The sequence below is a fragment of the Alkaliphilus metalliredigens QYMF genome (assembly GCF_000016985.1).
Taxonomy (GTDB): Bacteria; Bacillota; Clostridia; order Peptostreptococcales; family Natronincolaceae; genus Alkaliphilus_A; species Alkaliphilus_A metalliredigens.
Genome location: NC_009633.1, coordinates 3743812 through 3801482 on the forward strand (window position 1 = coordinate 3743812; position 57671 = coordinate 3801482).

At 36.5% G+C, this 57671-nt stretch carries 62 protein-coding genes, 1 pseudogene and 1 other annotated feature (2 of these 64 only partly in view); of the genes and pseudogenes, 12 read left to right on the forward strand and 51 right to left on the reverse strand.

The genetic code is table 11. The features are described 5' to 3' along the window. The 6 genes from AMET_RS17905 to ytxJ all read right to left on the reverse strand — a co-directional run. Positions 1–1673: the 5' portion of a nucleoside kinase gene (locus AMET_RS17905; protein ID WP_157047288.1), read on the reverse strand. Its footprint begins 4 nt before the window's first position; the window shows 1673 of its 1677 coding nt (coding positions 1–1673); its start codon is at positions 1671–1673; the stop codon falls past the left edge of the window. 127 nt (positions 1674–1800) lie between these two features. Then, entirely contained in the window at positions 1801–2235 is a 435-nt protein-coding gene (locus AMET_RS17910; RefSeq protein ID WP_012064726.1) for a CBS domain-containing protein, read from the reverse strand. Positions 2236–2329: 94 nt separating this feature from the next. Then, positions 2330–3124, reverse strand: a complete 795-nt coding sequence (proB, locus tag AMET_RS17915) for a glutamate 5-kinase (RefSeq protein ID WP_012064727.1) — start codon at positions 3122–3124, stop codon at positions 2330–2332. Between the two features lie 8 nt (positions 3125–3132). Further along, entirely contained in the window at positions 3133–4377 is a 1245-nt protein-coding gene (locus AMET_RS17920; RefSeq protein ID WP_012064728.1) for a glutamate-5-semialdehyde dehydrogenase, read from the reverse strand. A 91-nt stretch (positions 4378–4468) separates the two neighbouring features. Further along, positions 4469–4678 (reverse strand) — a binding site (T-box leader). Between the two features lie 112 nt (positions 4679–4790). Then, a complete protein-coding gene (gene lepB, locus AMET_RS17925; protein WP_012064729.1) occupies positions 4791–5324 on the reverse strand; it encodes a signal peptidase I in 534 nt (177 codons plus the stop codon). 121 nt (positions 5325–5445) lie between these two features. Continuing rightward, positions 5446–5802 (reverse strand): bacillithiol system redox-active protein YtxJ, encoded by a 357-nt coding sequence (gene ytxJ / locus AMET_RS17930; RefSeq protein ID WP_012064730.1) that lies wholly within the window; start codon positions 5800–5802, stop codon positions 5446–5448. Positions 5803–6048: 246 nt separating this feature from the next. Here ytxJ and AMET_RS17935 point away from each other — a divergent pair, with 246 nt between their 5' ends. Next, the gene (locus tag AMET_RS17935; protein ID WP_012064731.1) at positions 6049–6627 is read left to right on the forward strand and encodes an MltG/YceG/YrrL family protein; all 579 of its coding nucleotides are present in this window, start codon (positions 6049–6051) and stop codon (positions 6625–6627) included. A 181-nt stretch (positions 6628–6808) separates the two neighbouring features. Here AMET_RS17935 and AMET_RS17940 read toward each other — a convergent pair whose 3' ends face one another. The 12 genes from AMET_RS17940 to AMET_RS17995 all read right to left on the reverse strand — a co-directional run bounded on the left by AMET_RS17940 (position 6809) and on the right by AMET_RS17995 (position 16426). Beyond that, on the reverse strand, positions 6809–7474 hold the full coding sequence (locus AMET_RS17940; RefSeq protein ID WP_012064732.1) for an HAD family hydrolase: 666 nt from the start codon (positions 7472–7474) through the stop codon (positions 6809–6811). Positions 7475–7563: 89 nt separating this feature from the next. Next, on the reverse strand, positions 7564–8271 hold the full coding sequence (locus tag AMET_RS17945) for a PrsW family intramembrane metalloprotease (RefSeq protein ID WP_012064733.1): 708 nt from the start codon (positions 8269–8271) through the stop codon (positions 7564–7566). 80 nt (positions 8272–8351) lie between these two features. Further along, positions 8352–8936: an NAD(P)H-dependent oxidoreductase gene (locus tag AMET_RS17950; RefSeq protein WP_012064734.1), complete on the reverse strand. Its 585-nt coding sequence runs from the start codon at positions 8934–8936 to the stop codon at positions 8352–8354. A gap of 207 nt (positions 8937–9143) precedes the next feature. Next, a complete protein-coding gene (locus AMET_RS17955; protein ID WP_012064735.1) occupies positions 9144–9716 on the reverse strand; it encodes a manganese catalase family protein in 573 nt (190 codons plus the stop codon). A 20-nt stretch (positions 9717–9736) separates the two neighbouring features. Continuing rightward, a complete protein-coding gene (locus AMET_RS17960; protein ID WP_012064736.1) occupies positions 9737–10003 on the reverse strand; it encodes a spore coat protein CotJB in 267 nt (88 codons plus the stop codon). Next, a complete protein-coding gene (locus tag AMET_RS17965; RefSeq protein WP_012064737.1) occupies positions 10003–10230 on the reverse strand; it encodes a spore coat associated protein CotJA in 228 nt (75 codons plus the stop codon). The genes AMET_RS17960 and AMET_RS17965 overlap by 1 nt, the downstream gene beginning before the upstream one ends. Before the next feature lie 236 nt (positions 10231–10466). After that, positions 10467–10985 carry a peptidylprolyl isomerase gene (locus tag AMET_RS17970; RefSeq protein ID WP_012064738.1) on the reverse strand — a complete coding sequence of 173 codons (519 nt, stop codon included), beginning with the start codon at positions 10983–10985 and terminating at the stop codon, positions 10467–10469. A gap of 240 nt (positions 10986–11225) precedes the next feature. Further along, positions 11226–12068 (reverse strand): putative beta-lysine N-acetyltransferase, encoded by an 843-nt coding sequence (gene ablB / locus AMET_RS17975; RefSeq protein WP_012064739.1) that lies wholly within the window; start codon positions 12066–12068, stop codon positions 11226–11228. A gap of 561 nt (positions 12069–12629) precedes the next feature. Further along, positions 12630–13739, reverse strand: a complete 1110-nt coding sequence (gene mnmA / locus AMET_RS17980) for a tRNA 2-thiouridine(34) synthase MnmA (protein ID WP_012064740.1) — start codon at positions 13737–13739, stop codon at positions 12630–12632. Positions 13740–14087: 348 nt separating this feature from the next. Then, positions 14088–14813 carry an amino acid ABC transporter ATP-binding protein gene (locus tag AMET_RS17985; protein WP_012064741.1) on the reverse strand — a complete coding sequence of 242 codons (726 nt, stop codon included), beginning with the start codon at positions 14811–14813 and terminating at the stop codon, positions 14088–14090. A gap of 4 nt (positions 14814–14817) precedes the next feature. Then, positions 14818–15501, reverse strand: coding sequence for an amino acid ABC transporter permease (locus AMET_RS17990; protein WP_012064742.1), 684 nt, complete (start codon positions 15499–15501; stop codon positions 14818–14820). An 82-nt stretch (positions 15502–15583) separates the two neighbouring features. Beyond that, positions 15584–16426, reverse strand: coding sequence for a transporter substrate-binding domain-containing protein (locus tag AMET_RS17995; protein ID WP_012064743.1), 843 nt, complete (start codon positions 16424–16426; stop codon positions 15584–15586). Positions 16427–16892: 466 nt separating this feature from the next. Between AMET_RS17995 and AMET_RS18000 the strand changes: the two genes are divergently transcribed. Both AMET_RS18000 and AMET_RS18005 read left to right on the forward strand, forming a co-directional pair. Further along, positions 16893–17987 carry a C40 family peptidase gene (locus AMET_RS18000; protein WP_041721025.1) on the forward strand — a complete coding sequence of 365 codons (1095 nt, stop codon included), beginning with the start codon at positions 16893–16895 and terminating at the stop codon, positions 17985–17987. 252 nt (positions 17988–18239) lie between these two features. Then, positions 18240–18437 (forward strand): hypothetical protein, encoded by a 198-nt coding sequence (locus tag AMET_RS18005; protein ID WP_041721028.1) that lies wholly within the window; start codon positions 18240–18242, stop codon positions 18435–18437. Positions 18438–18500: 63 nt separating this feature from the next. Here the strand turns inward: AMET_RS18005 and AMET_RS18010 are convergent, their stop codons facing one another. After that, on the reverse strand, positions 18501–18851 hold the full coding sequence (locus tag AMET_RS18010) for a hypothetical protein (RefSeq protein ID WP_012064745.1): 351 nt from the start codon (positions 18849–18851) through the stop codon (positions 18501–18503). Between the two features lie 46 nt (positions 18852–18897). Further along, positions 18898–19110 carry a DegV family protein gene (locus AMET_RS25165; RefSeq protein WP_242661323.1) on the reverse strand — a complete coding sequence of 71 codons (213 nt, stop codon included), beginning with the start codon at positions 19108–19110 and terminating at the stop codon, positions 18898–18900. A gap of 208 nt (positions 19111–19318) precedes the next feature. Between AMET_RS25165 and AMET_RS18015 the strand changes: the two genes are divergently transcribed. After that, complete coding sequence (locus AMET_RS18015; protein ID WP_012064746.1) at positions 19319–20956, forward strand: M20/M25/M40 family metallo-hydrolase; 1638 nt, start codon at positions 19319–19321, stop codon at positions 20954–20956. 171 nt (positions 20957–21127) lie between these two features. Here AMET_RS18015 and AMET_RS26650 read toward each other — a convergent pair whose 3' ends face one another. The 8 genes from AMET_RS26650 to pssA all read right to left on the reverse strand — a co-directional run bounded on the left by AMET_RS26650 (position 21128) and on the right by pssA (position 28762). Beyond that, on the reverse strand, positions 21128–21565 hold the full coding sequence (locus tag AMET_RS26650) for a hypothetical protein (protein WP_012064747.1): 438 nt from the start codon (positions 21563–21565) through the stop codon (positions 21128–21130). Between the two features lie 347 nt (positions 21566–21912). Further along, positions 21913–22308 carry a LapA family protein gene (locus tag AMET_RS18025; RefSeq protein ID WP_012064748.1) on the reverse strand — a complete coding sequence of 132 codons (396 nt, stop codon included), beginning with the start codon at positions 22306–22308 and terminating at the stop codon, positions 21913–21915. Between the two features lie 116 nt (positions 22309–22424). Next, positions 22425–24620 carry a family 10 glycosylhydrolase gene (locus tag AMET_RS18030; RefSeq protein WP_012064749.1) on the reverse strand — a complete coding sequence of 732 codons (2196 nt, stop codon included), beginning with the start codon at positions 24618–24620 and terminating at the stop codon, positions 22425–22427. 367 nt (positions 24621–24987) lie between these two features. Beyond that, positions 24988–25146, reverse strand: coding sequence for a hypothetical protein (locus AMET_RS26325; RefSeq protein WP_012064750.1), 159 nt, complete (start codon positions 25144–25146; stop codon positions 24988–24990). A 273-nt stretch (positions 25147–25419) separates the two neighbouring features. Continuing rightward, on the reverse strand, positions 25420–26775 hold the full coding sequence (gene rlmD, locus AMET_RS18035; RefSeq protein ID WP_012064751.1) for a 23S rRNA (uracil(1939)-C(5))-methyltransferase RlmD: 1356 nt from the start codon (positions 26773–26775) through the stop codon (positions 25420–25422). 11 nt (positions 26776–26786) lie between these two features. Next, entirely contained in the window at positions 26787–27518 is a 732-nt protein-coding gene (locus AMET_RS18040; protein WP_012064752.1) for a pseudouridine synthase, read from the reverse strand. A gap of 79 nt (positions 27519–27597) precedes the next feature. Then, a complete protein-coding gene (locus tag AMET_RS18045; protein ID WP_012064753.1) occupies positions 27598–28149 on the reverse strand; it encodes a DUF6648 family protein in 552 nt (183 codons plus the stop codon). Between the two features lie 97 nt (positions 28150–28246). Further along, complete coding sequence (gene pssA / locus AMET_RS18050; RefSeq protein ID WP_012064754.1) at positions 28247–28762, reverse strand: CDP-diacylglycerol--serine O-phosphatidyltransferase; 516 nt, start codon at positions 28760–28762, stop codon at positions 28247–28249. 506 nt (positions 28763–29268) lie between these two features. Between pssA and fba the strand changes: the two genes are divergently transcribed. Then, the gene (gene fba / locus AMET_RS18055; RefSeq protein WP_012064755.1) at positions 29269–30198 is read left to right on the forward strand and encodes a class II fructose-1,6-bisphosphate aldolase; all 930 of its coding nucleotides are present in this window, start codon (positions 29269–29271) and stop codon (positions 30196–30198) included. A 122-nt stretch (positions 30199–30320) separates the two neighbouring features. Continuing rightward, positions 30321–31460 carry a hypothetical protein gene (locus AMET_RS18060; protein ID WP_012064756.1) on the forward strand — a complete coding sequence of 380 codons (1140 nt, stop codon included), beginning with the start codon at positions 30321–30323 and terminating at the stop codon, positions 31458–31460. A 19-nt stretch (positions 31461–31479) separates the two neighbouring features. On the opposite strand, the gene AMET_RS18065 is transcribed toward AMET_RS18060, so the two are convergent. From AMET_RS18065 to gap, 3 genes are all read right to left on the reverse strand, one after another. Then, the gene (locus AMET_RS18065) at positions 31480–32169 is read right to left on the reverse strand and encodes a metallophosphoesterase (RefSeq protein ID WP_012064757.1); all 690 of its coding nucleotides are present in this window, start codon (positions 32167–32169) and stop codon (positions 31480–31482) included. 26 nt (positions 32170–32195) lie between these two features. Continuing rightward, entirely contained in the window at positions 32196–32999 is an 804-nt protein-coding gene (locus AMET_RS18070) for a GTP pyrophosphokinase (protein ID WP_012064758.1), read from the reverse strand. 303 nt (positions 33000–33302) lie between these two features. Next, the gene (gene gap / locus AMET_RS18075) at positions 33303–34316 is read right to left on the reverse strand and encodes a type I glyceraldehyde-3-phosphate dehydrogenase (protein ID WP_012064759.1); all 1014 of its coding nucleotides are present in this window, start codon (positions 34314–34316) and stop codon (positions 33303–33305) included. Positions 34317–34695: 379 nt separating this feature from the next. Here gap and AMET_RS25175 point away from each other — a divergent pair, with 379 nt between their 5' ends. After that, positions 34696–34920 (forward strand): SelT/SelW/SelH family (seleno)protein, encoded by a 225-nt coding sequence (locus AMET_RS25175; RefSeq protein ID WP_012064760.1) that lies wholly within the window; start codon positions 34696–34698, stop codon positions 34918–34920. Between the two features lie 21 nt (positions 34921–34941). On the opposite strand, the gene AMET_RS18080 is transcribed toward AMET_RS25175, so the two are convergent. The 11 genes from AMET_RS18080 to AMET_RS18130 all read right to left on the reverse strand — a co-directional run bounded on the left by AMET_RS18080 (position 34942) and on the right by AMET_RS18130 (position 43633). Continuing rightward, positions 34942–35361 carry a hypothetical protein gene (locus AMET_RS18080; RefSeq protein WP_012064761.1) on the reverse strand — a complete coding sequence of 140 codons (420 nt, stop codon included), beginning with the start codon at positions 35359–35361 and terminating at the stop codon, positions 34942–34944. 98 nt (positions 35362–35459) lie between these two features. Continuing rightward, on the reverse strand, positions 35460–36407 hold the full coding sequence (locus AMET_RS18085; RefSeq protein ID WP_012064762.1) for a TIGR01212 family radical SAM protein: 948 nt from the start codon (positions 36405–36407) through the stop codon (positions 35460–35462). Then, positions 36382–37674: an MFS transporter gene (locus AMET_RS18090; RefSeq protein ID WP_012064763.1), complete on the reverse strand. Its 1293-nt coding sequence runs from the start codon at positions 37672–37674 to the stop codon at positions 36382–36384. Before AMET_RS18090 ends, AMET_RS18085 begins: the two co-directional genes overlap by 26 nt. A gap of 63 nt (positions 37675–37737) precedes the next feature. Then, the gene (locus AMET_RS18095; RefSeq protein ID WP_012064764.1) at positions 37738–38142 is read right to left on the reverse strand and encodes an adenine nucleotide alpha hydrolase family protein; all 405 of its coding nucleotides are present in this window, start codon (positions 38140–38142) and stop codon (positions 37738–37740) included. Positions 38143–38290: 148 nt separating this feature from the next. Next, on the reverse strand, positions 38291–39958 hold the full coding sequence (locus AMET_RS18100) for a glycosyl hydrolase family 18 protein (RefSeq protein ID WP_012064765.1): 1668 nt from the start codon (positions 39956–39958) through the stop codon (positions 38291–38293). A 243-nt stretch (positions 39959–40201) separates the two neighbouring features. Continuing rightward, complete coding sequence (locus AMET_RS25180) at positions 40202–41017, reverse strand: LysM peptidoglycan-binding domain-containing protein (protein ID WP_012064766.1); 816 nt, start codon at positions 41015–41017, stop codon at positions 40202–40204. 151 nt (positions 41018–41168) lie between these two features. Continuing rightward, the gene (locus AMET_RS18110) at positions 41169–41438 is read right to left on the reverse strand and encodes a carboxymuconolactone decarboxylase family protein (protein WP_157047289.1); all 270 of its coding nucleotides are present in this window, start codon (positions 41436–41438) and stop codon (positions 41169–41171) included. Positions 41439–41456: 18 nt separating this feature from the next. Beyond that, positions 41457–41699, reverse strand: coding sequence for a carboxymuconolactone decarboxylase family protein (locus AMET_RS18115; RefSeq protein ID WP_041721035.1), 243 nt, complete (start codon positions 41697–41699; stop codon positions 41457–41459). A 173-nt stretch (positions 41700–41872) separates the two neighbouring features. Then, a complete protein-coding gene (locus AMET_RS18120; protein ID WP_012064768.1) occupies positions 41873–42061 on the reverse strand; it encodes a DUF378 domain-containing protein in 189 nt (62 codons plus the stop codon). Between the two features lie 113 nt (positions 42062–42174). After that, positions 42175–42549, reverse strand: coding sequence for a hypothetical protein (locus AMET_RS18125; protein WP_012064769.1), 375 nt, complete (start codon positions 42547–42549; stop codon positions 42175–42177). Positions 42550–42640: 91 nt separating this feature from the next. Next, positions 42641–43633, reverse strand: coding sequence for a phosphoglycerate dehydrogenase (locus tag AMET_RS18130; RefSeq protein ID WP_049765301.1), 993 nt, complete (start codon positions 43631–43633; stop codon positions 42641–42643). Between the two features lie 182 nt (positions 43634–43815). Between AMET_RS18130 and AMET_RS18140 the strand changes: the two genes are divergently transcribed. Next, positions 43816–44298: an HD domain-containing protein gene (locus tag AMET_RS18140; RefSeq protein WP_012064771.1), complete on the forward strand. Its 483-nt coding sequence runs from the start codon at positions 43816–43818 to the stop codon at positions 44296–44298. A gap of 93 nt (positions 44299–44391) precedes the next feature. Here the strand turns inward: AMET_RS18140 and AMET_RS18145 are convergent, their stop codons facing one another. From AMET_RS18145 to msrA, 6 genes are all read right to left on the reverse strand, one after another. After that, positions 44392–46002: a peptide chain release factor 3 gene (locus AMET_RS18145; RefSeq protein WP_012064772.1), complete on the reverse strand. Its 1611-nt coding sequence runs from the start codon at positions 46000–46002 to the stop codon at positions 44392–44394. 182 nt (positions 46003–46184) lie between these two features. After that, positions 46185–46706, reverse strand: coding sequence for an ECF transporter S component (locus tag AMET_RS18150; RefSeq protein WP_012064773.1), 522 nt, complete (start codon positions 46704–46706; stop codon positions 46185–46187). Positions 46707–46921: 215 nt separating this feature from the next. After that, a complete protein-coding gene (locus AMET_RS18155) occupies positions 46922–47869 on the reverse strand; it encodes a DMT family transporter (RefSeq protein WP_012064774.1) in 948 nt (315 codons plus the stop codon). A 117-nt stretch (positions 47870–47986) separates the two neighbouring features. Next, positions 47987–48490 (reverse strand): flavodoxin family protein, encoded by a 504-nt coding sequence (locus AMET_RS18160; RefSeq protein ID WP_012064775.1) that lies wholly within the window; start codon positions 48488–48490, stop codon positions 47987–47989. Between the two features lie 37 nt (positions 48491–48527). After that, positions 48528–49097: a nitroreductase family protein gene (locus AMET_RS18165; RefSeq protein ID WP_012064776.1), complete on the reverse strand. Its 570-nt coding sequence runs from the start codon at positions 49095–49097 to the stop codon at positions 48528–48530. A 31-nt stretch (positions 49098–49128) separates the two neighbouring features. Continuing rightward, positions 49129–49605 carry a peptide-methionine (S)-S-oxide reductase MsrA gene (gene msrA, locus AMET_RS18170; protein WP_012064777.1) on the reverse strand — a complete coding sequence of 159 codons (477 nt, stop codon included), beginning with the start codon at positions 49603–49605 and terminating at the stop codon, positions 49129–49131. A gap of 244 nt (positions 49606–49849) precedes the next feature. On the opposite strand from msrA, the gene AMET_RS24510 reads away from it, so the two are divergent. After that, on the forward strand, positions 49850–52090 hold the full coding sequence (locus AMET_RS24510; RefSeq protein WP_012064778.1) for a diguanylate cyclase domain-containing protein: 2241 nt from the start codon (positions 49850–49852) through the stop codon (positions 52088–52090). Positions 52091–52101: 11 nt separating this feature from the next. Continuing rightward, positions 52102–52188: pseudogene (locus AMET_RS27405) on the forward strand (hypothetical protein); the annotation flags it as partial. A gap of 151 nt (positions 52189–52339) precedes the next feature. Here AMET_RS27405 and AMET_RS18180 read toward each other — a convergent pair. From AMET_RS18180 to AMET_RS18190, 3 genes are all read right to left on the reverse strand, one after another. After that, positions 52340–52903 carry a DUF5317 domain-containing protein gene (locus AMET_RS18180; RefSeq protein ID WP_012064779.1) on the reverse strand — a complete coding sequence of 188 codons (564 nt, stop codon included), beginning with the start codon at positions 52901–52903 and terminating at the stop codon, positions 52340–52342. Continuing rightward, positions 52893–54179: an HD-GYP domain-containing protein gene (locus tag AMET_RS18185; RefSeq protein WP_083761046.1), complete on the reverse strand. Its 1287-nt coding sequence runs from the start codon at positions 54177–54179 to the stop codon at positions 52893–52895. Before AMET_RS18185 ends, AMET_RS18180 begins: the two co-directional genes overlap by 11 nt. Before the next feature lie 226 nt (positions 54180–54405). Continuing rightward, a complete protein-coding gene (locus AMET_RS18190; RefSeq protein ID WP_012064781.1) occupies positions 54406–55047 on the reverse strand; it encodes a hypothetical protein in 642 nt (213 codons plus the stop codon). Positions 55048–55298: 251 nt separating this feature from the next. Here AMET_RS18190 and AMET_RS18195 point away from each other — a divergent pair, with 251 nt between their 5' ends. Both AMET_RS18195 and AMET_RS18200 read left to right on the forward strand, forming a co-directional pair. Next, entirely contained in the window at positions 55299–56684 is a 1386-nt protein-coding gene (locus AMET_RS18195; protein ID WP_012064782.1) for a pyridoxal-phosphate dependent enzyme, read from the forward strand. 255 nt (positions 56685–56939) lie between these two features. Beyond that, positions 56940–57671, forward strand: partial view of an amidase domain-containing protein gene (locus AMET_RS18200; protein WP_012064783.1) — the 5' portion only. 396 nt of this gene lie beyond the right edge of the window; the window shows 732 of its 1128 coding nt (coding positions 1–732); it begins with the start codon at positions 56940–56942; its stop codon lies off the right edge, out of view.

Sequence of the window (57671 nt, forward strand, 5' to 3'; positions counted from 1 at the left end):
TTAAAACTGCTTCCCCCAATAAATTCACGTAAGATTGATGTTTTAGGAATATCATCTTCTTTATCTAAAGCTACAAAATAACTTAAAAATTTCAACAATCGTTTAGCCTCGGGATGATAGGGACTATTGTTGTCTACTTGTCGTAACAAAGGCTCTACATATTTTTTCAATACACCCAGTTCATAAAACATCGCGGAGTTAAACATCGCATCAGCATCCTCTTGAAAAGGAAAAATATTTTTTTCTTCTCCACGTCTAACCGAGGGCCATAGGGCTAGTGTTTTTTCTACATCAATGGATCTAAACTGATTATCCCTAACCATTCTTCTAATCATTCGTGTATCAGTAGTTGGAATACGATTATGTTCATCTACATTGATTTGGGTTAAGGCACTAATATAAACCTTAAACTTATTTTCTCTAGGAATAGCTTTGGTTAATTCATCATTCAAACCGTGGATTCCTTCTAGTACAATAGGTTGGTCCTTACCAATTTTCACTTTATGCCCCTTATACTCTCGTTTCCCTATATGAAAATTGAAGGTTGGAATTTCGACTTCCTCTCCTTTTATTAACAATTCAAGATGCTCATTAAAAAGTTCCAAGTCAATGGAATGAAGAGACTCAAAATCATATTCTCCATCTTCCCCCAAAGGGGTGTCTTCCCGATTTACAAAGTAATCATCTAATGAGATTGGTATGGGTTTAAGTCCATTTACCTTGAGCTGAATGGCTAATCGTTTGGAGAAGGTTGTCTTTCCAGAAGAAGTTGGCCCAGCAATTAAGATCACTCGTTTTCGATCAATGTTCTCTGTGATTTGATCTGCAATTTCAGCAATCTTTTTTTCATGTAATGCTTCTGCAATTCTAATGAATTCTCCTTCTTCCCTCTCTACGATCAAATCGTTTAATGAAGCAACATGATCTACATCTAGAATTTTCCCCCATTTTTCACTCTCTCTGAATATTTTGAAAAGCTTAGGTTGTTCTTCAAACACAGGGATTTGACCCAAGGCTGCAATTCTTGGATACTGAATAATAACTCCTGGAGCGTAATATTTCAGCTCAAACGCTTTCAGATACCCTGTAGTAGGAACCATATATCCATAAAAATAATTTTTTAACCATCCACACTGATACATATTGATATAGGGCTTTTCACGGTATTTTAACAGCTTCACTTTACCCATTTGCCCATATTCCCTAAATATATCCTTCGCTTCATCTATTGGAATCCGACTTTTTTCAAATCTAACATCTTCAGCAATAATGTCGTCCATTCGATTTTTAATCCTCTTGACGTCTTCTTCTACCAAGGGTCTCTTGTAATGTAGTTCACAATATAACCCTTTACTTAAGGAGTGTTCCACAGATACTTTGCACCCAGAAAAGAGTTCCATACAAACTCGGATAAATACAAAGGACAAACTTCTTTGATACACTCTCGACCCAATGGAATGACATACATCTATGAATTGGATATCACTATCCTCGTACAATTGGTAATTTAATTCTTTTAATTGATTATCAACAGTTGCTGTTACTATTAAATAATCCATCTCCTCCTGAAATTCTTTACTGAGTTCTTCAAGTGTTATACCAGATTCATAGTCAAATGGTCCTTTACCATTGATCATCAGGGCAACATGGCTGCCTGTCTTTTCATTAATCATTTTCAATCCCCCTAATGTTCTTTTTATATGTATTGTATTAGTACTCATAATCAATATATACCCTAATTTCTACTTCAATTAAAAAAGTTCCTGCTAATGAGCAGAAACTTTTTTTAGTCTTATGCCATTACTTCATGTTTTTTAGGTTACTTGGAGTAGAAATTTCACTTAGAGCGTCTCCAGCCTCATCGACATAAATATTTTTAACTGCTAAATCTCCAATGGCTAACATCCCTACGATTTGCCCATTTTCAACAACTGGCAAACGGCGAATTTGATTCTCCCCCATGACTCTAGCGGCTTCATGTATATCAGTTTCAGGAGAGACAGACACTAGATTTTGTGTCATGACCCTCTCTATTGTATCCGTCGCTTGAAGTCCTGCTGTTAATCCACGAATAACGATGTCGCGATCAGTGACAATCCCTACAGGTTGATTTTGTTGATTACAAACTGGAACTGAACCTATATCTAAACTTTTCATGATTTGTGCCACTTCATTTACTGTGCTATTTTGCTGGGCAAATGAAACTTGAGATGTCATGACTTCTTTTACTTTCATTTAATCTCCTCCTCATATACTTTTTCATCTCTATTTTTTGTATATGTGGCGGTTTTTATACCTACTATTTTTGATCAAAGGAGACATTATTCACTCATTTCCCTGCTTGAAAAATCGTGGCCTTTTCTGTGCCTTCTAGTAGTTTTAATAAGATGTTTTCCTTTTTTCCATTTGCAAGTATCATTGGAATTCCATAATCATTAACTGCTTTTGCCGCTTCAATTTTCGTGGCAATTCCCCCTGTACCAAATTCATTTACGTCCCCAACTTCAATTTTTTCAAGCAATTCGTCTATATTCATCACATTTTCTACTAATATGGCATCTTCATGCTCCTTAGGATTTTTATCATAGATCCCATCAATATCACTAAAGAGTATCAATAAATCCGCATTCCAAATATTTGTTGTTAATGCTGCAAGGGTGTCATTATCTCCTATTCTAATCTCCTCTACACTGACAGTATCATTTTCATTGATGATCGGGATTACGCCCTCATCTACTAGTGTAAATAATGTGTTTCTTATATTGAGTCTTCTATGAGCATCAGAAAAATCATCTCTTGTTAACAGCATTTGTGCAATAAAAACATTGTATGGCTCAAAGCATCTTCGATAAGCATCCATCAGCTCTACTTGTCCTATGGCACAAAGTGCCTGTTTATAGTTCATATCTTCTTTTCTCATCCACTTGCCTAGAGTCGAAACCCCAGCAATTCTTGCGCCTGATGATACAATCACAAATTGCTTTCCCTTGTCCCTCAGGTAAATGATTTGTTCACTTAGTTCCTTTAAAAAATTCTTGTTAATTGTTCCATTGTCATTAGACAGGGTATTACTTCCTATCTTAATTACAATTTTTTTACTCTTATTGATTAGTTCTTCTATCATCCTATTCACTACTTTCTAATTTGTCCATTTCCAACAATGGTATATTTGACAGTCACTAATTCATTTAATCCCATAGGTCCTCTAGCATGTATTTTTTGTGTACTAATTCCCATTTCTCCTCCAAAACCAAACTCACTACCATCTGTAAAACGAGTGGAGGCATTCACATACACTGCTGCTGCATCTACTTGCCGCAGAAACTGATTTGCATGACTTAAATTCTCCGTTAAAATGGCTTCTGAGTGCTTTGTTCCAAAATGATTGATATGCTCAATGGCTTCATCAACATTTGGCACCACTTTAACCGCTACAATATAATCCAAGAATTCCTCTGCCCAATCATCCTCTATTGCTAGTTTTCCCCCGATTAGGCTTTGTGTATGCTGACAGCCTCTTATTTCCACTTGCTTTCCGATCCGCCCACTTACCTTTGGAAGCAAATCTTTAGCTATTTTTTCATGGATCAAGACTGTTTCACAAGCATTGCATACTCCTGGTCGTTGTACCTTTGCATTTTCAATAATATCAACTGCTTCATCAATATTTGCACTTTCATCAACAAATATATGACAATTACCTACTCCCGTTTCTATTGTGGGTACAGTTGCATTTTTCACAACAAAATCAATCAGTTCTTTTCCACCTCGAGGTATGATTAGATCGATATATTCATTTAATGTCAGCATTTCTTTTACAAGCCCTCTATCTGGATCATCAATTAAACTAATGACAGCCTCTGAAACATCACTGTTTTTCAATCCTTCTTTAATTGCATGCACTAAAGCCCGATTAGAGAAGATTGATGTGGAGCTTCCTCTTAACAGGACTCCATTTCCACTTTTTAATGTTAAACAAAATGCATCAACAGTCACATTAGGTCTTGATTCATAGATGATCCCGATAACACCTATTGGAACCGTCATTTTGCTCACTGTTAACCCATTTTCTAATGTCCACACTTCATTACTTTTCCATACTGGGTCCTTTAACTCAATGATCGTTTGGATTCCTTTAATCATTCCTTCTACTCTATCCTTTGTCAGCCTCAATCTGTCTACTAAGCTCTCTTTCATCCCTTTTGCTTCTGCATTTTCAACATCTTTTTGATTTTCTTGAATGATAAATGATTCATTTTTTTGTAAACTGATAGCCACTTGTCTTAATGCTTCATTCTTATCCTTTGTATTCATTGAAGATAGTTGCTTTGATGCATTTTGTAGCACTTTACATTGTTCCATTAAATTGGTCATCATCAATACTCCTTTCGTATTTTACGCTTGTATATTTTGTGAAATCTTTTTATATACTTGAAAAAACATTATACAAAAAAAGCACTCATCCCATGAAAGGGACGAGTGCTTACCCGCGTTACCACCCTAATTAGCCAATCGTGAAATTGACTCTCTTAGTATAATCTTAACGTGATTATCCCCGTAGTGACTTAGTCATCACCTGCTCTAGAGTGGGTTCAAAAAGCTAGTCTACAAGGCTCTCACCATTACCTTATTCTCTGTAAAACATTACTTTTATACTATTCTCCGTCACCGCACTTTTCCGATAATAGATTTATTAAAAATAATTATAAGTAATTACCCACAGCCTGTCAATGTTTTTTTGCATAAATCAACAGTTAATCGACAGTTATTTGTTATTAATTAATATCTATTTAAGCCTTTGCAATCGATAGGGGTCCAATTCTATTAAAGGGAAATAGTCGTATGAAAGCCTTCCCCATGATGTCATCAATCTCTATCAATCCCAGTATATCATCTCGACTATCTAGACTATTGTTTCGGTTATCTCCCATTGCAAATATTTTTCCCTCTGGAACAACTAAGTCTACTTGTCCGTAGGTATAATCCTCAGCAATATAGGTTTCCTCAAGCATTTCTCCATTAACATAGACCTCTCCATTGGCGATGGTTATTTCATCACCAGGCACACCAATCACCCGTTTAATAAGTAATTTATCTTTTCCACCAATGGTCTTAAGTGATGATTGAAAAACAACAATATCCCCCTTATGAGGAGTGCCTCGATTATATAACAATCTATTGATAATTAAAAAGTCATTTTCCTCCAAAGTTGGACTCATGGAGTAATTTTTTACAATGGTTGGCTTAACAAATGTGGTTATTGCCAATGCAATTATCAATGCCAATGCAATGGTCTTGATCCACTCTATTATCTCTTTTTTCATTTTCATCCCCCTAATGCCTATCAATAGAATTCCATAGACCATTTTACCACTGTTCATATTTTATTGCAAATATTTAAGACATCCCGCTCATAGTAGGACGGGATGCCCCTTTCTTAGGTATCTAAAAACCAACAAATTCGCTGACAACTTCAAGCAGTTGATCCGTTGTAATACCATTACCACTTTCATCCCAGGCCACTTCTGCTTCTATGACTAAGATGATCTGGGGTGTGTCATGGTTTACCTCCAAGAGCTCCTCAACTGCATCAGATACTTCCATATCTTCCCGAACGTATACAACTGTAGACATGATATCTTCTTCATTTTCTTCTATAAAGTCTTTGTACTGTTGAAAAACATCCTCACTTTCTTGCTTTGCCACATCATGCTTGAATATAAAGACAGGCTTCTTATGTGATTTCTTTATTAGTTTTTCTAAATCCTCTACGGTATCTATTTCTTTGATTTTTTTTGCCATTTGACACCCTCCCCTTGCAAGCTTTTAACTACTAATTGTATATTAGCTATTTAAACATATTATAACTGCTATTGCAATTATTATGTAATTTTCATGATTTTAAACATTAGTTGGAAATATCAAGAACAATTATTTGATCATTCTATCTCTAAAGGGATAAATTACATCCGTCTTTACCTTGAAATTTGCTTTCTATATGTGCTATGCTTAAAAAAGACAATACATAAAGAAGGAGAATGGATAAATATGGAAAAGTTAAAAGACTTAATCTATGACTATTCAGATATTTTACTAGGGATGGTCATTGTAGTTGGTATGTTTATTGTTATCTCCTTCAGCCTTGGGGCTTGGTTTGATGACAATAATCTTGTGGTTATTGCAGCAAGTGATTCCCAAGCGGAAACGACACCACCTATCAACAATTTCCCTGAAATTCATGATGATGAAATAGAAGAATCTGCTGAATTGGATTCCGAAATATCTGGTGAAACAGAAGAATCCGCTGAATTGGATTCCGAAATATCTGGTGAAACAGAAGAAGTGACTGCAGAAGCAGAAGTACCTGTGGTGGAATCTACTGAACCAGTCGTTGTCGTTGAAGCGCCCATCACCCCTGAAGTCATGAAGATAACGATTCCAAATGGAACTCCTGGAGTCAGGATTGCTGGTATTCTAGTTGACAATGGTTTAATTGAAGATGGACAAGTCTTTGTTCAATTAGCTGAAGAGTTGAACTTAGCCTTAAAATTGAAGTCTGGTACCTTTGACATTCCCGTCAATTCCTCAATTGAAGAAATGATTCGTATTATCTCAGGGACAAATTAGAATAGAGACCTTACAGGTCCTCTACCCAGACTATTGAAAATTGAAAATGCTCATCTTCTTAGTTACTTCAAAACCCCAGCACCCTTACGTATTTCATCTATACGCTTCGGTGCTGGGTTTTCCTGTGCCTCTAACCTAAACGTTTTTGAACAGTCTACACTTTATTACTTTTTTCTACAAACTATCCTACTTGACTTTTTTCTTCAATGAAATCAGATAATGTCTCTACATAGATATCAACAATTCCCTTAAGCTCCAGAAGAGAGTCCTTTGAATATTCATCATAAACCCCTATCACTTTCATGCCTGCAGCCTTACCTGCCAAGGCTCCCGCAACAGTATCTTCAAATACCAGTGTCTTTCTAGGGTTCACATTTAAATTTTCGGCAACCTTAAAAAAAACATCGGGATGTGGCTTTCCTTTAGCAACCTCACATGAAGTGACGATGGAGTGAAAGTATTTTTTCAAGTTATGCTGACTCAATACGCCTTCTACTAGTTCCGCTGAGCAGCTGGTTCCCAGACCAATTTTAATTCCCTTTGCCTTTAGAATTTCAATAAATTCCTTTGCACCAGGCTTTAATTGAATCTTATTTTTGTAATATTCCTGTCCTATTTCAATCCATTCCTTTTTAATTGCTTCAACAGATTCTGGTAAATTGAAGGTCTTTTTGAAAAACGCAGCTGTTTCTGTGAAGCTCATGCCTTCAATTCCTTTTCCCAAATCTTCAGGCAGTAAAATCCCCCTCTTTTCTAAGAATTCAACATCAATTTTCATCCAAACCCACATGGAATCGATTAAAGTTCCATCTAAATCAAAAATCACCGCTTCAATATCTTGTAGCATTTTTATCCCCCTTGCTTGACCATCAATTCACCATTTTAGCATCCCATGGCTCCAGTCAATTGAATTGTTATATCATATTGTATCATATTTCATTCCTCTTTTTCATTAATTCGATTAAAGTGATCACGGCTCTCCTTCGTATAGCGATTCAGACGAATTATATTCACACGCCATAGATAAATCACATAAGGAAGGAATAGCAGCATCAGTATGGGGATTTGTGCCATTAATATAAAGTTGAATAATCCATGAAATACGATTGGCACAATCAGTGATTTCGTAAAATACTTAGACCTGAGTTCTTTATCCTCTGTATATTTTGCTAGAGATAGATAATACCCCATGGTGACCCCAAATAACATATGAGCTGGAACAGATAAAATGCCTCTCATAATTCCCACATAGTAATTGCCTGTATATCTAAATACCACATACATGATATTTTCTACAGTGGCAAATCCTAGTGCAGAAAAAACAGCATAAATAATGCCATCTAGTTTTTCATTAAAATGTCTACTATGATACGCCCCAAAAAGAATAGCCAACCGTTTGAAATATTCTTCTGTAAACCCTGCCACCATAAAAGCAATATAGACGGTTGATAATATTCCCGGAAGTATATTAATTGAGAGCAATAACCTTTGAATCACAATAACTGGCAGTACGCTTAATGCACCTAAAGCAAAAACCTTCAACAATAATCCTAAGGGCTCTCGATCATATCGATCAGCAAAATAAAAGGCCATTCCGATGGCTATCGTTGGCGTGATTGCAATAATGAACAATCTCAATATCATATGTTTCTCCTTTCATTTTTGATATCTTCACACAAATTCATTACTGTATATGTACTTTCAAATACTTGATTTAATTCTATTTAAAGGCGACTCACTAAGCTGGCTACCTGTTGAAGCATTTCTTGTCTCTTCTCATCAGTGGTGCTGGTAACTTGAAAAAGATTTTCATATGTGACATCGCTGATACCAGAAAAATTAAAAATTCCCTTGATAAGCATCGTTTCAATTGCTTCTAAAGTTCCTTCATTTTGCATCTTCTCCTGGTTAGCCCCTGAGGTCGTAATAATGAGAGCCCGTTTGTCTCCTAGCAGTCCTTTTATGGTTCCATCTTCCTGATGTTCATAGGCAAATCCATGGCTCAACACTCGGTCAATCCATCCCTTTACGATAGCAGGAGGTGCAATCCACCATATGGGGAAAATGAATATTAGGTTTTCTGCCCATCTCACATCGTTCTGCTCTAATGCAATATCATCTGCCACAGTTCCTTTTCTCATTTGCATTAAATCATTAACAGTCAAAATTCCATTAAAATTCATTGCGTATAAATCCTTCACGATATATTCGACTCCATTTTCCTTCAATTGATTTTCTACAACATATCGTATTGCCCCATTGAAGCTATCTGAATTAGGATGTGCAAATATGACCAGCGTTTTCATCATCAACCCCTCCTCAATTAAATCTTATTCTTATTATCGGTTTATTTTACGCTTTTTACACAAAATTCGTCTGACGCTACCGCGTCGACTCATAGCGCACTTAAATCTTTAACGGGCGTTGTTTAAGATTTCAAGTGCTTAAATGTAATTCGTCTGACGCTAGCGCGTCGACTCATAGCGCACAAAAAAAGATCAGGTGTATCACCTGATCTAATATATTTTCTTGGTTTCTTTGTATTCTTGTACGATACGTAGTGCTTCTCCAAAGCGTTGGAAGTGCACTACCTCTCTCTCCCTTAAAAATCTCAATGGGTCCTTCAGCCCAGGATCATCAGTTAGATCCAATAAATTTTCATATACCGTTCTTGCTTTTTGCTCTGCTGCCATATCTTCATGTAAGTCAGCTATGGGGTCAGCATGGGCTTGAATATATGCAGCTGTCCATGGTACTCCATTAGAGTCCGAAGGAAATTGGGCCCCGTCTCGAATGGCATAAAATGATCCAAGTCCAGCTTCCTCTATTTCAGCTATGGTTGCATCCTTCATCAATTGATAAATCATGGTATTGATCATTTCAACATGAGCTAGTTCTTCGGTGCCTATATCTGTCAGCAATGCCTTGGATTCATTGGTGGGCATGGTATATCTTTGATTTAAATAACGTATGGCAGCCGATAATTCCCCATCGGGTCCGCCGTACTGGGTGAGTAGGTATCTAGCCATACGCAAATCTTTTTGGCCTACATGTACGGGATATTGCAATTTTTTTTCATAAATCCACATATACTTTCCTCCCTATTCCTTTAGTATTGTTTTTCCCAGGGCCATGGTCCCTCTACCCATTGCCAAGGATAGCGACTTGGTGAAAATCCAAAATTCAGCAATGGTCCATGGGCCATTTCATATTGCTTCTTCAATGCCATCAATTGCTGGTGTAAATGATTATACCGAGCTAAGGCCTTTTGATCACAGCGATGTGTATCTAGATAAAGATTTAACTCAAGGGCTGCAAATTCCACTTCTTGTATACAGGTTAACAAAGCTTTCCTATCATGTGTTCTTTCATGCATTACCTCTCCCCCTTCCAATGTTTATCCTCTGGTACATAGGGCTGGAATAGTTCCGGAAAAAGCGTTCCCTTCATCAGTGCTTCACTGAGGGAATAGGCGTCTACAAAGCTCTGATAAGGTATATACGCGTTTGCCAACATGACTTGCCTTGGCATAAAGGGGATGGGATAGATATAGCATGGATCTCCCACCGGTGGTAAATAATGTGTTGGGTTATTTGGGTACACAGATCCTTCCTCCTTTTATTAAATGATGGAAGTAGCGTAAGTTACACGTAAATATTCTCATTTCATTTCATGAAGCCCGCTACGTAGTATCATCATATTCACAAATGTGGTTTTCTGTGTTTTATTTATCATGATTTTTAAGATGGCACATATACTTTAGAATGAGGATTTTTTCTCTACCTACACACAGAAAAGCGCCTACTATTCATTTGAATAGTAGGCGCTTTTGATTTATTTTACAATTTTTCTGGCTCTGGGTACTCGGTATCGAAGGTTTCTACTGTGACTTCCTTCATCACCTGATCTTCAAGGGGTTTATCTCTTGGATCACGCTTTACGGAAACAATTTTATCAACTTCTTCTATTCCTTCGGTGACCTTACCAAATCCTGCATACTGTCCATCTAAGTGTGAAGCATTATCTGCCATAATAAAAAATTGCGAGCCTGCAGAGTTGGGATTCATTGAACGAGCCATAGAAAGGACTCCTTTCGTATGAACCAGATCATTTTTAAAGCCATTTCCACTAAATTCACCTTTGATGGAATATCCTGGTCCGCCAATGCCTAGTCCTTCCGGATCTCCTCCCTGAATCATAAATCCTGGAATTACACGATGGAAAATTACGCCATTGTAAAATCCTTTTTTGATTAAAGAGATAAAGTTATTGACAGTATTAGGTGCAATTTCAGGGTAAAGCTCTGCTTTAATCTCCTTGCCACTTTCCATTGTAATTGTCATAATTGGATTTTTCATTATCATCTTCCTTTCTTCTTATCGGTTGATTTTATATATACATCATCTTTGAAATAGACTTGGGTTAGATTCAGCTATAAAATCTCCTCTGAATGACGTCTTAGTTTATCTTACTACAGTATGCGTCATTTTTCCACATTTTATCAATATCCCCAGGAATTTTTTATAAATTCATAACATACGCGTACAAAAAAGGGATAGATAATATATTCTTTTGTATTATCTATCCCTTTCTACAATCTATGTTTTTAAGATTTTTACCCATATATTCATGTCTTCAAAACTTCCTGAAATGTCACAATTTTGAATTAAAGTCCCTTGAAACCCGTAACCATGTTTTGCTACTGCATGATTCATCCCGTAGGATTGTGCTCTCGTTAAAGAAAATAAATTAGGTACTTCTTTTACTCTAAGTCGATCCTCTAAGTGAAACATAATTCTTGTGAGCAAACCCTTTCCTCGGTACTCAGGCAATGTGGCACAATCAGTAATTTCCGCATTGTTATACTTCGGATTGATGTCTGCTGAAGCAATGCTCACAATTCTATCCTCATGGGTGACCAAAGAAAATAATGTGTCTTCTTTCATTACTTTTTTAACGTATTTGGGTTCATTCATCGGTGTTGGATAGCTTTTAAATACCTTTCCAAAGACATTAGCCATTTCAATAACATCACTTTCCTTCGCCCTTCTGAGTTCAAAACCTTCCGGCAAATCTAATGTTTTTGGAATTGTATTCTTCTCTTGGGCACTTTCAATAATATGCCGCTGTTCTTCTTTCAGTGGCTGGACTGTTCTTGATTGATTTAAAAATATAGAGTAGATAAAGGCTGTCTCACCATCAAAAAAACCTTCGATTTCTCCCTCTTTCTTCAAAGGAAGTCCTCTTAGTAAAGAGATATCCTCTTCCTGACCATAGACAGTAATTTTATCAATATTCTGTTTTAAGGCTGCTTTTTTAAGTGCATCTAGTTCCTCTTCTAACCAGTCACTATCATATTGATATAAAATAACCCTCTTATTTGTTACATCTAATATAATATCTTCATTTTTTTCTTCTCGTTCGACTATTTGCTTTAACATAGCATCCTCCTTCAATTTTAAGTTTGAATTTTCATAGCTGCAAGAAAGCACCTTTTTTTAGATACAAAAAATACCCTTCCTTATTAAAGAGGAAGAGTATCCAGATTTCGCCTTATCGACTCATCTTAAACCACCATAAATATGATAGTCTATTACTGGCCCATTTGAGCCCGTAAGAATCACATCTCTATCGGATGTTTTTCTCTATGGGTTTTGGCACTACGAACATGCTTATTGGAATCTGTTGATAACATATCCCAACTCACACATTTGCCTTTTTCACCATAGATACTTCACATACTTGATATTGTGTACTTTCTTGCTCTCTATTATATCACATTGGGATTTACTGTCAACTTGACCTAGGTCACAGAATTCATATGAATTATTTGGTAAGATAGCATTAAAGTAGTTTATTTACTTGATTCAGTAAATTCCTTACAAATCCATGGTAATGCATTACATAACATCTCATCAAAAAATAAAACATTGCAATCCATCAAATTTAGTTATTGAAGTACTGGGACTTTTGCTTAAGTAGGTCGTTTTATCTATTTAAAATTAAAGTTCCTGAACTGTTTTAATGGTTTCATCAATAATTCCGCCTCCTAGGCAGGCTTCTCCATTGTAGAAAACAACTGCTTGTCCAGGTGTCACTGCTTTTTGTGGTCCATCAAATAGTACCTTACAGGTATCGCCCCCTGTTAACTGTACTGTCACATTTTGATCTGGCTGACGATATCTAAACTTAGCTGTGCATGTAAATGTTTGTGGTATCTCCTTTTCACTGACCCAATGAAGATCCGTTGCCAATAGACCATATGTATATAAGCTTGGATGATCTTCTCCTTGAACAACATATAAAATGTTATTCTTTAGATCCTTGCTTACAACAAACCAAGGCTCTCCACTTCCAGAACCACCGATTCCTAGACCTTTTCTTTGTCCTAGTGTATGATACATCAATCCATCGTGCTTGCCTTTTACATTTCCCGATAAATCTCGCATCTCTCCTGGTTGAGCAGGTAAGTACTGACTCAAAAACTCCTTAAAATTTCGCTCTCCTATAAAACAAATTCCTGTACTATCCTTCTTCTTTGCTGTCACGAGATCATGGGCTAAAGCCATTTCTCTCACTTTTTTCTTATCAATATGTCCAATTGGAAACATCGCTTTAGATAATTGATATTGTCCTAATGTATTTAAAAAGTATGTTTGATCCTTGTTACTATCTACACCTCGTAGCAGACGATACTCTCCATCTTTATAATCTACCTGGGCATAATGACCTGTGGCCAGATAATCTGCCCCTAGCTTAAGGGCATGCTCTAAAAACGCCTTAAACTTTATTTCTTTATTGCACATGACATCGGGATTTGGCGTTCTACCCTTTTTATATTCATCTAAGAAATATTGAAATACTTTTTCCCAATATTCTTTTTCAAAGTTTACGGTATAATAAGGAATACCAATTTGCTCACATACCCGTCTCACATCTTCATAATCTTCCGCTGCGGTACAATAGCCATATTCATCGGGCTCATCCCAGTTTTTCATGAAAATTCCGATCACATCATAGCCTTGTTCCTTTAATTTCAAAGCAGCTACAGAAGAATCCACACCACCGGACATACCAATGACGACCTTTGTATCCTTTGGGTCCTTTTTCATTTGTTTTACCTCCTTGGTACATATTGCAACCTAAAGCATTTCAAAAAATAACAAATCAATATAACAGTTTATTTTCTTTTTAATGCCTAATATGTATTTTTCCCTAAATCACTATTTTTAATAGCATCTTACCTTGCACCCATATACATCAATACATTGTTTCATAAATGCTCAAGAAATATTATAGCATATCTATGGCACAATGGACAGTGAACTGGTTTTAGCAAAATCAAAATAAAAAGCACTTAGCTTTGAAATTGAGGTCATCTCAAAGTCAAATCTAAGTACTCATTTATATCTACTTAAGGCTGGACTGAAGCTCAGGTTATATTGAGAACTTCCTACAGATTAAAAATGAATTTGACCAAAAAATGCCTTTAACCTTTCATGCTTTGGGGTTTCAAAAATTTCTTGAGGTGTCCCCTGTTCTGCAATGACTCCTTCAAGCAAAAAAATTACCTTATCTGCCACTTCTTTTGCAAATCCCATTTCGTGGGTTACAATAATCATGGTCATTCCCTCTTTGGCTAAATCCTTCATAACCGCCAAAACTTCCCCAACCAGCTCCGGGTCCAGGGCAGAAGTTGGTTCATCAAACAAAACAACCTTTGGTTCCATTGCTAATGTCCTTGCAATTGCCACTCTTTGTTGCTGTCCACCAGATAGCATTGCAGGATATTGATTTGCTTTATCTGATAAACCCACTTTCTCTAATAATGCCAATGCTTTTTCCTTGGCTGTATTCTTATCTTCTTTTTTTACTGTTAGGGGCCCTTCCATAACATTTTCCAAAGCAGTCATATGGGGAAATAAATTAAATCGTTGAAATACCATTCCTACCTTTTGTCTAGTCTCGGTAATATCCTTTGCTCTATCCAAGATCTGTTTACCCTCAACCCATATTTCCCCTTGATTTTTTCTCTCTAGATAGTTGATGCATCTTAGGAGTGTACTCTTGCCAGAACCACTGGAACCAATCATACAAACAACTTGCCCTTCTGTTACTTCCATGTTGATTCCTTTCAAAACCTCAAGATCTCCAAAATATTTATGCAAATTTTTAATTTGTATCATGATTTCACCTCTCATATACTTTAAGTCGTGCTTCTATTTTCAATAATCCCTTAGACAACACGGTTGTAATAATCATATAATAACTCCCTGCAATAAAATACATGGGCCATGGATTAAATGTTGCTGCTGTATATTGTCTTGTTAGCATTAGTGTTTCTGTTATTGTGATGACACTGGCTAAAGATGAATCCTTAATGGCAATAATGAACTGGTTTCCCAAAGAGGGCACAGAGCGTTTAAATGCTTGAGGCAATGTGACCCTTTTCATAGCTTGCCATTTTGTCATCCCTAGGGCTGAAGCTGCTTCTTTTTGACCGTAATCAATGGACTCAATGGCTCCTCTAAATATCTCACTAATGTAAGCACCATTATGAAAGGCTAATCCAATGACAGCTGATATAAAAGGGGATAGTTTGATACCTATTTCAGGTAAAGCTTGAAAAATAAATATAAGCTGTAAGAGCAATGGTGTTCCTCTAACCACACTAATATATATATCAATGGCCTTCATCAACGGCTTAATTTTTGTCATTTTCAACATGGTAGCCAATAAACCAAATACGGTCCCTAGTAAAATTGAAAAGAATGATAGCTGTAAAGTAAGTTTCACACCGGGTAAAAATTTTGGTGCAAATGTGATGACGACTTGCACAAAATTCATTATCTCATTTATTATTTCATTGAACATCTAAAGTCCCCCCGTTCCTGCATAAAACTAGAAATGGGCAATATCACTATTACCCATTCCTCATTACAAGTTATGCTTACATTTAGTTATCTAATATATTCGTTCCGAACCACGTATTACTAATCTCTGCATATGTACCATCTTGAATAATCTCTTGTAATGCATCATTAACTGCATCTAACAAATCTGTATCATCTTTTCTAATAGCAATTCCGATTTCTTCAATATATAAGGGCTCTCCCACAGGTTTTAATGGCATATCAAAGGATTCAATTCCATGTAGTCCCACCAATAATCCTGTTATCAACCCATCAGATCTTCCCTGTTGAACAGCTCTCATATTATCTACATCACTCTCAAACTGCAAAATATCAGTTACATTCTCCATATCAACCAAAAAGTCTTGGAAGGTAGTTCCTGTTACAACCCCAACAGCTGCATCCTCTATTTGTGATAAATCATTTTCCTCAAGCTCTTCACTACCAAAAAATTGTGCACCATCATAATAATAAGGAGTTGAAAAATTAACTCTTTCTAATCTTTCATCCGTAATGGCCATACTACCAATAATCATATCAAAACGTCCACTGGTTAATCCACTAATAATTCCATCCCATAAAACCGTCATTGGTTCTGCTTCCACACCCATTTTTTCTGCAATGGCATTGGCAATATCAATATCAAAACCGATTAATTGTCCATCGGTATCGATAAAGTTAAATGGTGGATATGCACCAGTCATGGCAAAGGTCAAGGACCCCCTTGCATTAATGTCCTCTAGTGTCCCTCCATCCACATCAATTTCAACGTTAGCGTCACTATCCATATCAGGGTCAGTTTCAACGGGCTCAACATTCTCCCCGGCACACCCAACCATAAATAGTAACATCATAATTAAAAATACGGTACCTAGTTTTTTCATCATTTTTTCCCTCCATATTAATATATTTTGGGCTGTCGACAGCAAAACTTTCACGTGAATATGCAAATTTAGCTTATGATCATTTTACTATAATTTTCCTTATTTATCAAAGTGGATAATCCTGCTTTAATTCCCAGTAGCACAGCTACCTATCTATCTACTCTAGTCTGATGCCACATTCTTAGTAATCCTCTGGTATACTTTTACATCCTTGTCTATGTTTTATTATATTTAACATGACTCGAATCCCATCTACTATCATATGATAATAATAAAGACAGGTATTTAACAGAATTCTTATATGCTCAGTAGTCTTTTATCTATTAATCTTTTAGTAGAAAATAATTTTTATTAATTATTTTCCATTATTTAAAGGAATTCAATAAAAAAAACAGAATTATATAATGTGTGAATAATGAAAAACTTTAGGTGGTGGATTTATTATATGAATATACTGAAGAGGAAATCTATGGCATTAACACTGATAATACCTATCATTGCAACAGGTTTATCAACTTCCTTTGTTTTTGCAGAGGAAAAAGATGCGACGATCATTTCTAACCAAGGAATTTTAAGAAATCTAGCGAATTTCCAAGGGGAAGTCATTGAAACACTGCCAATTGGAACTCAAGTAATGGTTAAGGAAACAACCCAGGATTGGTACCAGGTTCAATTACAAGGTGGCAATACCTCAGGTTGGATTTATAAAGATATTCTGATAAAAAATGAAGAGACTACGAATACTTTTAAAAAGGGAACGATTACAGCCAACATACTAAATGTGCGTTCTATCCCTTCAACTGATGGTAGTATTGTAACCAAATTATCTAATGGCTCTGATGTCACTATCCTTGATACAAAGGATCAATGGTATCAAATTCAATTAGCCAACGGAACAAAGGGTTTTGTTCATAGTGACTTTGTCACTTCTATTCCGAGCTACCCTAAGGCTAAGGTATTAAAGGATTATAGCTCTCTTAGAGAAAAACCAAACTCCAACAGTCCTCTGGTTATGGGACTTAATACAGCTGATGTTATTTATATAAAGGGATACGATAATGGATGGTACCATGTGGTAACAAAGGATTTTATAGAGGGTTTTATCAAGAGTGAAGTGGTCACACTACACATTGATATGACAAACCCCGTTAGTCGTTCAGGTTCTAGAACTGCCACACTTACCGGCATCAAATCAGTTACGGAAAAATATTTAGGGAAGCCTTATCAGTATGGAGCCAGTGGACCGAATGCTTTTGATTGCTCAGGCTTTACTTCTTATATTCTTAGCACCTATTATAAAGACTATCTTAGACAAAAACAGATCAATTTACCAAGATCCTCTAGAGATCAGGCCAATGTGGGTACTCGAATTAATCGAAATCAGCTTCAAACAGGGGATTTAGTATTCTTTAATAATGGTACAAGTCGAATTCAACATGTAGGTATCTATATTGGAGACAATCAATTTATTCATTCAGCTTCAGGGAGAAATAGTGGCATTATTATCTCTTCCCTAAGTGAGAGCTACTATGACCGCGGATACCATACAGCAACAAGATTATAAACGAGACTTTGTTTGTTTATTCGGAAGAAATTTTTGACTTCCTCTAAAAAGATAAAATCCGGCTAGAACCTATAGGGTGTTTTCATCCCTACTGAGTTCTAGCCGGATTTACTTTGGAGATATCGTGACCTTTCCCCCTATATACCTTACAACCTTTAATCTCATTAAAATGAGAACCCTTTATGTAAATCCCACATATTATATACCAAGACTAGAGATAGTCTTTAGAACAACAAAAGGTAGGTGAAATATATGAGTGAAGTTGCAGCAACGCAACGTGGTTTGTTTGGTGGATTCGGTGGACAAAGCAGTTTACTATTCTTCTTCTTATTGCTTGTGCTTATATTCTGTAACTGTTCTATATTCAGAGGTGCTGGAGATAGTCTACTATTCTTCTTCTTATTGCTAGTTGTTCTTTTTGGTGGAAGAACTCTATTTGGAGGTTGCTAGAAATAACTGCAAATCCAGACCTATCTCTTGAATGAATGAAGCAAAGCCCTAGACCAGTATCCTCTAGGGCTTTGCATATTTTTCAATAAAGAGTGGTTCAATGACAACTGTCATTCTCTTACCAATGGCTTCATATCCCAAGCTATTTGGATGTAACCCATCGAAGGACATATTTTCTTGAAAAAACACCCTGTTTATTTCTTGGATCAGGTCTTCCTTCACTTGGGTACCAATGCTGCTTTCTCCCATCATAGTTGATCGTATACCCCACCTTTCCTGAAGTATGTCGATTGCCTTATTCCTATTTTCCACTTCCCATGTGATAAACTGTTCATTTAACAGATCCTTTACTTCCAGTTTTTTCACAATACTTCCTTTTTGAATGATGTTATGAACCCCATCCCACCATTTCATTCTGTTCACTCATATGATATCTTAGCTAAATACCCATTTTATGACCTCAAAACCTAATATAATATTGACTCTCAATAAATATACTTATCAAATTAGTAAAGAATCCAATAAATGCACTGGCATTAGTTAATCTACCACTCTTTATCAAATGGTTCAAGTCGTTCACTGATAAAAAATACTTCACATTGGTTTTATAGGTTTCATTAACGTCTACCAGCCCTTGTAAATTAGCACCCTGTCCCTTAGCCCTTTCTATCAATGAAAAAATTGAACAGTATGATTACATTAATACATCATTCGACTTTATATATGTGAAAATTGTTGAAGCTTGTCCTTTTAGAAATCGTATCTATTGTAAATTTAACTATCATCCGGTGGGTTAATTTACAGAGATTCACTGTTATTTAAGCTATGCTATGTTAAAATGACATTATGAAATCAATTTGATACCTAGAAAGGATGTTATTATGTTTGAAGAAAAAATTCGTCCGTTATTTCTTCGCCTTTTGGCGACACAAAGTGATACAAATACCCTGAGAGAAACCTATATTGAGGAGCAGATTTTACACTGGATTAAGGAGCAGCCCTATTTCAGTGAAAATAGTGATCTCTGTGGCACCCATCCCATCGACAATGATCCCTATGAAAGAAATGTGGTGTGGTCATTGGTCAAGGGAAAAGGTAGTCAAACCATCGTCATGATCCATCATCATGATGCGTTAGATATTGAAGACTATGGAAAGTTAAAACCCATGGCCCTAAGGCCTGATGAATTAGAAGAAGCATTAAAAGAGCGTCGCCTCCCTCCTCAAGCAAAAAAAGATCTTGAATCTGGAGAATGGACATTTGGTAGGGGCACTGCAGATATGAAGTCAGGGGCTGCCATCCAATTGGTTTTAAGTGCTCATTTCTCAGAGGACAAAGATTTTTCTGGTAATATCCTCTTACTCAGTGTACCGGATGAAGAAACCCTATCAAGAGGTATGCTCAGTGCCGTTTCTTTAATGACTTCATTAAGAGACGAGTATCAATTAGAATATATACTGGCGATCAATAGTGAGCCTTATTTTAATCAAACAAAGGGTAAGGCCCTATTTTATGAGGGCTCTGTTGGAAAAGTGATGCCTGTGCTTTATGTAAAGGGGGTTAAAAGTCATATTGGGCAACCCTTTAATGGTATGAACCCCTCCTTAGTACTTGCAGATCTACAGAAAAAAACTGAACTCAATGTACAGCTTTGTGATTTGCATGGCAATGAAGCTACGCCCCCCCCTGTTTGGGTAAATCTAAAGGATCGTAAAAAAGCCTATGACGCTTCTATTCCAGAGGCTGCTACAGGTTACTTTAACTGGTTAACCTTTACTCGATCTCCTAAAAAAATTATGGACCAATTGGTTTCCTTATCCCATAGAACCTTAAGAGATTCTCTGATTCACTTTAAGGATGCCTATGAAAATTACTGCAACCTGATTGGGGAAGAACCAGAGGAAATCTCCTTTGACCCTAAGGTCTATACCTTTGAAATGATTTACAATACGGCCATGAGTAAAAACAAAGCTCTCTTTGAAGAAGCCTATGGTGCTTTTTTAGAGGAAATGATAGTCGCATTACACGAAAATATCATCACCCTTCCAGAGGCCACTACCCGTTTGATTGAATTTGTTGCGGAATGGATTGATTTAGAGGGGCCTTCCATAGTGATTGCCCTATCTGGCCCATACTATCCCCATATCAATAACCAGTTAATTAATCAGAAGCTCCCCTTTTCCCTTGAAGAAATCATCAACAGGATTTCAGTGGAAAAATACAATTTAACCTTTGAATCCAAAGGCTTTTTCATGGGAATCTCTGATTTATCCTATGCTTCTTGGGCAGGTAAAACAGAGGATACTGAGTTGATAAAGGCCAATAGCCCGGGGTGGGATGTTATCTATCATATTCCCTTTAAGGATCTCACCACCCTGAAAATGCCGGTGGTCAACATTGGTCCTTGGGGAAAGGACCTCCATCAAATAACCGAAAGAGTCTATACACAGGATGTTTATGAAAGAATCCCCACCATCATTAAAGGTTTGATTTTGGAATGTTTTTCACCAACTGAATAGCAGTGAATAATGCTTTATAACAAAAGACTTCAAACCGCCACTTAGCTATGTGCTGGTTTGAAGTCTTTTATTTGTAACTCTATTATTAAAGAAACAGATTTGATTGAAGCCTTGCAAAATGCTACAATTGCTGGAGCCGCCCTAGACGTTCAAGACCCGGAGCCTCCAGCGTTAAATAATCCATTGTTCACCATTTCCGCCTTCAATGACTCGCTCTTCATAATAGCTACTGTTCACGTCGTCATATCTTACAGTATATTGTGTACTCCCATCCCGAGGAATTTCTATCTTCTGAATGAAGGCGCTAATGGTTGTGGCTACTCCCTGATTATCTAACACCTCTTCACTCCAAAGGTTCCCAGCTACTAAAGGAGCCTGAATCAAAGTAATCTTATTGAATTTTGAATCAAGCATAGTCTCTTCGCTCTTTTCTTGAACTATTTTATTATCAGTAATGATATATTTAATATTAATATTTCGATCCATAGTACTTTCCCCACCAGAGGGGTCACCTACTTCACCACGAATCACATATTCTCGTTTTTCACCTTCATCAATAATCTCTTCAATTCGCATTTGATGACTATATTCTGCAAAGCCATCGTACATCCAAACAAAACCACTAGCTTGAGGTAATAATGCTGCTAGCTGTTGATTCTGATTTATCGTATCATTGTAGTTTAATATATACTTCCTTTATCCACAAATACATTACCACTGTAGACTTAATACAAGAAAATACCAACCAATTTTTACCACTTCACTAAGTTAATTGCCATATTTTACATATTAACATTCCTTAATGAACATCACTCAATAATCCCTTCATTGTTGCAAGGAACGGCTAATTTCACATACATAGAAAAAACAACCTCATACATCTTTAAGGTTGTTTGGATAAAATACAGTTCCTCCCTAATAGTCATTTTGCTTACTATGGAGAGTGTATCACTTCGCTACTTTATATCATTTGAATTCTCTTGATTATTGTTATTCATCTCAGACATTTCTTTTTGTGTCGCCTCTTCTTGCTCCCTTAACAATCTATTTTCTTCCTCTAATTTTCCCCTTTGAATTTTCTCTTCTTTTTCCTTTAATATTCTCTCTGCTTCCTCTGATTTATGAATTGTTTTCGTTAAATTCCGGATTTTTATATTTGATTTTATTTGTTTTACCATACTTAACAGTAAAACAATAATCGCACCAAAAATAGCAGATATTAATATGACCAACGCTTGTGAAATACTATGCTCTACAAATAAAAAATTAATCGTTACAATCGCAGAGTTTTGCAATGCAAATACGACAACCAGCACAGAAAACAATAAGGAAAATATAAATGCTACTGACATTAACCCTCACCCCTTAATCTTATTTTATATATGTGGAGATAAATTATTAGTCCCCTTTACTAAATACCCTAAAAAAAACCAATTAAGCATTCCGCTTAATTGGTTTCTTTTACTCTTTATTTTGAAAGCAGGTTGTATAGTACCTGTACTGCCTCTGCTCTTGTGGTGGCATGCTTAGGCTTAAGGTTATTGCCATCTCCTTGAACAATTCCAGCTTCCACAAATAATTTCATTGCTTTTATTGCATAATTAGCAATTTCACCTGTATCATTGAACTTCTCAAAATCCCTACCATTATTACTTATCTTTGGTAGTTGTTCTAATTTATCTAATACACTATATAGGATTACAATCATGTCTTGCCGTGTGATTGTGGTTTCAGGTAAGTAAAGATTATTACCCACACCCGATACAAGTCCAAGTCGTTTTGCGGTTCCAAGGTATTTACTATAATACTTATCACCGGCATCAGAGAAGTTGCCAGTGACATGAGAGTCCAGTTCTAATCCATAGGATTTCATCACCATAATGAGAAAATCAGCCCGGGTTACGTTATTTTTGGGGGCAAATTTGCCTCCTCCTACACCATTTACAATCCCTCTTTCGTAAAAGCTATCAATGGCATTGATTGCCCATGCTTGTTGTTCTCCTACATCACTAAAGTAGGCGGATTGATTTATACTAATGACAAGTTCGTTACTTTCATGATGCAATCTGTCCAGGGCAGTCACAAGATAGGTTGTTTTTGCAATATCATTATTTTCCTTGTCTATGAATTCTTGAAGTGCCTTATCACTTTTTCTTACTGTACTGATAAGCTTTAGAGCACTTGCATCAGTGTTAATGTTGATTTCACTTCCTTTATTGATTCGATAAATTGCATAATATGCCGTATTAGGGTCCTTGTCAACCCACGACAGCTTGGTTCCATTGGAAAGGGCCTCTATCCTCCCTTGGGTAGGACTATGAGGTGCTTGCCCGCCCCTCCAGGGCATAACAGGGACCAGTGCCTTTGTTGACCACAGGTCCTCTTTCATGACGTTGACAACCTGCTGCTTATTGCCGTGATTAAAGTTCTGAAATCTAAACATAATACTGCCCATGACTTCAGGTTTCATCGTATTATATTTATGCTGCCGAACAAACTCTTCAACTGCATGGTTCCCTTGAAAATATTGGTCAGCATTATCATTTACCTTATAAAGGGCCTGTCCAATATATAAGTGAACATTTTTTCCCCTCACAACGTTTGACCACCAGTTGGCAACTTCACCGTAGGGGGCACTGGGGTTAGCAAATGTAAAGTAAACCTGGGGAGCAATATAGTCTATAATCTCTTCTTCTACCCATTTTTTCGTATCTGCAAAACTCCTGTCATAATTGGGTAGCCCAGCACTAGTATTTGAACCATTGAGGTGTCCATCCTTTTTATTTGCCCAAACCCCCGCGGGACTGATTCCAAATTTTATCCATGGCTTTGTTTTTCTTATTTCATTTGAAAGCTCTTTCACAAGCAAATAGGTATTGTTTCTTCTCCACTCCCCTAGGTTTGAAAATTGGCCTAAATTGTATTGACTAAAGGTATCTTGGTCTTCTAACTCTCCCACATGTTTTTCATAATAGAAATAATCATCAAAATGAATTCCATCTACATCATAATCATTCACGACTTCCATGGTTCTTTTAATGACCCATTCTCTGGCTTGGGGAATACCTGGATCTATAACAAATCTAGACATAGCGGATTTGACCCAATCGGGATGTTCCTTGTAGACACTTTTCTCTATATTAAGGGACTCTATTGTAGAATCATTCATGTACATGGATATCCTATAGGGATTAAACCATGCATGAAGCTCAAGGTTCCGTTTATGTGCTTCTTCTATGGCGAAGGCTAAAGGGTCAAAACCAGGATCCTTCCCAAATGTACCCGTTAGATAACGGGACCAGGGTACAATATTTGAGTTATAAAAAGCATCCCCTTCAGGACTCACCTGAAAGAAAACAGCATTCATATTCATTTCAACTGATTTGTCTAAAATCGCAATTAACTCTTCCTTGCTTTTTTGGATTCGCTCTTTATCATTTTTTATTTTTGCCGTCTCTACTGATGGCCAATCTAAATTGATAACAGTGGAAATCCAGGCTCCTCGAAGGTGCCTTTTTGTAACAGGCGTTTCCCTTGGTAGGTATTGGTTGTACTGGTCCCATGGTTCTTCGATTGCAAAACTATGGAGTGGTAAAGCCGTAATCATCAATATACCCACAATGCAAATACTAATCAATTTACTCACTTTATTTTTAGTTAACATTTAAATCCCCCTCTATATCTACAAGCTGTGATTTAATCTAAGTATCTTAAACCACATTAAACATAAATGTTAATGTGGCTAAGGATCATTATACTAAAGTTTCACATCAATTCATACACCTTACCAATTGGAAAACATTTCAAGCCTTACTATATCAGTAAAAGCCTCACTTTATCAATCATAAAAACTTGCCTATTTATGATTAGACGATTGATAATTGGACTTTGTTCCATTGGTACATACTGTGAGTAGGCTCGAATGATCTTATGAAGATCAAAATGTTCGTACTCAAAAAAACAAAAAAGGCCGAGGAACGCCCTCAGCCCTTAGGGTTATTTATCATAACCAATTTTCATCTGGATATTTTCTACTTATTAAGTGCTCCGCCTCGTTTAGTATTTTTAAATCCTTGGCCATTACTTGCACTTTTTTTATTCTGTGTTTCGTTACCAGCACCTTGTTGTGCACTTTTTTTCTTTTTTTCTTCAATTAACTTTTTCATTTGTTCAATATTATTATTTGACATATATTAACACTCCTTTTATTTTAACTTCGCTTCTCTTGGGAAAACTTTGCATAAGACGTACATCTACTTACTTCGTAAGCAGTGTTACGGCTTCAGCAGACTGATTCTTGCCAATCGGTATCGCTTTGCTCTACCTCTTGGGAATCAGGTTGCATAAGACGTACATCTACTTACTTTGTAAGTAGTGTTACGGCTTCAGCAGACTGATTCTTGCCAATCGGTATCGCTTTGCTCTACCTCTTGGGAATCAGGTTGCATAAGACGTACATCTACTTACTTTGTAAGTAGTGTTACGGCTTCAACGTGAGGGGTATGGGGGAACATGTCCATGCATTTCACTTTTTTTACTTGGTAGCCATGTGCTTCTAGCATGGCCAAGTCTTTTACCATACTTTTAGGGTTACAGGAGACATATACTATCTTTTCTGTATTAAAGTCAATAATGTCCTGTAATGCTGCAGCATGAATTCCTGCCCTTGGTGGATCCAGTATAATGATGTCTGGCTTATCATTAAGTTCTTTAATCTTTTTCTTCACATCTCCTGCAATGAAATGACAGTTCGTTAGCCCATTTAGTTTGGCATTTTCGTTGGCAGCTGTCACTGCATCTTCAACAATTTCAATACCAATCACTTTTTTAGCCTTTTGCGCTACAATCTGTCCTATTGTACCCGTTCCACAATAAAGATCGAAAACAACTTGATCATCAGCCTGTCCAACAAAATCTCGAACAATTGAGTACAGCTTCTCTGCTCCAAGACTATTGGTTTGAAAAAATGAAAATGCCGAAATTTTGAACCTAAGCCCTAATAGCTCTTCTGAGAAATAATCCTGTCCAATAAGTACATCGGTTCGATCACTTTGAACCATATCAGCAAGGTTGTCATTAAACGTATGTAAAGAGCCTACTAACTTTCCTTTTAAAGAAAGTGCTTTGATTTCTTCAACTAAACCTTCTATGTTAATGTCGGATTGTGTGGTTGTTACTAAGTTAATTAATATTTCTTTAGTATAGTGAGCCTTTCGTACAACTAAGTGTCTTAAATATCCTTCATGTCTCGTGGAGCTATAATGAGGTATTTCTCTTTGCTTAAAAAATTCTAAGATCACGGTTAGAATACTTCTGAAATCTTCGTCCATAATTAAGCATTGGTCCACTGTCACAATATCGTGATGTTTTCCTCTTTTATGCATCCCTAATGTTAGGGGTCCTCCTTTTTCTTCATCTCCAAAGGAAAACTCCATCTTATTTCGATACCCAAAGGCTTCAGGACTTCCTTCGATGGGTAGCCAATTTTCATATTGAATGTTATCTTCTTCAAAAAGCCGTTTTACTTGGGCTTCCTTTTCCTTTAGCTGATGCTCGTAGGCAATCCCCTGCTGAAAGCATCCCCCACATTTTCCAAAATGGGCACAGGTTTCTTGGTTCTCCATAGGCGACCTCTCTAAGATTTCTAAAATCTTGCCTTCTATTTTATTCCTACGTGCCTTATTAATAAAGACCCTCACTTTTTGCCCCTTGATACCATGCTTAACAATTACTTTGTTACCATCTACAAGGCCATAGGCCTTTCCACCATATTCAGTTTCTTCTATGATAAATTCCACTACTTGCTTTCTCTTTAGCACAAAGTTCACTCCTAAATTTTATCTCCATTTTTTAATCCTTGAAGCTCCTCTTCGGATAGTTCTCTGTATGTACCTAAATCTAGGGAATTATCAAGCATTAAGCTCCCCATAGATAATCTCTTTAAATAGACCACTTCTTTATCTGTGGCTTGAAACATTCTCTTTACTTGATGATACTTCCCTTCATAGATCGTTACCTCTACTTCAGAAATTTCATCTGCCTTTAATATCTTTAGTTGAGATGGCATGGTCTGAAGGTTTTCTTCAATAAAGATTCCTTTTTCAAATGCCTCTACATCTGCATCTGTTACGACACCCTCAATCTTTGCATAATAGGTCTTGGGGACATGTTTTTTGGGAGATAACAACTGGTGGGCTAGTTTCCCATCATTGGTCAGCATCAATAGTCCCTCTGTATCCTTATCTAATCTGCCTACTGGGAACACATCAAATGCCTGGTATTTACTTTCTAATAGATCTACAACCGTTTTCTCTTTGAAATCCTCAGTGGCAGAAATCACATCCTGGGGTTTGTTCATCATTATGTAAACAAACTCCCGATAGTATATTTCCTCTTCCCCTACTGTGATCTTATCATTTTCCGGTTCTACATGCTGGCTACTACTCTTCACCACGGCTCCATTTACTGTCACGACTCCCTGTCTACAGAGCCTTCGGATGTCACTTCGACTCCCATGCCCTAGGTTCGCTAATATTTTATCTAATCTTTGTGTTTTTGCCATTAAATCGACTCCCTACTTTCATAATCATTTCTCTGCTGAAAGGACGTAAGTATCCTATGGGTTTAGTCTTATTTTATCATTAGTATTTCTCATTAATATAGTTTTCAATTAAGGAATTCTTAATTACTTCACTGAAAATCTGTTCATCTTCCAATCGCTCTCGTAGCCAAGCACTTTTAGAATGTAGGATGACACCCTTATGACCTTTAAAAACAATTTCATATAATTGGTCTTTCAGATAGGATGATTTTGTACGTATATAATATACTTCAACACCTCGAAATTCTTCTACTTCAAGGGCAGCCATGGTTGATTTATCTTTTTGATAGTAATACTGGTTAACCCGTTGCAAATATTCTCGTTGCTTTTCTGAATGCTTGCCGTATTTTTTGATTTCCTTAGCTTGTAAGTAACAGTACTTTGCCATCATATTGTAATATTGATAATTATAAATCGCCTTTTCAAAGCTGTCCATTTTTTGAAATGGTTTGATGTCATTTTGTTTCATATAAAAGTAGCTTTCTTCAATATATTCTTTTTTTGTCATATCGCCATTTTTATATTGGACAATGAAGGCTTCTCTTTGTTGAAAAAAATCTTTAAATATATTTTGTCTCGGTACGTATTTCAATGTCAACACCCTTTATTATGTTTCCTCTTATTATATACGGTTTAGAATCACACTCTTTTTAGAAAGATGAAAGACTCCTCTGATTGGGAGTCTTTGTTTATCTCTTTTTTAATTTAATCCTTTTTGAAATCATAGAATAGGATAAAAAGAGCATCATGATACTCACAAAATAAATGCTTGTGGGATAATTTATGGAATATAATGTCATTAGTGCCACAATGCCACCACTGGCTGTAATGGGAATCCCCATGTATTCACCATCAAATTCCATAATATTGAATCGAGCTAATCGGTATGCTCCTGCGATAGCAAAAAGAACAATAATAACAATTCCAACTGCGCCAATGTCTACTAATTGAAAACTCCATATTAAAATAGCTGGTGCCACTCCAAAGGAAATCAAATCACATAGTGAATCTAATTCCTTTCCAAGCTCACTTTCTACATCCAGCTTCCTGGCTAGCTGTCCATCAAAACGATCCATGAAAGCTGCTACAAGAATTAATATTGCTGAAAGCGTATATGCTTCCCCTAATATACTTATGATTGCAAGTATCCCAAGGGTTAGATTGAAAAAAGTAAATAAGTTCGGAATGTGGGCCTTTACCTTCAATTAATTCACCCTCCTAAAATAGTTTTCCTATATTGTTCTAGTTTAGACTTTGAAGAAAATATAATAACCTCCTCAAGGTACAATATAAATATGCGGACTCAACTTCTATTGATATATTTATATTATATACTTATATGATCACTTTGGCAAAAAACCTGTTTCTATTATTTTACTTCATTTCGTTGAATATTCATAGTCATAAATTATATTTTTAACTTAAATGACTTAATTTACTCTAATATGCATCATATTTTCAGGATAAACTAGACATCGATCCTCTACCATATAGAAATTCTGCTTAAATTCAGTCTATCTTTTAACTACTTGGCTGTTCTTTATCCCTATGTATAGTATAATATGAATTGGATTAATCTAATGTAACATGATCGTTTCTTAATCCTACTCGGACTATTTATGTCCCCGTTGACGCTAATTGTCACAGTGTGGTAAAATATAGGAAAATAACCAAGGTTTCTTTCATGATTAATTATTTAGGAGGAATAACAATGCCATTAGTAACGAGTAAAGAGCTTTTTGAAAATGCCTATAAAGGCAAATATGCCGTTGGCGCTTTTAACGTCAACAATATGGAAATCATTCAAGGAATTGTAGATGCTGCCAAGGAAGAAGGTTCTCCTATTATTCTACAAGTTTCAGCAGGCGCAAGAAAGTATGCTAATCCTATTTACTTAAGAAAGTTGGTTGAAGCGGCAGTTGAAGACACCGATTTACCCATTGTTTTACATTTAGATCATGGTGATAGCTTTGAAATTTGTAAGCAATGTATTGATGATGGTTTTACATCTGTTATGATTGACGCATCTCATCATTCTTTCGAAGAAAACATTGAAATCACTAAAAAAGTTGTGGATTATGCCCACAGTAAAGGGGTTGTGGTTGAAGCTGAACTGGGTCGATTAGCTGGAGTAGAAGACGATGTCAATGTCAGTGCTGAAGATGCCAGCTATACCAACCCTGAACAAGCCGTTGAATTTGTTAAAAGAACTGGAGTGGACTCTCTAGCTATTGCAATTGGAACAAGTCATGGCGCATATAAATTTAAGGGAGAACCTAAGTTAGACTTCGATCGATTAGCTAAAATTTCTAGCCTACTTCCTAACTTTCCTCTTGTGCTCCATGGGGCATCTACTGTATTGCCTGAGTTTGTCGAGATGTGCAATCAGTATGGTGGTAATATTCCAGGGGCACAAGGGGTGCCTGAAGAGATGCTGACACAAGCTGCTTCCCTTGGGGTATGTAAGATTAACATAGATACAGATCTTCGATTGGCTATGACTGCAGCCATCCGAAAAGAATTGATCGAGAATCCAGGCGAATTTGATCCAAGAAAATACCTAGGACCTGGTAGAAATGCAATCAAAAAAATGGTTCAACACAAAATTAAAAATGTTTTAAAAAGTAGCAATTCCATCTAACTTCAATTCCGTGATTAACGTGTCTAGTCTATACTAGGCACTTTTTTCATTTTTCAAAGGAATTTTTTCCTCAAATATGGCCATCCTAGGAATATATCCATATTCTACTTTGCTTTTAACATTTGAAAGGAGGGGTTATCATTAAATCCTTCAATCAAACTCTAAATTATCTAGTATTAGGGGTCGCATTTTCAGGACTTTTTTTCAACTTTGCCATTCTTTCTATGTTTGATGAATACTTCTTAGACAATCATTCATCTTATAATTGGTTGATTTTAATTTTTGCACTGACATTACTGATCTCCGGTATGTTTATGAGCCATTTTGATGGTTTATTAGTAATGAAAAGAAAAACCATCACAACGATTGTTTTTCTAATATTAATCTTTTCTACAGGATGGCATACTTCAACAACCAGTTCCTTAGGATTAGGGCTATTTCAAATATTAAATGGCATTTGCATCACGTATTTGATATTAAATAGCGTCATATCCATCACCACTGTTAATCAACACATTGTTGAATTTCCACTATACATTAGTATTTTAATCATTCTTTGTGCCATGGGAACACTTATCATTAACAGCCTATTATCTGTTTTGGGTGCACCTCATTTTATATTCTTACTATTGATTTTTTCCTATGTTTTTATAGGTACATTACAGTTGCTTCTTGGAGAATCACTTCTTGAGACGAGATCTATACAGAAGCTACCCTTTGCACTTCAATCTAACCTATCATTGGTTTACTTAATTCCATTCCTATTTTCCTTCTCCATTACAACATTATATTTAACTGATTTTTTTCCACCACTAAGTTGGGATTCCATACTCATTATGGGCTTGATTATACTGTGTTTTACACTTCAGCACAAATCACTAAAAGTCCTGAAACATCCTTTTCAGCTCACTACTGTGGGTATTTTAATCTCTGCATTAATTTTACCCCTCACCTCCATCTTGGTTGAGGGATTGCTATATCTTACTGTCTTAGCTGTTTTAGGTTTATCCCTATCCTCCATTTATTATAGTGGTATGTATATTATTGCTGATTCTCTGAAAATATATAATCAGTTCACTTCTCTGGGATTCTTTTATTGCAGTCTATTAGGCGGTTTTATTGGCGGTTATTTAGTCCAAGATCTAATGGGTCTATTCCCTATGTCTTCTGTGTTCTCTCTAAGTTTCCTTTTAACTGGAGCTAGCATTTTTTATATTCGTCAATTGGCAAACCACCAATCCCAATTAAAAATACCGAGATAAATGTGACTATCTCGGTATTTTATAGTATCTGTATTAACTTAAACTGCAAATAATCACAAGAGACCAAGTGATAGTTTACCCCATTATGATTTCCCCTGAGTCCTGCCCCATGAGAGTCTTCGCCATGCAAATGTCCATAAACAACTTGGTTGACTTTGTATTCTTCACAAATTTCCGTAAACAAAGAGGGCATGAGTTTATCATTTGTTGGTGGATAATGAAGCATCACAATAAAATCTTCATGGCCAGCACCTCTTGCTTGGTCTAACGATAGTCTGAGTCGCTGTGCTTCACGCTCATAAATTTTTTGATCATGCTCTGTAAACCTATGTACATTAGGACAATTCCATCCTCTTGCACCACAAACCGCATAGTGTTCATGCACAAAAAAATTATTTTGTACAAAATCCATCTTCTCAAAGAGACTATTGAGTTTTTTTATTGAACTCCACCAATAATCATGGTTACCTCTACATAAGACTTTTTTTCCCGGCAAATCATCTACCCATTGTAGATCAATCATGGCATCTTCTAAATTCATAGCCCATGAAATATCACCAGGTATCAACACCGTATCATTTTTCTGTACAGTCTGTTGCCAACTTGTTTTAATTCGTTCATGATGTTGCTTCCATTGATCACCAAAAATATCCATTGGTTTATCTACGTTTCCACTTAAATGCAAATCTCCGATTGCATATAATGCCATTTCATCACCTATCTCTTCTTGGTCTTTTACTCATAGGCGTCATATTTTTCGCTAAATTCACTGACTTCCCTTGCGAAATCCTTCAGTTCCTTGACGTCTCCATTGTCCCACATTTCATTAAATCGCTCTTGAAATTCCGTTGCCTCTGTTACACGTCCTACCAAATAAAGTAGTTGAATGTTCTTTAAAATGTTTGAAATCGTATTGGATTTAATTTCAAACAATTTCTGCGCCTGTCTAATTTCATGCCGAATTTCTGACATCTCTTGGTCTAGCTTAAAAGCTGCATGGGCTGCTTTTTCTAGACGGTCATTAATGTGCCCTGGTATTTGACGCTTATATTTATACTTTAGGGAATGTTCAATAATTGCCCAAAAGTTCATGGCCAGTGTTCGAATCTGAAGCTCTGCTAAAATCTTCTTAGGACCCAAAGCCGTTTGGATAGGATAGCGAATAATCACATGATAGCTCCGATAACCACTGTCTTTATAATTTGTAATATAGTCCTTCTCGTAAACAATTTCAAGATCCTTCCCATCTCTCTCTCGAATATAATCTACCACAGTATAAATATCTTCTACAAACTGGCACATAATCCTAATCCCTGCAATGTCTTCTATTTTATCGTGAATTTCCTCTAAACTTACATCTAGTTTTTTAGCCTTTTCTAAAATGCTTGAAATCTTTTTAACTCTTCCTGTCACAAATTCAATGGGGGAATATTCCCCCATTGCTCTTAGTTCATTTCTTATGCTTTTAAACTTAACCTTCAATTCCTCTACTGCCTGTTCATAAGGAATTAAAGTCCTTTTCCATTCTATTTGCTTCAAATAAATCACCCCGCTATATAAACTAAATGAAATAAATTAATTTAAGTAATTTAATTTTTTTCATCTTCTTAATCTAATTAATTCCCATCAATAATCCCCTCTCTATTATATCATTATTTCTCTATTTTTGTAATTTAATCTCTACTTTTACTAAGTTGAGTTTATTGGTCATCAATATGCGATCATGTGCCTGCTGGTACTTCTCTTATACATAAAGATAAGTAGGCCTTTATTCAGGTCTACTTATCTCTTTAAAAACAATGTTTTATATAGGTTGAGCATAAAGGTTCACTGACAGTTGGCCTATAATCCTTTTTCTGCAATATAGCCAGCTAAATCCACAATACGATTTGAATATCCCCACTCATTATCATACCAAGAAACGACCTTCACCATTTTGTCTCCAACCATCATTGTAGAAAGGGCATCGACTATTGAAGATCTTGGATCTTTTTTATAATCGATTGATACTAATGGCTCTTCATTATAACCTAGTATTCCTTCCATTTTGCCCACTGCCGCTTCTCTTAATTTTTGGTTCACTTCTTCAGCTGTTGTTTTCGTTTTCAATTCAGCTACTAAATCGACTACGGATACCACAGGAATCGGTACACGCATGGCCATTCCATTTAATTTTCCCTCTAAAGAAGGGATGACCTTTGCTACCGCCTTGGCTGCTCCCGTCGTAGTGGGAATAATAGACTCAGCTGCTGCCCTAGCTCTCCTTGGATCTTTGTGAGGTAAGTCTAGTATCCTTTGATCATTGGTGTAGGCATGTACTGTGGTCATCATACCACTTTCAATACCGAAGGAATCTTCTAGCACTTTTGCTACTGGTGCTAAGCAGTTTGTTGTACAAGAGGCATTAGATAAAATATGATGTTTTTTAGGATCATACTGATCGTGATTAACGCCCATGACAATTGTTAAGTCCTCTCCTGACTTAGCAGGTGCTGAAAGGATTACCTTTTTAGCGCCACCTTCAAAATGCTTTGAAGCAGCTTCCTTAGTTAAGAAGATTCCAGTAGATTCAACCACAATCTCCACACCCATTTCCTTCCATGGAATTTGGGCAGGATCTCTATGGGCTGTAAACTGAATGGTTTTATCTCCAATAATCAAAGCGTCTTTCGTGGCCCTTACTTCTTCCTGTAATATGCCATAAAGAGAATCATATTTAAACACATGGGCATGATTCTCAGGTCCACTTGTACTATTGATTGCTACCACTTCTACATTGAGGTCTTTCTCAAGAGAAGCCTTTAAAACCCCTTTTCCAATTCTTCCAAATCCATTAATACCAATCTTTGTTTTCATAATCTTCCTCCTCTAATGTCTTTTGAAAATCCATTCATTAACTATGTATTTCAATCATTGTAACATACTTTTTAATCCACATACATTATATAGTATAACCTATTCCCATTGGTTAGGATCGAGTTCTGGCAAATAAAAAACTAGAAATGCTATCTTTTGCTTCTACTATTGTCGCCTTGAATCCATTAAAATTTTCACAATTCAAATATATGTTTAAATCCAGGCTTACTCAATCAATCCATTATATATTTACCACAATTTATGAAATTAAAACCATGGGATGTTTTTTTTTGCTTAAATCGGGTAATATAACATCAATAGATTTTATCAATCATACATTAGTTAATCATAAAAAAAACTGATTAAGGAGGCAAATTTCATGAAGAAGTTAAGTATTGAGTATTGCACAGGCTGAGGATACCTACCAAAAGCCTTAGGTTTGGCTGAAGAATTACTTTCAAAGTATAAAAATGATCTTCCTTCCCTGACACTACTCCCATCATCTGGTGGGGTATTTGAAGTCAAGGTCGGCGAACAACTCATTTTCTCTAAAAAGGAAGTCGGGCGGTTCCCTGAATTTAATGAGATTGACGACCAACTATAAAAGAGCAGCTAAGCTGCTCTTTTATAGTTCTATTTTCATATATTTCTTTAAATAATCTGGCAACTCCTCTAAATCCTTATCTAATCCGATCACGAAGTTGATATTAAATCTCAAATCTAATTGATCTAATTGCTTAAAAAACCAATTTAAATCTGCAAGTTCCTTTTGTGTGATATTGTACAAATGATCAACGTAAATTGTTTCTATGTCGTAGTTTGATGCAATAATCCCACATAAAAAACCAAAGAAACCGACACCATCTTTAATTGAATAGTCTTTTGTTGTAATGAATCTTATTCGATAATCCACCTGTAGCATATGACTGTTATCATAATCAATAAAAGCAATATGTCCCTTGGCCTTTTTTATATGATCATTAGCACTTTCAATTAATAATTTAGTTTTTCCACTGCCTTTTTTCCCAATAATTAATTTGATCAATATTAGCCCTCCTATTTCAATATGTCTACTCCCTATTCTTAATATTCTATATTTTCGGAAATATTCCTTCTGATTTCGGGTTTTTTGTTAAATATCATTTAATCTAGGGCTTTTCCATTTAAATAGTCGGATTTCTTGCCTTGATACCTATGGTTTTGAATCATCATCTCATGAATTTCATCTCTTATTTTCCACCAGCTCATATTCCAATTGACAAACAAACTGTTTTCCTTGGGAGCTCTACCGATCAATCTTTGAACAACAATATGAGAACTTAAGTATTCTAGAAAAATCATCACTCGTTCCTGATATTCTTCCACAGAAATCATCTGGAACTCTTTGTTCTCATACATTTTCCCCATGGCTGTATTCTCCATAATGTACAATCCATGGAGTTTTACTTGTTCAATCCCTAGGGCGGACATTATTTTTGCATTTTCAATCACATCGGTTTCCGTGTCCCACGGTAGATTTAAAATTAAATGTGCACAAATTGGAAAACCATATCTTTTAATCCGAAGAACAGCATCAATAAATTCAGCTAGGGTATGTCCTCGGTTAATTTTATTTAATGTATGATAGTTAACAGTTTGCAAACCTAGCTCAATGCTAAATTCAATATGATGTTTTTCTTGAAGTGATTGTAAAAATCCCAAGTATTTGTCGTTTATACAATCAGGTCTTGTGGAAATTGCGATTTCAACCACATCTTCCACAATTGCCTCTTCTATATATTTTTGAAATTGCTCAAATGGCATATACGTGTTACTGAAATTTTGAAAGTATGCAATAAATTTGTTTGCCTTATATTTTTTTTGTATATAGGATTTATTTTTTTCTAATTGTTCAACTACTTCATAGGAGTTAGGCAAACACTCGAATCCAGTGCCCACCTCTGCACAAAAAGTACACCCCCCTATTCCCACCTTCCCATCTCTATTTGGACAAGTCAGCGGTAAATTGATTGGTAGCTTATACACTTTTTCTCCGTACTTTTCCTTTAAAAATTCTGAATATGTTCTATATAATTGCTTCTCCTTTTGCACTTTTTCCCTCCTTTTGAGCTACACTGTCTTTCATTAGTAATGTGCTGATAATACTAATCATACCTGCAAAGGCAATCATCCAAAATACAGTTTGATACTGCTCTGCCTCATACACTTTCACTCCGTTTACCATTCGCCCTAACCATCCTCGATCTAACCAAAATCCAATTGCCAGACTTAGAAAGGACCCTCCAATGAACTCCCCCACATTAATAAATGCGGTGGCACTACCACAATATCTAATATCATTTACTTCCTTTACATTAGTGAATGCCAGTATATGACAAATCATCGTTACTCCTATACCCAAAAATATAATGGGTATCACTGCCAAGGAAGGCGCGCCACCAGATAATGCCATATACACCCACAGCATTGTATAAAGTGATGTGGCGATTAAAAGGATTGGTTTTACCTTCCCTCCTAGCCGGTCTGATAAACGCCCGATCAAGGGAGCGCCCATAATAACCCCTAGTGAGATAAAGGCGATATACCAAGCCCCGCTCTCTTTTTCCAACCGATACACATGCATCATATAAGGGATTCCCCATAACCCAGTTATTGCTGTTATTGACCCCACTAAGTTGAACATAATCATGAAGGGTGGCCAGGTGTATGGATTGGTGATTACCTTCTTCACCCCCCCAAAGGCATCTCGATATGACTGTGATTCTTTCCCCAAAGGGTCTTCTTCATTCACCTTATCTCTAACAATCATCCAAATCATTCCAGCCAATACAATGGATATCAAACCCATTAAGTGAAAGCTCACTCTCCAGCCCACCCTAATCACCAGGTATGTCAACGGAAATGTAGCTAACAATGCACCTATATTACCAACAAATGTAGTCATGCCACTTAATGTTGAAAATGATTTTGGTTCAAACCATTGAACCTGTACCTTCATGATCGATACAATAATCACAGAAGTCCCGATCCCCACTAAGAACCTAGCAATATAGGCGGTTGTTAATGTAGTGGCTAGCCCTAGTAAAATAGATCCTAGTCCTGTTAATAGCATCCCCAGAGTAGAAATTTTTCTGACACCAATGGTATCTACCATAATCCCCACAGGAATTTGCATTGCTGCGTATGCATAATAGTTCATAGCGGTTAAGTTTCCTAAGGCCGTAGCAGACATTTGTAAGTCTACAGCCAAGTTATCTGCCACAGCTCCCATAGCTAATCTATGAAAAAACACAGTTACGAAGGCTAGCACTAAAACCAACCAAATACGCCACCTTCTTTGTAATGTTAATTCATTCATCTTGACTCCCCCTAGTACAATGAATCGGATAGGGAATCATCCAATATGATCCCTATCCGACATTTAAATTTCATTTAGTTCATACGTTGGTATTATTTTAATGTCAACATCTCCACATACTTCTTGACTTAGTTGCACAATCATATTATTATCAGGTCTTGTTTCCAGAGATTCTCCTAGAACAATGGTTTCGATATTCTTATTTTTACAAAATTCAATAATGGTTTTACTAATTTCAGAGGATCTAAAAACTGTCATATCTGCACCTACAGATTTAGAAATCTCAAAAAGATATTCCAAGGCCTCTCCCTCTTCTGAATTACCTAAAATATTCCATCCTCGGGGTGCTATATGTACTATGAACAATTCCCCTCCCTTTTCTTGTTGAAGCTCTGCTCCTGCTCCAATCAATCTCTCGCAGGTTTTTTGTTTTGTTACACATACCATCACATTACTTTCTTTACTCATTCTTGGGCCCCCTTTTATCAAATGAGACTTCATTAAGTGGCAGTTTTACCCCCCACTGATTGTAGCGAGGTTCACTTTTCTCTTATATTATACTATATTTTCAGTTCACTTTTCCAACGATCCTTGTAAGAAGAAAAAAGGCTCAAACTTAGTTTGAGCCATATTCATCAATTAACATGATAATGTCTTTTTGTATCTCTCCTATACGCCAAAATGAAACGCCTTTGACACCATAAAATTTAGCCAAAAGTATCTTACTTTCGATACTTTTTTGATCTTCATAACGCACGAGCCTTCTGCTTTCCTGACCATTTTCATTGAGGGTGTATCTATAATATGGAGTGAGGGTTTCCACGGAAATCCCACTTGAGAATGAATCATGATTTTGATATGTACTAAGAGATTCATATATGATGCCCATGGCCGGAGAGCGGAACTCTCTGAAGGGTAGTCCATTTCGATTTTCAGTAATCCATTGGGTCCCCGCTACTACCTGTAGACCCAAGATAATTTTGTCCCTTGGTACCCCACTGTCAATTAAATTTCCAAGGGCTTCATGAACACGGTCAAAGGGCGCATGGTCTGTTAACATATTTTGATTGTTACTTTCATGATAATCATGAGCCATTAAATTGATTTCATCAGCTACTTCTGCAATTCCTTTATAATCATACCCATCATAAAACCCCGAAACATTATTAGGATGTACTGCTACTGTAAGTTCATATCCTTCGGGCTCTAATGCTTTCTTTAACTCTTTTAAAAAGGATACGTAATGTTGTCGATATCCTTTCTCTGTATCTCTAATACTTTCTAAATCCATCACAATACCGGTAAATCCATAGGTTCCTAAAGCTTCTACAATATCTTTAATTACCTTATTCTGATATGACTTATTCTCTAGTAGAGGATAAATTAATTCTCGGTCATTCTCAGTTAACATCAATTTTTTATTGACATTAAAATCATCCACTTTTTTTAATGCTGATTCATGGCCCCGTGGCAGCTTATAATCGCTTTTTTCATTGTCCATGGAAAAAACAATGTTTCCATTACTGGCTTTCTTTAATGAGCTCCATCCAAAAACGATTTCATCAAAGACCTTTGTATCCTCAATCTGCTTAAAAGAGTCAATGGCATAGTAGCTAATTTGCTTTAATTCCGTTTTGTTTTGCAAGAATTTGTAAAGTAAGATAACAGCTTCAGCCCTTGTGGCTGTATGATTCGGTTTAAATGTAAATCCTTCTGCTTGTGCATATCCTGATATGATTCCTATTTCAGAGGCCTTCTGAATATAAGGTCTCATTTGAGCAGATATGTTTCCATCATCTAAAAAGTGAGTAGCAATTTTTTCTCGATTGCTTTCAATCTCTATTCCCAGTCCTCGCACAACCATCATTGCAATTTCACTTCTTGTAATGGCTTTCTCTGGTTGGAATTTCAAGTTGGGGTAATCCTCAGGTACGATAATTCCTTGTTTAACAGCTTGTTGAATAAAAGGATACGCCCAATGAGTACTTGTCACATCTTGAAAGGTTTGTTTCATATCCATTTTTTGCTTCGGATCTCCTTGGGCACGAACTAACATCGTTATTAACTCTGCCCTTGAAATATCATTTTGTGGTTTAAATGTCCCATCTGGGTACCCGCTGACTATTCTTAAATGCTGAAATAAATAAAGCACAGTCTCATGTTCTTGACGAATCCAATGATTGCTAATATCTTTTAATGTAGTAATTCTTCCACTGGCCACACTAGGTACTGCGCTACCAATGAAAATCATCATAATTAATAAGTAGGTCATCCATTTTTTCATGGTGAACCCTTCCCTTCTACTTTGTCTCTTATGGCACAATGTTACTTATACTAAATTATACCATAACTGCTCCCATTGATTTATTTCAGTCTCTTTACAAATTTGAACCACAAAAATAATCTTCGATGTTTCACTGATACAACTGCACTCCCCAATGTATAGGAAATTAAAGACCATAATTTACTATACATCAAAAAAACACCCTATACTTTTAAGATATAGGGTGTTCTTCTATTTATCCAACTACCTACATTGTGCTAAGCTTCCTCTTAAGAAAACAGGACCCGTTGGTGCTTTCACTGCTGATTTTTCTGCTGTTACGATAATTTCATCGTATCCTCTCCAGCTACCAGTATCCTTAGCATATCCTGCTCTGATTCCTGGTACGTTGCAATCCTTTAGGTCTACTCTATAATATTTAGGTGCGTCTCGATCAACAACCCATGCATAGTAACAAGTATACTCTCCATCATCAATGGTTGTGTAGCACGGTAGGCCAAATGTCGTAATCCAAATTGTTGGATCATCTAGGTTAATAAATGCGGTTCCACCTAGCACTCCAGTTCTTTCCGGTCTTAATGCAACACGACAGATCCCCTCTGGAAGTGGTGCATCAGGCACAGGTACACATATTTGCTGTCCAACATCCAATACATTTGGATCTGCCACCTGGGGATTTGCTTGGATCAATCTTTGTAAAGTCACACCAAATCTTCTGGCAATATTAAACATTGTATCTCCACGCTGGACAACATAAATCGTTCCATCCGGACAGAATGGTCCTGGTGGTGGGGGGGGTACGACTACAGTCGGCACACAAATCCGCTGACCCACGAAAATGACATTGGGATTAGTCACCTGTGGATTTGCTTGGATTAATGCCTGTAAACTTATTCCGAATTGATTTGCGATTCTAAACATACTATCTCCAGGGCGCACTGTATATATGGTTCCACCGGGACATCTTGGTGGCTCTGGCATAGTTGGTTGTTGGCTTGCCATTGGAGGCATGCCATAACCATAGGAATTTTCATAGGGGTTAGGATAATTATGATACATAGTCTTCCTCCTCTCAATATTCTCATTATCAGTATATGTGAATAATATTTTTTGGTTAATAAAAAAGATGGCCGAATTCATTATTTTATAGAAGAGTAGACAAAAAAAATCTCAAGATAACTCTTGAGATTTTAAGTAGTGTTAAGTAGTATTAAGCAGTAATGTCAACTTTTAATGCATTATTAAAACGATTAAAATAGTTAAAGCACCCTATGACGCAGGCTATTTCGATGACTTGTCCCTCATCAAAGTGTTCCCTAAGCCGATTCCACAAATCATCCTTTACTGCATTTGAATCTAATGTCATCACTTGTGCAAATTCTAATGCCACAAACTCTCTTTCTGTAAATTTTGAGGGATCTTTGAGTCCTGCCTCCATTTGAGCCATGGCTTCCTCTGAGACTCCGAACCGCTTTGCCAAAGCAGTATGTGAGGATAGTCAGTAGCCACAATCATTCAACTGTGACACCCTAACCGCGACCATTTCCTTTAGCTTAATGTCCACAGTGCCTGTTTGTAGAATTGTTGAGAAATGTTCATATGCCGTTTCTAGTATTTTGGGTCTATGAGCCAGTGTTCGAAACATGTTTGGCACATTCCCTCGTTGTTCTAGAAAATTTTCAAAAATCTCCTTCGCTTCTTCAGTTGCATTTTCCAATGATACCGGTTTGATTCTAGCCATCCTCACTTCAATCCTTTCATTAGGAAATTTCAATTCATCAGTACATTAAAACTTCATGTTCCTCTATATATAGTTCTCCTACTGTATAGATTTCCCTTTTTTCTATCTTCAATCCAGCTTTGATTTTTTTGGTTTTACATCCTCACGAAAACAGCAGCGGTTTCCCGCTGCCTTTATCTCCTTAAAAAGAGCATGACTAATGTGAAAATACCCGATAGTCCAATTAAGCTATAGATAATCCTTGTCACGATGGATCTAGGTCCTCCAAAGAGCTTTTCTACAATATTACATCCAAATAATCCAATTAATCCCCAGTTAATCGCTCCAATAATAATGAGTACTAGCGCAATCCATGTAAACATATATACTCCCCCCTCTTCTATCCTATTTTCACTTTTTCAAATAGGTTATCCGCTAGTTCATATATATGACACATCTTCTCTTTATATGAAGAAATACCACAATTACTTGGAATTTACGATCCTTTTTCTACCATCTGAAACAGGGTAGCAAACTCATCTTGTTTAATCTGTATTTCATAATCGCTGTATTGAAACTCAAAATTCAACACTTGGGACAATAGATCTACATTATTTAAAAAATGAATCGTGGCCCAATTATTTGACTCAGAGGTGTTAAAACGAATTACCACACTTCTTATTTCCGATAATTGAATCCTAGACATAATTGTACTATCGACGAAGGGTAAAGCCACATTAATACTACGATGTCCCAGGGGAATAAACAGATCAACATCTCCCCACTGATCTTCATCCCGGATCGTCCTGACTTCAAAATCGCTACATAAGATAAATGAGCCTCGCTCATATGTTTTATGCTTACTCTTCATTCATAACCCTCTTTTCTCGACTTAGGCTTCTCCAGTAAAATAATCGATATGAAAGTCTTTCTTCACTAATTATTTTGTTTATCATACCTTATTAATATCCTTTTGCTAGATTTAAGACATTAACCAATTCATTTTCTTCACTGTAACGCTTTAAGTTTTCATAAATAAGACTAAATCGCCTCTCATTGCGCATTTCTGAAATCCATGAGTTATGGGGTGTAACAATGACATTATCCAGCTTCCACAAGGGACTTTCCTCCCACAAGGGTTCTTCTTCAAATACATCTAGAGCCACACCTAATAGGTTCCCCTCTTGCATGTGTTTAATGAGGGCCTTTTCATCAATAATACTTCCTCTAGACACATTAATTAGCACAGCATCTTTTTTCATTTCTTTTAATCTAACTTCATTGATTAAGTGATGGGTCTCTTTAGTATAAGGGATGGTTAAGACCACTACATCGCTGATTTTTAATACTTCTTCCAATTCTCTGACTGGATAGCATTGTTCAAAATAGGGTGCCTCTGTTCCCTCGGTATTAACCCCTATGACTTTGGCTTCAAATCCCCGAAGTCTTTTTGCTGACTCCACTGCAATACTGCCGGTTCCAATAAAGGCAACCTTTTTACCATAGAGCTCCAATAGACCGGTTCTCATCTTCCAGGTCTTCAGTTGTTGTTGTTCATAAAGCTGATGGGTCTGCTTATAAATTTCTAGTATTTTAAGTACAACCCATTCACCCATTGGAATACTATAACCGCCTTTATTGTTAGTGAGTATCATTCCTTGCTCCTTTATCACATCTACTGGCGCTTGATCGATACCAATACTGGACAATTGAATCCATTTAAGATCTCTCATCTTCTTAATATCTAAACTGCGAAATGGATTATAACAAACCAATACCTCTACATCCTGCATCTCTTCACTATATGTAACATTCTTCTCATCAACAACGAGCAATTCATAGCCCAGTGCTCTAATTGAATCCATTTTTTCCTGACCATAATCATAAGTAAATAATGCCTTCAAATTTAACACTCCCTTTTTCAGTTCGGTTCTACTGGTAGATAGAATCTCCATTATCTATTATTATATAACCAATCCCTTTAGAATCCAAACAATCTTGTCTTTTATATAGAAATTTCTTATCCGTAAATTGAATTCCGAGACCCGATACTGTACAATATATAAGTAAGATACCATCTTTCACTTGAACTTTAGCACTTAAATCGAAAAAATACTGTTGATGAGGAGCCTTAACAATGTTATATAGAGTCAAACAATTCACCCAAGGAGTAACAGCAAAGGTTCTTGAGGAAGACCATGCTTTCATCGAAAGACATTTAAACACACAAGAATCAGCCCTCTTCTATGAATTACGGATCAGTGAGCAAAGACATTCTTTAAATGTAGCCTATGGCTGTCAATCAAATTCCCCCCAAAATATAATGCTTATTCGGGGAGCCTTGCTCCACGACATTGGTAAAATTGGTAGTAATTTAACGCTCCTCAATAAATCCTTTGTGGTTATGGCCATAAAGCTTAACCTCAAGGAATCCCTCTTACCCTCTTTTGTCAAAAAAGCCCTATATTTTAAATATCATCATCCCCTACTTGGTTATGAGATGTTAAAATCCATTGAGTTAGAGGAGGATATCTTGCGTTTAGTTCGAGATCACCATCTCCCTAATGAGGACCACTGGGAGCCTATGACTATATTGCAGCACTTTGATGAATTAAATTAATTGCTTTTTATGTCCTTAGTTCTCTTGGATCATAATAAGTATAAGTCAAAAAACAATAAACGAGTGCAGGATGCACTCGTTTATTGTTTACTTTTATTTAAAGCTTCTAGCTGAAATTTCTTTCAACACAGCCCCTTCATTTCTATCTAATACTCTTTGAATAGACCATTCATTTTGGAACAATATCACGGGCTTATCATCTTCATCATTTACAATTAATGTATCTGTTGTTCCTTTAAATCGATCTGAATCAAATCCATCCATTTCAATCCAACGAACATGTTTAAATGGTAGCTGTTGCATTAGAATATTAACATTGTATTCATTCTTCAAACGATATTCTAATACCTCAAATTGCAATGCACCTACCACACCAACAATGATCTCTTCAGTCCCGATGTTCAGCTCTTTGTAAACTTGGATGGCACCTTCTTCTGCCAGCTGTGTGATCCCCTTAATAAAATGCTTACGCTTCATGGAATCCTTAGCATATATCTTAGCAAAGTGTTCTGGTGAAAACACAGGAATTCCTTCATATTGGATTTTAGAATCGTCTTCGCATAAAGTATCCCCAATTTTGAAAATACCTGGGTCATGAATCCCGATAATGTCTCCTGGGTAAGCTCGTTCCACCACGGCACGCTCCTGTGCTAAAAATTGTTGTGGTTGAGAGAGTTTTACCTTTTTGTTGTGTCTGACGTGATTGACTTCCATGCTTTTTACAAACTCTCCAGAACAAATACGAATAAATGCCAGTCGATCTCGATGAGCTGGATTCATATTGGCTTGGATTTTAAAGACGAAGCCTGTAAAGTTTTTACTTTCAGGATCTACTTCTCCTGCGTTACTCACACGAGGTGTAGGGGGTTTTGTCAATTTTAAAAATGACTCTAAGAAAGGTTGGACGCCAAAGTTTGTCATGGCGCTACCAAAAAACATTGGCGTTAATTCACCCTTGGCTATCTTCTCTAAGTCGAATTCATCTCCAGCCGTGTCTAGAAGTTCGATTTCCTCCTGTAGCTGTTCATACATCTCTGTTCCTAATAACCCCTTAAATTTTTCATCACTTGCATCTCCTACAGTGGATTTCACTACGTTTTGTCCATGATTCCCACCATGAAATAACTCCACTTGAGACTTATCCCGATTGTAAATTCCCTTAAAGTTCCCATCGGTCCCGATAGGCCAATTCATTGGATAAGAACGAATTCCTAATACATTCTCAATTTCCTCCATCAATTCGAAGGGGTCTTTTCCTGCTCTGTCTAGCTTATTCACAAATGTAAAGATTGGGATTCCCCTCATTTTACAAACTTGAAAAAGCTTTTTCGTTTGTGCCTCGACTCCCTTAGCACAGTCGATTACCATTACAGCGCTATCGGCAGCCATTAAGGTTCGATAGGTATCTTCACTGAAGTCCTGATGACCCGGCGTATCTAAAATGTTAACACAGTACCCATCATATCCAAATTGAAGCACACTGGAGGTAACAGAAATTCCTCTTTGCTTTTCGATTTCCATCCAGTCAGATACCGCATGTTTTTGTGCTCGTCTGGATTTGACTGATCCTGCTAAACGAATTGCGCCTCCGTAAAGCAATAATTTTTCTGTTAATGTTGTCTTTCCTGCATCAGGGTGAGAGATAATGGCAAAGTTTCTTCTTCTTCTCACTTCATCTAAAAAATTTACTTGTTTTTGACTCATTTTTATTCCTCTTTCTATTTATAATTTATATGCTATCTATACTTTTTCTAATCTATCATAAGACAATACATTTGATTTTACCTTTTTTGAGGCCCTTCTGTCAATTTTTCATCTTGATTTTTTATATAATGGGAAAGCAAAACTTTCCTATTATATAAAAAAGAAGTAGAAATTCTACTCCTCTATTTTAATATATATTTTTGAAAGTATTTTGTTCTTTTTAAAGCGACTCCAATGGGTACAAATAAAATTGCGCCACCAATTCCTTGAATCAGGTTAGCTGGTACACTTACTAAGGATATTGCGAAGCTTCCCTTCATGAGTCCCCCAGCCACAAAATATCCGCCTACCATCCATAGTGCACCTACAATTAAGCTTGCAATATTTCGTGTGTTCATCACTTCTTCATTTTCTTGATTTGCAATGGCACCTACCATATAACCCATAAGCCCCTTAATAATCAATGTTGGTATGGCCCAATGTGTATATCCTAATAGAACATCAGCTAAGGCCGATCCAGCCCCAGCTGCAATGGCTCCTTTTCTCTTGCCAAAAAGGATGGCAGCCAAGAAGATCATACTGTCTCCCATATGAATAAAGCCTTCTGTTGCTGGAACAGGCACTGTAATGGCCATTGTTGCTACTGCCACTAATGCAGTTAATAAACCTAAAATTGCTAAATCCTGTACTGATTGTTGTCTCATTCCTCTCATCCTCTCTTTATTGTATGTATGTTGTATCGGTGTATGATTACAATTTTATTCTACCATAAAGATATCCGCCTGTAAACGTTGAATTCACTATTTACTTATATATATTTGCACCGATACAATTCTGCTTATTCTCAAAACGAAAACCTAGATATCCGATATCCAGGTTTCCTGACATTGACATATTTTTTGGAGGGTAAAGACAATCCTTAAGATTGTAACGTCTCATATTTTTCCTTTATTAAAGCTGAGGCTCTTTTATGTCCATAATAATTGGTACCCCATACGCCTGCTAAAATCATCATACCACCAATCACATGAAACCAATAGAATGGTTCATTTCGAATAAAGACACCAGCAACAATAGAGACGACTGTTGTCAGATTGGAAAAAACCGCAGATTTAGAAGCTTCAATTTTAGACAGCATAAAGTTCACCATAAAGAAGGCGATGACAGAAGATAGAATGCCTAAATATAATATGGCAGTCAGCACTGTTGGATCGGCCAATGGACTGAAATACTGTGTGATTTCTCCTGTAATTAAATGCTGTGTAATCGCGATCGTATTAAATGTCACAACCCCTACCCACATCATCACAAATGTAATTTCTACAGGGGTGAATCGTAATGAGGATTGTCTAGAAAGAATATTAAACACACCTGCTGAAATAACTGCACCTAGTAGGACAAAAATGCCAGCAAGACTACTACCGATGTCTACATTTCCCGTCATAATTGCAATAAAAACAACTCCTACTACAGATAATCCAATGAAAACAGATTGAATTTTCCCAGGTTTTTCCTTTAAAAATATTGTTCCTAAAATGGCCACCACCACTGGGATGAGGGCAATCATCATTCCTGCCTGAGAAGAAGATGTCATCTTCACTCCTAGTGTCTCAAAAATAAAATAGGATACAGGTTGGAACAATGATAATACCAATAATACCTGTAACCGCTTTCCTTTAAAATTAATTTTGATAAGTCCTAAAAGCTTTAAAATAGTTAAGACTGTTGTTGCTACCATAAAACGCAGCCCTAATAAATGAAAAGGTGCAACGACCCCCAAAGCTTCCTTAGTAAACATAAAAGAAAACCCAAAAACCACTGCCACCACGATTCCAGCCAGCACTGGTAAGTATTCTTTTTTATTCATCCGTTCCACTCCTTTGTCTAATATCCATCTGCCAACCTATTGTATCAAAAATAAGCCCCATAAAAAAGACTAATTCTTTAGATACACTAAATGAATTAGTCTTTTTTCGCCTCATCCTTAATAGCTTGCCTTCACTTCTATTTCGCGGGCCCATTTCGATGCTTTTTCCACTTGTTCTGGTTTCTGATTCTTTAAGGGCTCAAAAAAGTCAATTTCACCTAAAAATATATTCTTGTCCAGTATTTGACGCATCTTTTCGAAGGTCTTTCCGTTTTGTCCACCATGACAGCTAAAGAGTCCGATTTGTTTGTCTTTCAGATCCACCTGGGAAAAAAACGTGCCCAATGGTGGGGCGTAGGTCCATGCCCAAACCGGGGTTCCAATTAAGATTAAGTCATAGGCTGTAGCATCATGTATAAGTGGTTGTAGTAGTGGTAGCTTTTTCATCATGACCTGGGTTCCCCCCCAAAGATATTTACTAAAGCCCTTAGACTTCATTTCATTTTGTGGATTCAATACTAGAATATCGGCTCCAATAGCCTTAGCCATGGCCTCTGCAATCAACTGGGTATTCCCTTCAAGTGAATAGTATACGACTAACTTTTTCATTTTCACTTCCATTTCACCATTCTCCTCATTATATAGCCTTATATTTATCTTACTGCTCTTTTATATTGGGTGTATTGCTAAGTCTCATTCTACAGTCCTCATGATACCTATTATGATACACCTTTTCATACAATAAGTTTTCTTCACTGTGAGGTTTTTTTTCCTCATCAGGATGCCCAATGGCAATAATAGACGCTACTCGTTTTGCTGCTGGGATACTTAATACTTCCTTAACATAATCCTCTGCAGATTTTTTATCATTATGAAATCGCTCTCTAATTTGAATCCAACAAGAACCTAACTCCAGAGATTCTGCTGTCATTTGAATTAAAATCGAGGCAATGGAGGTGTCTTCTATCCAAACATCACTCACTTCAGGATCCCCTATAATCACAATAGCCAAAGGTGCTCCCTCTAAAAATTGTGCTCCATGAGTCTTGCTTTTTGAAAGTGCTGTTAAACCTTTTTCTTCAGTCACCACAATGAATTCCCATGGTCTACGGTTCTTGGATGTGGGAGACAAAAGAGCCCCTTGAACTAGTTGTTCAATTTGATCTGTACTTACCTTTTTAAACTTAAACTTTCGGATACTTCTTCTTTTTTTTAATAATGCTAACATATTATTTCTACCTCCCCTATAGCTTTGTTCATTATATCTCCAAATTAATGTGACAGTACCCACCGGGATTTTTCTTGAGATACTTTTGATGATATTCTTCAGCATCATAGAATGCTTTTAAAGGTTCTATCTCTGTTACAATATTTGCATCATATTTTTTTTGCTGCATTTCTTTGCTTTTTATTATTGTGTCTAAGTCTTCTTCATGGCCATAATATATCCCTGTACGATATTGGGAGCCTATATCAGGTCCCTGGCGATTTTCAACTGTTGGGTCAATGATTTTCCAAAATCCATTCAATAGTATCTCTAGGCTAATCTTCGTTTCATCAAATTTTATATAACATACTTCAGCATGGCCTGTTTGAGAAGAACAGACTTCCTCATAGCTAGGATTTTCTACATGCCCATTGGCATACCCCACCTTTGTTTCTACAACCCCATCAATCCGTTCCATATAGGCTTCTACACCCCAAAAACAGCCACCGGCTAAAACAATTTCCTTCATTTTATCATCACCCTTTCTCTCTCATTGGAAATTTTCAATTTGTGTTGCCTTCTTTCAATGCTATTTTAATTATACCCTAATTTTCCATTAATATATTTTAAAATAATCATATTATAAACATTACTTACTGTTGTTATTTTAAATATTTTAACTAGAGAATCCTACAGAGTCTGTTATAATAAGGTAACTGTAATTAAAAGGAATAACGTTAGTTTTGTGCCTTTAAGGCTAAGGGGGAACAGTAGTGTTTCAAATCAAATGGGATCACAAAAAATTGATTGCTAAGTGCAACAATACAATAGAAAAAGTTGATTTGCTTGTTCTTTTATCGGAGAAAATTGAGAACGAGAGTCCAACCTATGCCTTTGAATTATCTCAAAAGTCACATGTGCTCGCCTCCCAGGAGAATTATGAAGAGGGAATTGCTAAGGCACTATATGGCATGGGTCGAAGCTCATGGATCATGGGCAACCTAGAAGAGGCTGCCTCTTACTTATTAGACTCTCTTGCCCTAATTCAGACTTTGGAAATGGTTGAATATGAAGTAAAAGCCCTCAATGTACTAGGAAATATTAATCTATATTTGCAAATCTATGACCAGGCTTTAGCCTATTATTTGAAAGCACTAAAAATTGCTGAATATATAGATTCTACTTATATGAAAGCAAAATTGTATAATAACATCGGTGAAATTTATAAAGAGTTACATGATTATGAAACAGCATTACAATACTATACGCAAAGTCTAGAAATTCACGAGGCGCTTGGCCCAGAATCATCTAAATCCATTCCACTTTCCAATATTGGCTGTACATATTGGGCCTTAGAAAAATATGACTTAGCTAAATCCTATCACGAGAAAGTACTTATACTTAACCAAGGATCTCATGACAAAATGGGAGAAGCATATAGTCTTCATCAACTTGGAAGAGTTTGTCATAGTGTCAATAAAGATGACCAAGCTTTGCCTTTTTTCCAAAAGAGTTTATCTATCTTTAGAGAAACAGATGACAAGTTCCATGAAATTGATGTTCTAATTGATTTGCATACATTACTGCTAGAATCACAACACTATAATGAAGCACTAGCTCATTTAAACAGAGCTCTAAAATTAGCTGAGGAAACCAAAACCAGAGCTGTCATTGCAAAGGTTTGTTCCCATTCGGTCACTGCCTATGAGCATATAGGGAATGATGAAATGACCCTTTATTACTATAAAAAACTTCATGATGCAGAAAGACAGACAAATCACTATGAATTGGAACAAAGGCTCAAGAGTATCATTACACAAATTAAAGCAGATGAAACTTCTCAAGAAAATGAAGTCTATCGCTTAATGAATCTAGAACTAAATAAAAGAGCTAATGAGCTTGAAAAAAAACAATCAGAACTTTATGAGTCCTACCACAACGTAAAAGTCATTAGCGAAGTGGGCCAAAGCATTACTTCAACCTTGGATTTGGATAAAGTATTCCATCGTGTTTACGAAAATATTAATAGTCTAATGGATGCCGCCGTATTTGGCATTGGACTCTATAATGAGGAAAAAAAGATCATCAATTATAAATTTTATATGGAAGAAGGCGTCAAAGGTCCTGGATTTTCCACCTCACTAAACAATAAAAGTAGCTGGGCCGCTTGGTCCCTCCGTAATCGAAAAGAAGTCATCGTTAATGATGTAGAAAAGCAGTACCCCCTGTATGTAAAAAAACGCCTTCAAATAGTAGGGACCCAAATGGAATCCATTATTTACTATCCTCTCATAGTAGAGGAAAAAATTGTTGGTGTTCTTACTGTACAAAGTAAGAAAAAGAATGCATATACACAATATACCTTGGATACGATCAAAGCTTTGGGTTCCTATATTTCCATTGCCATTAACAATGCACAAAACTCTCAAAAATTAGCCACAGAGATTCAAATGAGAAAAGAAGCACAACAGGCATTAGAAGCAGTCAATAACAAACTGATGAAGCTTTCAGAGCTTGATGGACTCACAGGCATTCCCAATCGCAGAACCTTTGATGAGTATTTTGATTTTCGATGGACCAAGGCTCAGCAGGAGTATAGTCCACTGTCTTTACTTTTCATTGATATTGACCACTTTAAGGAATATAATGATTTTTATGGACATATTGACGGTGATGAAGTGATTCGACAGGTTGCAACAGCCTTAGAAGACGCAGTTCAAAGAGAAGGCGATTTCGTTGCTCGATATGGTGGCGATGAATTTGTAGCCATACTTCCAAATACGGGTTCCCAGGGAGCCTTACAGGTAGCTGAAGTCATACAGCAAAATATTCAAAATTTGCGAATCCAACACAAGCATTCTCAAACTGCTAATTATATCACAGCATCCATTGGTATCGCTTCCATTACACCCAATCGTATGCTTACGAAGGAAGCCCTAATTAAAATATCCGACGAAGCCCTTTACAAAGCCAAAGAAAAAGGTCGCCATCGGATAGAATCCATTGCACTTTAATAATAACGTGTATGATAAAGCTTCTTTTTCTAAATTGTGTGTGTAATCATGATCATTACCACCAGGTTAGGCAATCTGTTAAAGCCATTTCACAATGTTATCCATCCGTTCGAGTGATTGGCATTTTTGTCAATGAAAACTGGGCTGTGGAAGTCCTTCTCGATACAGCAACCCTTGCTACGGCATCATAATCAAAAAACATAAAAGACGATTTGTTGTTTAAGGTTCACTTCCTCAACAAATCGTCTTTTATGTTTCCTTGTTTAAAATTTTCCCTTGAATCAAAATAAAGATTCCTATCATCATAAATACATCACCAATGCTTAAACTCTTTGGCATCGGATAGGGTCTCCTTAGATGAATAATGTCTCCTAAGATCCAAATTCTAGTTGTTTCATTTGCTGCTATATGAGTAAGACTCTTTGCATTTTGTAAAATATCTATACTCTCCTGAGAAATCATATGTTGAATGCCACTTATATCTACAGGCATCCTACCTCCATTAGCCATAATCACAATAAAATTTAACAGAACCCCAACACCAATTAGAGAAAAACCTCTCTGTCCAATATTAGCAGCCAGTCCCCAGAATAATAGAATGTAGACAGTTAATTGAACCCACAACCCATTAGCGTTAATCATCTGCCATAAGGGTTCTATCTCCTTGGCTACCACCCAAGCTGCCGCAGATTGAATTAAAGCGGCTCCCACAATGAATTCTACTCTGCTGATTTGAATGTCAAGTATATTCTTTAGTTCTCCTCCTCTAAGCTTCCCCAGTATCAATGAACTTCCCACTGATTCAACTAACATAGGTCACCTTCCCTTTTTGACTCTCTCTCTCCATATAGGTTGCAAATTTTTTTACAACGAGAGGATGGAATTGTCGCCCTGATTCGTTAATAATAATCCTTAGAGCCCTGTTGCTATCAGTTGCCTTTCGATAAGGACGATTAGATGTCATGGCATCATAGGCATCGGCAACCGCTAATACGCAGGCCTCTAAAGGAATGGCATCTCCACAGAGTTTATCAGGGTATCCCTTTCCATCATAGCGCTCATGATGATGCTTGATAATCTCTGCCACTTCCTTTAGAAAATCAACTTCTCCTAATATCTTTGCTCCAATCTCAGGATGCTTTTGTATCTGTAAAAATTCATCATCCTCCAGCTGTCCCGGCTTATTCAATATGATATCTGCAATCCCAATTTTTCCAATATCGTGTAATATAGCCGCAGTGTTAATCTTATCTATTTTATCATGACTCATCTTCATTTCCTTAGCGATGCCTGCAGCATATTCTGCAACCCGATAGGAATGTCCCTTTGTATATTCATCCTTAGCCTCCATGGCATTGGAAAGGGCTTTGATGGTTTCAAAATAGACATGTCGCATATCTATGTAGAGCTTAAAGGAATATCGAGCTAGTAATAAGGGTACTAAAAACAAAACTACTGCAAACCATCCATAACTATTATAGGCAACGGCTGTAATGACTCCCAGTGGAGATAAAGCAGTAATGTTTATGATTGTCCATTTATTCTCATGGAAAGCTTCCTTCCATTTTATATTGCCTAAAATACACATTAGTGTGGTAAAAATATTTAAATTCACAATTGTATACATTAATAAAGCCACTACAATTCCAACTATACTGAAATCTTGCATACGCATACCTGTATATCTAACATCAAACATATTGTAAGCCATACTCGCTGTTGCTAAAGATATGGCGTAGGCACAGCCATTGAAAATTCGTTTATATAGATCACTATTAAATAAATGATATATTTTTCCATCAACTATCTCTACATAAAGGAGCATTGTTGAAAACCCAATCACTGCTACAATATAAGATTGAAAAACTAGTACACTTGCCAGTCCAATAGTAAAACTGATCGAGATAGCAATATTTTTTTTAATCCTAATATCAAGAGATTCTGTTATGATACCAATAACTATGAAGAATAAAATCCTAGAATCAAAATCAGAAATTATGTTTCTAGATCCCCAAAACACACAAAAGATCCCTATGATGATAATCATACCTGTATATAGTCTTAATTTATTTGGTATTTCTTTCATCATAACACCTCTTCTTATATGATTTTAGGTCGGCTAAGTATTATCTCCAGCTAAATGATGCGCCGCCTGCTAAGACGATTGCTAATAATGCCATTGACATTACATATAATCTGTTTTTCATGTGGATATAGCCCCCTTTACAAAAGGCTCTGCTGCTTCGCTAATTTTCACAGGCTATATCGCTTCGCTTCTGTTTAATTTGAAAAGGTCGCCGACCTAAAATGCAAACTTAGTTATTAAATTTTGTAACTCTTCTGTTTACAGCATCCAATGTGGCCTTAACAATTGCCTCATTTTCATCTTTCCTGACAACGGCAGATCCAGTCAAAAGCTCCTCTGCCTCACCTGAAACATGACAAATCGCTACTGTAATCACTTCCCTTTTAGCCAAACTGATCTTTTCTACATCTTCAACTGTCAAAACATCCTGTTCTCCTAGCAGTTGATGAATACAATCAATCGTAGCTCGGGCTATCAATCGATAAACATTGTTTTTCGAGCTTAGCCCTTTGGCCGTTCCTTCAACTTGTTCATCATCTTTAAGTAATCGTACGCTAACTTCAGTTCTACTTCCTATGTTTGTATATTGAATTGAATCAATGATTATCCGATGGTCATTTCCAGGATTTTGCTTTGCATCAATTTGTGCAATGCTAATTTTTTTATAATCTATCTTTATATGAAACTTAGCTGTCAAAGCAGATTGGATATCCCTAGAGATTTGTTTGGGTCCTCTAGCGTTTGATGCTAGAATATGAATTTCTTCTATCTCATCCTTGTCAAACACAACTTTAGATGAAATGATATCAGGAATACTATCCATCACCTCTTCCATACTTAATACTTGTAACCCTGTGTTTGTGTTTTCCATTTTCCAAACCCCTTTATGCTAAAATATATTATTTTTACGAAATTTTACCCATTCTACTCTAATTCGATAAAACATGTCTTTCTCCTTCTTTTTATGCACATCAATTATCCCCATGATTCGACTTTTTACTCATTAGATCTTTATCTCTCTCTATAAATTTCATTTTCTAGCAATATTTTGCTGGATTTAGGGTATAGATATATTATGTAATATGCAAATTGCGTCGATTTAAATATTTAAGGAGGTTAATTATGAACAAAAATACAATTATTCATATGGTTGGTAAAACCCCTTTAGTCAGGGCTGAAAAACTAGAAAAGGAATTGGGCATCTCAAAAATTTACCTTAAGCTTGAAGGCAATAACCCATCAGGGCAAAGAATAGACCGATTAGCCCATCTATTAATCAAGGATGCCCTTTCAATCAATAAAAAGATAATCTGCATAGGGTCACAGGGCCCATTGGCTAAGTCTTTAGCATTTATCTCTCAATACTATGACATTAATTGTGTCTTCGTTTTTCCTACCAATAGTAAGTTCTCCCAAAACAAACTATTTAAACAAGATCATGTTAAAGTGATCCCCTATGGTAAAACACATTTTGACTCCATCAATTATAGTCAAAAGCTATGCGAGGAAGAGGGATGGTATAACGCCACCCTAGGTATGGAGAACAATATTCTAAATATGACTTCATTATCCTTTATTGCAGATGAACTCCATAAACAAATAAAAGGTGAAATCGATACCGTCTTCACCCTTATGAGCTATGGTTTTTCAACCTCAGGTCTTAATTTAGGCTTTAGACAGCTCTGGATTAATGACGAGATGAAAAAGATTCCCAAACTCTATAATTGCACCATTAACGATGGAAATGTCATCTACGAGTCCTTCAAAAAAAAGAGCACGAAAATCATCCCTTTATCTGCTGAGCAGAGTCAAGTTAAAGTCACTAAATATAATAAGCATTTGTTAAACTTCAACAGCTCCATCTCCCAAGATGCCCTAGATTCAATCTACGACACCAATGGTACCATTACAGGCATCACGGAAGAAGAACTCCTTCGATACACAAAAAAATTCAAAGAAATTGAAAACATCAAATTTAGTACCGAGAATGGATATGTCATCGCAGGCTTCATGAAAGAAGCTGAAAAAGGTAACCTATCCGATGGCACACATGTGATTTTGTTAAATGATGGCCGAATAGACCTAGATGTTAGAAATGTAAAAAAAGAGGAATCTGACCTCTCTGTTGATGAAATTGTGACTCAAATTGATGAATGGCTAATGGAATATACTGACCCTTCCTATGAAATCAAGGATGCTTTAAAGTCAGCCTTTGATAAGGGCTTTGTTTTAATGGCCTATTATAATAATGAACTGGCCGGCATTACAATCATTGTTCATACGGGCTTTGAGAGCTTTATTCCCACCTATCATTTAGGCTACATTGCTACGAAGCGTACCATTAAGGGTAGAGGAATTGCAACACAATTACTTAACAAGGCAATCGAAGTAACCGATGGCAATGTATCACTACATGTTGAACGCAACAACAATCGCGCCATTAAGCTCTATGAAAAAATGGGATTTGAAAAATCCTATGTTAGAATGATTCACAAAGCCAATCACTAAAGTCATTAGGAGTATCATTTTAGTGTTGTACTATTATCTCTAAGGTGACACTGTTTAAAAACTTTTAGTTTTATCGTTATATCAAAAGCCCAGCACCCTTGCACATTTCATATGTGCTGGGGTGGCTGGGCTTTCTCTTGCCTTCACAAAGGCTCTGTCTCTCTACTATAAATTTTATACAAATCCCCAGCAGAGGGAATAGCCCTTGAGATCATCACATATAATCTCCTATGAATATCTATTGGAGGGAACAATATGTTTATTGTAATTAAGCTAAAGAGTCTTCTCGTCACTTTATTGATAGCAGTATTTTTGATCACTTTTTCACTAAGCGTGTATTTATGGAGCGTCTCTATACAAACAACAACATCATCAGTGGCTGACAATTTAGACAGACAGCTCACTTCAGAGCTACAAAAAATATTTCAACTTAGAAACCAAGCCTTAATTGAATATAATACAGATATGCTGGCAAGCTTATACAATCAAGAAGTACGAAATGGGCTATGGGCCTATGAGCATGAATTGACAAAGTTAAAGTATTTACATAACTGGTCCGATAAACAAGCTATTGAATTTAAAGAGATTGATTCCCATATCGTCATAAGAAGTTTCAATCAAAAGAATGATGGTTTTTCCCTTAATCTTTTGGTTTCCACAGCATATACATATACCTATAAAGACACCCCTCAAATTCATAATTCTTTTAGAATCGGTGCCTACCACTCATTGGATTTAATGCCACATGAGGAAGACTGGGTGATTACCCGCGAATGGTATACAGACCCCTTTGCGGATTCCTTACATTTAGATGAAATAAAAAGTCAAGAAATCCAACAAGTGATCCTATCGGGTGAAACCAAAGATTTATCAGATCTAAACCAGCGAAGAGTCAATGCACTTGCCTACGCAAATCAATATGCCGGTGCCGCTAGTTTACCTGAATATGACTTTCAGTATAATTCAAAATACAGAAATTATAATCCC

Coding starts and splice junctions, on each gene's coding strand:
- AMET_RS17910 (WP_012064726.1), bottom strand. CDS start 2,235: ATGAAAGTAAAAGAAGTCATGACATCTCAAGTTTCATTTGCCCAGCAA.
- proB (WP_012064727.1), bottom strand. CDS start 3,124: ATGATAGAAGAACTAATCAATAAGAGTAAAAAAATTGTAATTAAGATA.
- AMET_RS17920 (WP_012064728.1), bottom strand. CDS start 4,377: ATGATGACCAATTTAATGGAACAATGTAAAGTGCTACAAAATGCATCA.
- lepB (WP_012064729.1), bottom strand. CDS start 5,324: ATGAAAAAAGAGATAATAGAGTGGATCAAGACCATTGCATTGGCATTG.
- ytxJ (WP_012064730.1), bottom strand. CDS start 5,802: ATGGCAAAAAAAATCAAAGAAATAGATACCGTAGAGGATTTAGAAAAA.
- AMET_RS17935 (WP_012064731.1), top strand. CDS start 6,049: ATGGAAAAGTTAAAAGACTTAATCTATGACTATTCAGATATTTTACTA.
- AMET_RS17940 (WP_012064732.1), bottom strand. CDS start 7,474: ATGCTACAAGATATTGAAGCGGTGATTTTTGATTTAGATGGAACTTTA.
- AMET_RS17945 (WP_012064733.1), bottom strand. CDS start 8,271: ATGATATTGAGATTGTTCATTATTGCAATCACGCCAACGATAGCCATC.
- AMET_RS17950 (WP_012064734.1), bottom strand. CDS start 8,936: ATGATGAAAACGCTGGTCATATTTGCACATCCTAATTCAGATAGCTTC.
- AMET_RS17955 (WP_012064735.1), bottom strand. CDS start 9,716: ATGTGGATTTATGAAAAAAAATTGCAATATCCCGTACATGTAGGCCAA.
- AMET_RS17960 (WP_012064736.1), bottom strand. CDS start 10,003: ATGCATGAAAGAACACATGATAGGAAAGCTTTGTTAACCTGTATACAA.
- AMET_RS17970 (WP_012064738.1), bottom strand. CDS start 10,985: ATGAAAAATCCAATTATGACAATTACAATGGAAAGTGGCAAGGAGATT.
- ablB (WP_012064739.1), bottom strand. CDS start 12,068: ATGTTAAAGCAAATAGTCGAACGAGAAGAAAAAAATGAAGATATTATA.
- mnmA (WP_012064740.1), bottom strand. CDS start 13,739: ATGAAAAAGGACCCAAAGGATACAAAGGTCGTCATTGGTATGTCCGGT.
- AMET_RS17985 (WP_012064741.1), bottom strand. CDS start 14,813: ATGATACAAATTAAAAATTTGCATAAATATTTTGGAGATCTTGAGGTT.
- AMET_RS17990 (WP_012064742.1), bottom strand. CDS start 15,501: ATGTTCAATGAAATAATAAATGAGATAATGAATTTTGTGCAAGTCGTC.
- AMET_RS17995 (WP_012064743.1), bottom strand. CDS start 16,426: ATGATGAAAAAACTAGGTACCGTATTTTTAATTATGATGTTACTATTT.
- AMET_RS18000 (WP_041721025.1), top strand. CDS start 16,893: ATGGCATTAACACTGATAATACCTATCATTGCAACAGGTTTATCAACT.
- AMET_RS18005 (WP_041721028.1), top strand. CDS start 18,240: ATGAGTGAAGTTGCAGCAACGCAACGTGGTTTGTTTGGTGGATTCGGT.
- AMET_RS18010 (WP_012064745.1), bottom strand. CDS start 18,851: ATGAAATGGTGGGATGGGGTTCATAACATCATTCAAAAAGGAAGTATT.
- AMET_RS18015 (WP_012064746.1), top strand. CDS start 19,319: ATGTTTGAAGAAAAAATTCGTCCGTTATTTCTTCGCCTTTTGGCGACA.
- AMET_RS26650 (WP_012064747.1), bottom strand. CDS start 21,565: ATGTACGATGGCTTTGCAGAATATAGTCATCAAATGCGAATTGAAGAG.
- AMET_RS18025 (WP_012064748.1), bottom strand. CDS start 22,308: ATGTCAGTAGCATTTATATTTTCCTTATTGTTTTCTGTGCTGGTTGTC.
- AMET_RS18030 (WP_012064749.1), bottom strand. CDS start 24,620: ATGTTAACTAAAAATAAAGTGAGTAAATTGATTAGTATTTGCATTGTG.
- AMET_RS26325 (WP_012064750.1), bottom strand. CDS start 25,146: ATGTCAAATAATAATATTGAACAAATGAAAAAGTTAATTGAAGAAAAA.
- AMET_RS18040 (WP_012064752.1), bottom strand. CDS start 27,518: ATGGCAAAAACACAAAGATTAGATAAAATATTAGCGAACCTAGGGCAT.
- fba (WP_012064755.1), top strand. CDS start 29,269: ATGCCATTAGTAACGAGTAAAGAGCTTTTTGAAAATGCCTATAAAGGC.
- AMET_RS18065 (WP_012064757.1), bottom strand. CDS start 32,169: ATGGCATTATATGCAATCGGAGATTTGCATTTAAGTGGAAACGTAGAT.
- gap (WP_012064759.1), bottom strand. CDS start 34,316: ATGAAAACAAAGATTGGTATTAATGGATTTGGAAGAATTGGAAAAGGG.
- AMET_RS18090 (WP_012064763.1), bottom strand. CDS start 37,674: ATGAATGAATTAACATTACAAAGAAGGTGGCGTATTTGGTTGGTTTTA.
- AMET_RS18095 (WP_012064764.1), bottom strand. CDS start 38,142: ATGAGTAAAGAAAGTAATGTGATGGTATGTGTAACAAAACAAAAAACC.
- AMET_RS18100 (WP_012064765.1), bottom strand. CDS start 39,958: ATGAAAAAATGGATGACCTACTTATTAATTATGATGATTTTCATTGGT.
- AMET_RS25180 (WP_012064766.1), bottom strand. CDS start 41,017: ATGTATCATAATTATCCTAACCCCTATGAAAATTCCTATGGTTATGGC.
- AMET_RS18115 (WP_041721035.1), bottom strand. CDS start 41,699: ATGGCTAGAATCAAACCGGTATCATTGGAAAATGCAACTGAAGAAGCG.
- AMET_RS18120 (WP_012064768.1), bottom strand. CDS start 42,061: ATGTTTACATGGATTGCGCTAGTACTCATTATTATTGGAGCGATTAAC.
- AMET_RS18125 (WP_012064769.1), bottom strand. CDS start 42,549: ATGAAGAGTAAGCATAAAACATATGAGCGAGGCTCATTTATCTTATGT.
- AMET_RS18130 (WP_049765301.1), bottom strand. CDS start 43,633: ATGGAGATTCTATCTACCAGTAGAACCGAACTGAAAAAGGGAGTGTTA.
- AMET_RS18140 (WP_012064771.1), top strand. CDS start 43,816: ATGTTATATAGAGTCAAACAATTCACCCAAGGAGTAACAGCAAAGGTT.
- AMET_RS18145 (WP_012064772.1), bottom strand. CDS start 46,002: ATGAGTCAAAAACAAGTAAATTTTTTAGATGAAGTGAGAAGAAGAAGA.
- AMET_RS18150 (WP_012064773.1), bottom strand. CDS start 46,706: ATGAGACAACAATCAGTACAGGATTTAGCAATTTTAGGTTTATTAACT.
- AMET_RS18155 (WP_012064774.1), bottom strand. CDS start 47,869: ATGAATAAAAAAGAATACTTACCAGTGCTGGCTGGAATCGTGGTGGCA.
- AMET_RS18160 (WP_012064775.1), bottom strand. CDS start 48,490: ATGGAAGTGAAAATGAAAAAGTTAGTCGTATACTATTCACTTGAAGGG.
- AMET_RS18165 (WP_012064776.1), bottom strand. CDS start 49,097: ATGTTAGCATTATTAAAAAAAAGAAGAAGTATCCGAAAGTTTAAGTTT.
- msrA (WP_012064777.1), bottom strand. CDS start 49,605: ATGAAGGAAATTGTTTTAGCCGGTGGCTGTTTTTGGGGTGTAGAAGCC.
- AMET_RS18180 (WP_012064779.1), bottom strand. CDS start 52,903: ATGTTAGTTGAATCAGTGGGAAGTTCATTGATACTGGGGAAGCTTAGA.
- AMET_RS18185 (WP_083761046.1), bottom strand. CDS start 54,179: ATGATGAAAGAAATACCAAATAAATTAAGACTATATACAGGTATGATT.
- AMET_RS18190 (WP_012064781.1), bottom strand. CDS start 55,047: ATGGAAAACACAAACACAGGGTTACAAGTATTAAGTATGGAAGAGGTG.
- AMET_RS18195 (WP_012064782.1), top strand. CDS start 55,299: ATGAACAAAAATACAATTATTCATATGGTTGGTAAAACCCCTTTAGTC.